General features: G+C 53.8%; 50 protein-coding genes (1 of these 50 running past the window's edge). 24 read left to right on the plus strand and 26 right to left on the minus strand.

The window, feature by feature from the left end; translation table 11 throughout:
* Positions 1-185 precede the first annotated feature (185 nt).
* Positions 186-2,348, minus strand: coding sequence for a ferric-rhodotorulic acid/ferric-coprogen receptor FhuE (gene fhuE, locus WH298_RS19845; RefSeq protein ID WP_180823751.1), 2,163 nt, complete (start codon positions 2,346-2,348; stop codon positions 186-188).
* A 462-nt stretch (positions 2,349-2,810) separates the two neighbouring features.
* Here fhuE and WH298_RS19850 point away from each other — a divergent pair, with 462 nt between their 5' ends.
* From WH298_RS19850 to WH298_RS19870, 5 genes are all read left to right on the plus strand, one after another.
* Positions 2,811-3,899 carry a YncE family protein gene (locus WH298_RS19850; protein ID WP_007890156.1) on the plus strand — a complete coding sequence of 363 codons (1,089 nt, stop codon included), beginning with the start codon at positions 2,811-2,813 and terminating at the stop codon, positions 3,897-3,899.
* Between the two features lie 114 nt (positions 3,900-4,013).
* Positions 4,014-4,907, plus strand: a complete 894-nt coding sequence (locus WH298_RS19855) for a dihydrodipicolinate synthase family protein (protein WP_180823752.1) — start codon at positions 4,014-4,016, stop codon at positions 4,905-4,907.
* A gap of 121 nt (positions 4,908-5,028) precedes the next feature.
* A complete protein-coding gene (locus WH298_RS19860; RefSeq protein ID WP_007890154.1) occupies positions 5,029-5,244 on the plus strand; it encodes a YdgH/BhsA/McbA-like domain containing protein in 216 nt (71 codons plus the stop codon).
* A 196-nt stretch (positions 5,245-5,440) separates the two neighbouring features.
* Positions 5,441-5,656, plus strand: coding sequence for a YdgH/BhsA/McbA-like domain containing protein (locus tag WH298_RS19865; protein WP_180823753.1), 216 nt, complete (start codon positions 5,441-5,443; stop codon positions 5,654-5,656).
* Between the two features lie 142 nt (positions 5,657-5,798).
* Complete coding sequence (locus WH298_RS19870; RefSeq protein ID WP_180823754.1) at positions 5,799-6,110, plus strand: cupin domain-containing protein; 312 nt, start codon at positions 5,799-5,801, stop codon at positions 6,108-6,110.
* Here the strand turns inward: WH298_RS19870 and WH298_RS19875 are convergent.
* A complete protein-coding gene (locus WH298_RS19875) occupies positions 6,107-6,856 on the minus strand; it encodes an IclR family transcriptional regulator (RefSeq protein WP_007890151.1) in 750 nt (249 codons plus the stop codon). The two genes, WH298_RS19870 and WH298_RS19875, sit on opposite strands and share 4 nt — an antisense overlap.
* A gap of 137 nt (positions 6,857-6,993) precedes the next feature.
* Between WH298_RS19875 and WH298_RS19880 the strand changes: the two genes are divergently transcribed.
* Positions 6,994-8,127 (plus strand): MFS transporter, encoded by a 1,134-nt coding sequence (locus WH298_RS19880; RefSeq protein WP_180823755.1) that lies wholly within the window; start codon positions 6,994-6,996, stop codon positions 8,125-8,127.
* A gap of 199 nt (positions 8,128-8,326) precedes the next feature.
* Here the strand turns inward: WH298_RS19880 and betA (WH298_RS19885) are convergent, their stop codons facing one another.
* The 3 genes from betA (WH298_RS19885) to betI (WH298_RS19895) are packed head-to-tail and all read right to left on the minus strand — an operon-like array spanning position 8,327 to position 12,120.
* A complete protein-coding gene (gene betA / locus WH298_RS19885) occupies positions 8,327-10,006 on the minus strand; it encodes a choline dehydrogenase (RefSeq protein ID WP_180823756.1) in 1,680 nt (559 codons plus the stop codon).
* 15 nt (positions 10,007-10,021) lie between these two features.
* Complete coding sequence (betB, locus tag WH298_RS19890) at positions 10,022-11,494, minus strand: betaine-aldehyde dehydrogenase (RefSeq protein WP_180823757.1); 1,473 nt, start codon at positions 11,492-11,494, stop codon at positions 10,022-10,024.
* A 32-nt stretch (positions 11,495-11,526) separates the two neighbouring features.
* Complete coding sequence (gene betI / locus WH298_RS19895) at positions 11,527-12,120, minus strand: transcriptional regulator BetI (RefSeq protein ID WP_180823758.1); 594 nt, start codon at positions 12,118-12,120, stop codon at positions 11,527-11,529.
* Positions 12,121-12,276: 156 nt separating this feature from the next.
* Between betI (WH298_RS19895) and WH298_RS19900 the strand changes: the two genes are divergently transcribed.
* Positions 12,277-13,851: a BCCT family transporter gene (locus WH298_RS19900; RefSeq protein WP_007890146.1), complete on the plus strand. Its 1,575-nt coding sequence runs from the start codon at positions 12,277-12,279 to the stop codon at positions 13,849-13,851.
* A gap of 34 nt (positions 13,852-13,885) precedes the next feature.
* On the opposite strand, the gene WH298_RS19905 is transcribed toward WH298_RS19900, so the two are convergent.
* Together WH298_RS19905 and WH298_RS19910 are read right to left on the minus strand one after the other, a co-directional pair.
* Positions 13,886-14,578, minus strand: a complete 693-nt coding sequence (locus tag WH298_RS19905; RefSeq protein ID WP_180823759.1) for an N-acetylmannosamine-6-phosphate 2-epimerase — start codon at positions 14,576-14,578, stop codon at positions 13,886-13,888.
* A complete protein-coding gene (locus WH298_RS19910; protein ID WP_180823760.1) occupies positions 14,575-16,134 on the minus strand; it encodes a maltose/glucose-specific PTS transporter subunit IIC in 1,560 nt (519 codons plus the stop codon). Before WH298_RS19910 ends, WH298_RS19905 begins: the two co-directional genes overlap by 4 nt.
* Positions 16,135-16,288: 154 nt before the next feature.
* Here WH298_RS19910 and WH298_RS19915 point away from each other — a divergent pair, with 154 nt between their 5' ends.
* Positions 16,289-17,116, plus strand: a complete 828-nt coding sequence (locus WH298_RS19915) for a MurR/RpiR family transcriptional regulator (RefSeq protein WP_007890143.1) — start codon at positions 16,289-16,291, stop codon at positions 17,114-17,116.
* A 76-nt stretch (positions 17,117-17,192) separates the two neighbouring features.
* On the opposite strand, the gene WH298_RS19920 is transcribed toward WH298_RS19915, so the two are convergent.
* The 3 genes from WH298_RS19920 to WH298_RS19930 form a co-directional block, all read right to left on the minus strand.
* Positions 17,193-19,130: a MacB family efflux pump subunit gene (locus WH298_RS19920; protein ID WP_007890142.1), complete on the minus strand. Its 1,938-nt coding sequence runs from the start codon at positions 19,128-19,130 to the stop codon at positions 17,193-17,195.
* Entirely contained in the window at positions 19,127-20,302 is a 1,176-nt protein-coding gene (locus WH298_RS19925; RefSeq protein WP_007890141.1) for an efflux RND transporter periplasmic adaptor subunit, read from the minus strand. Before WH298_RS19925 ends, WH298_RS19920 begins: the two co-directional genes overlap by 4 nt.
* Before the next feature lie 290 nt (positions 20,303-20,592).
* Positions 20,593-22,299, minus strand: a complete 1,707-nt coding sequence (locus WH298_RS19930) for an ABC-F family ATP-binding cassette domain-containing protein (RefSeq protein WP_180823761.1) — start codon at positions 22,297-22,299, stop codon at positions 20,593-20,595.
* Positions 22,300-22,747: 448 nt separating this feature from the next.
* Here WH298_RS19930 and WH298_RS19935 point away from each other — a divergent pair, with 448 nt between their 5' ends.
* The 3 genes from WH298_RS19935 (at position 22,748) to WH298_RS19945 (ending at position 26,587) form a co-directional block, all read left to right on the plus strand.
* Positions 22,748-23,506 (plus strand): MurR/RpiR family transcriptional regulator, encoded by a 759-nt coding sequence (locus WH298_RS19935; protein ID WP_180823762.1) that lies wholly within the window; start codon positions 22,748-22,750, stop codon positions 23,504-23,506.
* Positions 23,507-23,622: 116 nt separating this feature from the next.
* Positions 23,623-25,083, plus strand: a complete 1,461-nt coding sequence (locus WH298_RS19940; RefSeq protein WP_180823763.1) for a PTS transporter subunit EIIC — start codon at positions 23,623-23,625, stop codon at positions 25,081-25,083.
* Positions 25,084-25,150: 67 nt separating this feature from the next.
* Entirely contained in the window at positions 25,151-26,587 is a 1,437-nt protein-coding gene (locus WH298_RS19945) for a 6-phospho-beta-glucosidase (RefSeq protein WP_180823764.1), read from the plus strand.
* Positions 26,588-26,718: 131 nt separating this feature from the next.
* Here the strand turns inward: WH298_RS19945 and WH298_RS19950 are convergent, their stop codons facing one another.
* Positions 26,719-27,405 (minus strand): RipA family octameric membrane protein, encoded by a 687-nt coding sequence (locus WH298_RS19950; protein WP_180824280.1) that lies wholly within the window; start codon positions 27,403-27,405, stop codon positions 26,719-26,721.
* 178 nt (positions 27,406-27,583) lie between these two features.
* Here WH298_RS19950 and WH298_RS19955 point away from each other — a divergent pair, with 178 nt between their 5' ends.
* Positions 27,584-27,937 (plus strand): DUF1428 domain-containing protein, encoded by a 354-nt coding sequence (locus tag WH298_RS19955; protein WP_007890135.1) that lies wholly within the window; start codon positions 27,584-27,586, stop codon positions 27,935-27,937.
* Positions 27,938-27,976: 39 nt separating this feature from the next.
* On the opposite strand, the gene WH298_RS19960 is transcribed toward WH298_RS19955, so the two are convergent.
* Positions 27,977-28,366 (minus strand): VOC family protein, encoded by a 390-nt coding sequence (locus WH298_RS19960; RefSeq protein WP_180823765.1) that lies wholly within the window; start codon positions 28,364-28,366, stop codon positions 27,977-27,979.
* 182 nt (positions 28,367-28,548) lie between these two features.
* Between WH298_RS19960 and WH298_RS19965 the strand changes: the two genes are divergently transcribed.
* Both WH298_RS19965 and WH298_RS19970 read left to right on the plus strand, forming a co-directional pair.
* A complete protein-coding gene (locus WH298_RS19965; RefSeq protein WP_180823766.1) occupies positions 28,549-29,412 on the plus strand; it encodes a substrate-binding domain-containing protein in 864 nt (287 codons plus the stop codon).
* 18 nt (positions 29,413-29,430) lie between these two features.
* Positions 29,431-29,781: a DUF3147 family protein gene (locus WH298_RS19970; protein WP_180823767.1), complete on the plus strand. Its 351-nt coding sequence runs from the start codon at positions 29,431-29,433 to the stop codon at positions 29,779-29,781.
* 43 nt (positions 29,782-29,824) lie between these two features.
* Here the strand turns inward: WH298_RS19970 and WH298_RS19975 are convergent, their stop codons facing one another.
* The 3 genes from WH298_RS19975 to ycgZ form a co-directional block, all read right to left on the minus strand.
* On the minus strand, positions 29,825-30,361 hold the full coding sequence (locus WH298_RS19975; protein ID WP_180823768.1) for a cysteine hydrolase family protein: 537 nt from the start codon (positions 30,359-30,361) through the stop codon (positions 29,825-29,827).
* A gap of 288 nt (positions 30,362-30,649) precedes the next feature.
* A complete protein-coding gene (locus WH298_RS19980) occupies positions 30,650-30,940 on the minus strand; it encodes a hypothetical protein (protein ID WP_180823769.1) in 291 nt (96 codons plus the stop codon).
* Between the two features lie 118 nt (positions 30,941-31,058).
* The gene (gene ycgZ / locus WH298_RS19985) at positions 31,059-31,310 is read right to left on the minus strand and encodes a regulatory protein YcgZ (protein WP_180823770.1); all 252 of its coding nucleotides are present in this window, start codon (positions 31,308-31,310) and stop codon (positions 31,059-31,061) included.
* Positions 31,311-31,968: 658 nt separating this feature from the next.
* Here ycgZ and WH298_RS19990 point away from each other — a divergent pair.
* Positions 31,969-32,907 carry an omptin family outer membrane protease gene (locus WH298_RS19990; protein ID WP_180823771.1) on the plus strand — a complete coding sequence of 313 codons (939 nt, stop codon included), beginning with the start codon at positions 31,969-31,971 and terminating at the stop codon, positions 32,905-32,907.
* Positions 32,908-33,001: 94 nt separating this feature from the next.
* Here WH298_RS19990 and WH298_RS19995 read toward each other — a convergent pair whose 3' ends face one another.
* Positions 33,002-33,844, minus strand: coding sequence for an oxidoreductase (locus WH298_RS19995; RefSeq protein ID WP_180823772.1), 843 nt, complete (start codon positions 33,842-33,844; stop codon positions 33,002-33,004).
* A gap of 106 nt (positions 33,845-33,950) precedes the next feature.
* Between WH298_RS19995 and WH298_RS20000 the strand changes: the two genes are divergently transcribed.
* Together WH298_RS20000 and WH298_RS20005 are read left to right on the plus strand one after the other, a co-directional pair.
* Positions 33,951-34,892 carry an AraC family transcriptional regulator gene (locus WH298_RS20000; protein WP_180823773.1) on the plus strand — a complete coding sequence of 314 codons (942 nt, stop codon included), beginning with the start codon at positions 33,951-33,953 and terminating at the stop codon, positions 34,890-34,892.
* A gap of 54 nt (positions 34,893-34,946) precedes the next feature.
* Positions 34,947-36,149 carry an FAD-dependent oxidoreductase gene (locus WH298_RS20005; protein ID WP_180823774.1) on the plus strand — a complete coding sequence of 401 codons (1,203 nt, stop codon included), beginning with the start codon at positions 34,947-34,949 and terminating at the stop codon, positions 36,147-36,149.
* Positions 36,150-36,306: 157 nt separating this feature from the next.
* On the opposite strand, the gene yddG is transcribed toward WH298_RS20005, so the two are convergent.
* The gene (yddG, locus tag WH298_RS20010) at positions 36,307-37,194 is read right to left on the minus strand and encodes an aromatic amino acid DMT transporter YddG (protein WP_180823775.1); all 888 of its coding nucleotides are present in this window, start codon (positions 37,192-37,194) and stop codon (positions 36,307-36,309) included.
* A gap of 117 nt (positions 37,195-37,311) precedes the next feature.
* A complete protein-coding gene (locus WH298_RS20015; protein WP_180823776.1) occupies positions 37,312-38,163 on the minus strand; it encodes a Vmh family MBL fold metallo-hydrolase in 852 nt (283 codons plus the stop codon).
* Positions 38,164-38,285: 122 nt separating this feature from the next.
* Between WH298_RS20015 and WH298_RS20020 the strand changes: the two genes are divergently transcribed.
* A complete protein-coding gene (locus WH298_RS20020) occupies positions 38,286-39,164 on the plus strand; it encodes a LysR family transcriptional regulator (RefSeq protein ID WP_180823777.1) in 879 nt (292 codons plus the stop codon).
* A gap of 120 nt (positions 39,165-39,284) precedes the next feature.
* On the opposite strand, the gene WH298_RS20025 is transcribed toward WH298_RS20020, so the two are convergent.
* Positions 39,285-40,055, minus strand: coding sequence for an AraC family transcriptional regulator (locus tag WH298_RS20025; RefSeq protein WP_180823778.1), 771 nt, complete (start codon positions 40,053-40,055; stop codon positions 39,285-39,287).
* A gap of 117 nt (positions 40,056-40,172) precedes the next feature.
* Here WH298_RS20025 and WH298_RS20030 point away from each other — a divergent pair, with 117 nt between their 5' ends.
* Positions 40,173-40,961, plus strand: coding sequence for a sulfite exporter TauE/SafE family protein (locus tag WH298_RS20030; protein ID WP_180823779.1), 789 nt, complete (start codon positions 40,173-40,175; stop codon positions 40,959-40,961).
* Here WH298_RS20030 and WH298_RS20035 read toward each other — a convergent pair.
* A complete protein-coding gene (locus WH298_RS20035; RefSeq protein WP_255438367.1) occupies positions 40,958-41,092 on the minus strand; it encodes a hypothetical protein in 135 nt (44 codons plus the stop codon). The genes WH298_RS20030 and WH298_RS20035 overlap by 4 nt on opposite strands.
* Positions 41,093-41,390: 298 nt before the next feature.
* Between WH298_RS20035 and WH298_RS20040 the strand changes: the two genes are divergently transcribed.
* The 3 genes from WH298_RS20040 to biuH are packed head-to-tail and all read left to right on the plus strand — an operon-like array spanning position 41,391 to position 44,842.
* The gene (locus WH298_RS20040) at positions 41,391-42,839 is read left to right on the plus strand and encodes an amidase (RefSeq protein WP_180823780.1); all 1,449 of its coding nucleotides are present in this window, start codon (positions 41,391-41,393) and stop codon (positions 42,837-42,839) included.
* Positions 42,832-44,142, plus strand: coding sequence for a purine-cytosine permease family protein (locus WH298_RS20045; RefSeq protein WP_049851666.1), 1,311 nt, complete (start codon positions 42,832-42,834; stop codon positions 44,140-44,142). Before WH298_RS20040 ends, WH298_RS20045 begins: the two co-directional genes overlap by 8 nt.
* Positions 44,135-44,842, plus strand: coding sequence for a biuret amidohydrolase (gene biuH, locus WH298_RS20050; protein WP_180823781.1), 708 nt, complete (start codon positions 44,135-44,137; stop codon positions 44,840-44,842). Before WH298_RS20045 ends, biuH begins: the two co-directional genes overlap by 8 nt.
* Here the strand turns inward: biuH and WH298_RS20055 are convergent.
* The 5 genes from WH298_RS20055 to betI (WH298_RS20075) form a co-directional block, all read right to left on the minus strand.
* Positions 44,839-45,741: an alpha/beta hydrolase gene (locus WH298_RS20055; RefSeq protein ID WP_180823782.1), complete on the minus strand. Its 903-nt coding sequence runs from the start codon at positions 45,739-45,741 to the stop codon at positions 44,839-44,841. The two genes, biuH and WH298_RS20055, sit on opposite strands and share 4 nt — an antisense overlap.
* A gap of 253 nt (positions 45,742-45,994) precedes the next feature.
* Positions 45,995-50,002, minus strand: a complete 4,008-nt coding sequence (locus WH298_RS20060) for a DEAD/DEAH box helicase (RefSeq protein WP_180823783.1) — start codon at positions 50,000-50,002, stop codon at positions 45,995-45,997.
* A 151-nt stretch (positions 50,003-50,153) separates the two neighbouring features.
* On the minus strand, positions 50,154-51,833 hold the full coding sequence (gene betA, locus WH298_RS20065) for a choline dehydrogenase (protein ID WP_049851663.1): 1,680 nt from the start codon (positions 51,831-51,833) through the stop codon (positions 50,154-50,156).
* Positions 51,834-51,862: 29 nt separating this feature from the next.
* Positions 51,863-53,335: a betaine-aldehyde dehydrogenase gene (gene betB, locus WH298_RS20070; RefSeq protein ID WP_180823784.1), complete on the minus strand. Its 1,473-nt coding sequence runs from the start codon at positions 53,333-53,335 to the stop codon at positions 51,863-51,865.
* Positions 53,336-53,348: 13 nt separating this feature from the next.
* Positions 53,349-53,942 carry a transcriptional regulator BetI gene (betI, locus tag WH298_RS20075; RefSeq protein WP_007890113.1) on the minus strand — a complete coding sequence of 198 codons (594 nt, stop codon included), beginning with the start codon at positions 53,940-53,942 and terminating at the stop codon, positions 53,349-53,351.
* A 256-nt stretch (positions 53,943-54,198) separates the two neighbouring features.
* Between betI (WH298_RS20075) and WH298_RS20080 the strand changes: the two genes are divergently transcribed.
* Together WH298_RS20080 and uvsE are read left to right on the plus strand one after the other, a co-directional pair.
* Positions 54,199-56,229 (plus strand): choline transporter, encoded by a 2,031-nt coding sequence (locus tag WH298_RS20080; protein WP_007890112.1) that lies wholly within the window; start codon positions 54,199-54,201, stop codon positions 56,227-56,229.
* Positions 56,230-56,346: 117 nt separating this feature from the next.
* On the plus strand, positions 56,347-57,321 hold the full coding sequence (gene uvsE / locus WH298_RS20085) for a UV DNA damage repair endonuclease UvsE (RefSeq protein WP_180823785.1): 975 nt from the start codon (positions 56,347-56,349) through the stop codon (positions 57,319-57,321).
* Here uvsE and yfiB read toward each other — a convergent pair.
* Positions 57,308-57,671 carry the 3' portion of an outer membrane lipoprotein YfiB gene (gene yfiB, locus WH298_RS20090; protein WP_049851659.1) on the minus strand. The gene runs 110 nt beyond the window's last position, so only the last 364 of its 474 coding nucleotides appear in the window; its start codon lies beyond the right edge, outside the window — the gene reads right to left on this strand; it ends in the stop codon at positions 57,308-57,310. The genes uvsE and yfiB overlap by 14 nt on opposite strands.

The raw sequence follows: 57,671 nt of genomic DNA on the forward strand, positions 1-57,671 counted from the left end.
CCGGCGGCGATTCGCTCCTGCTCAGCGCCGCCTCTCGCCGCATCCCTGCGGCTCGCCCTGGAATCCCTCACTCGCTCAGCGGGCTGGGATGTCGCCTCAACACCCGCGCTGCAGCAGCAATGCCTATTCCTGAATCATCATCGCTGTAACGCCTGTAGGGTTGCCATTCATGGCGACCTGGATGATCAGAACTGATACGAAACGCTGACTGAGTAGCTGCGCGGCGCGCCATAAACGTAGCTGTTCATGTAGCTGTAATATTCGCGGTCAAACAGGTTATCCACGTTTGCCTGGACCGCCACCTGTTTAGTGACCTGATAACGCGCAAACAGTGATGCCAGTGGAATACTGCCTTGATAAACGCGTACGGTATCGCCGCTGGCATTGGTGGTATCTTCAAACACGCGATTCTGCCAGTTCAGGCCGCCGCCGACCGTGAGATCCGGCAACATCGGCAGTTGATAACGGGTAAACAGTTTGAACGAAGTTTGCGGCTGATAACTGTTGAAACGGCCATCTTTATCACGCGCCACGTAGCGAGTCGCACCAAAAGTGAGCTGCAGATTATCCGTTAGCGCACCGTTTAGCTCAAACTCCGCACCTTTACTCACCGCACCTTTCGCCGGTGCATAAGCCTGTTCGTTGCCGCTCAGGTAGACGCCATTAATCGCCTCACCGACGTTATCCTGTTCGATACGGAATATCGCCATCGTTGCCGTTAAACGACCATCATACCAGGCGGATTTCAGGCCGGTTTCATAGCTTTTACCGGTGACCGGCGACAGATATTTGCCGCTGGTATCGCGATAAGTTTGTGGCAGGAAGACCGAGGTATAGCTGCCGTACGCTGACCAGGTGTCGTTGATGTCATACACTAACCCGGCGTATGGCGTGGTGTTGTTTTTGGTCATGTTGCCGCTGCTGCCGTTGGTGCTCCACTGCGTATAGCGCGCGCCAATAATCAGCGACAGCGGATCGGCCAGCGAGAAACGCGCGGCGGTGTAGGCCGATTTCTGGCGGATAGTATCGTCCGCATTCTGGTACCAACCTTGCCACTGTGGCTCGGCGATATTGCCGTTCCAGCTGTTATTGAAAATGCCCATATCGCCTGTGGCGATGTCATAGTTTTCCAGATCGGTAACGCCATCCTGGCTGTAGGTCGCGTTATGCTGGCGACTGTAGCTGACGCCCGCCATCAACTGATGCTGACGACCAAGCAGTTCAAACGGGCCGCTGGCGTAACCGTCGAAGGAGTCCATCTGACGTTTGCCGCGATCCATGCTGCCGTAACCGGTGGTGCCTGCACCGCTATCCTGATCGGCACTGCCCATCACATACAGCAACTTATCGTTGAAGGTGTTTTCCGCGTGCGTGCCATTGACGTGAATGTTCCAACCGTTATCAAAGTTATGATCGATGTCGGCGAACACTTTGCGTGAATTGGTGTTGTAGCGCGCCCAGTTTGCCGCGGAGTTGAGGCTACGATCGTAATGCGTGGTGGCGTTGTTGCTATAGAACATCGGCAAGCCGCCCCACGTAGGATTGCCGGTGTTGGCATCTTCGTAGTCATAGCCCAGCGACAGCGTGGTGTGCTCGGTGATGTCGGCATCTAGCACGCCGTAAAGGAATTTTTTGGTTTTATGGTAGCGGTCAAGCCAGCTGTCTTCATCGCTATAACCGGTTACTACGCGCCCGCGTAAGCTACCATCCTGATTCAGCGGTGCCGAGAGATCGGCAACGTAACGCTGTTTATTCCAGCTGCCATAGCTGGCGCTTACGCTGCCGGTAAAGGTTTTGCTGTCGGCGTGTTTGCGTACCATGTTGATCGAGGCTGACGGGCTTCCCGCGCCGCTCATCAAACCGGTGGCGCCGCGCACGATCTCAATCCGATCGTAAATCGCGGTATCAGACGCGGCATCACCGTAATTCCAGGTGTCATTGACCGAGGTTGGGATGCCGTCGAAAGAGAAGTTGCTGACTCTAAAGCCGCGTGAATAGTATTCCGAACGTTCGCTGTCGATCAGATTGGTGGAGATGCCGGTGGCATTGGTCAGCACATCGTTTACCGATTGCAGATTCTGATCCTGCATACGCTGCTGCGTTACCACGCTCAACGATTGCGGAACATCACGCGGAGTCAGCAGCATCTTGGTGCCGGCTCGCGTGGTTTTCACTGCGTAATCCTGTTTTTCATTGTTATCACCCTCGCCAGCGGCGGAGGCATCGACCACTAAATCTTGCTGATTCTCGCTGTTGCTGGCTGCGGCCTGCGCCAATGCTGGATTAAGCAGGGCATGAATCGCCATAGCCAGCATGGAGACGGTGAAGGTTTTCCTGATGCCTGACATAAAAATTCCTGTAGATAACGCAAGTTATATGAAGCTGATTCGCTTCAGTTTTTTATGGTGTGCGTCCTTACGCATCAGCCTAAGAGGGCAGAAGGAAGGTCGCGTAAGATGCCACTACGCATTTAATGAGAAGGCCAATGATAATCATTTGCTTTAAAGAATCTCGGAAGGTTTCATTTGTAATTGTAATAATATGTAAACATGACTTATATCAATGAGATAAGCGCAGATATAACCCGTTAATAACTCACGTTTTCATTATTTTTCTGGCAAATACAGAAAGTTTTAGCGCAAAAATTGGTTGAGAAAGGGCGTTAGCCTGCGCAAGAAATAACGCCGGACGGCTAAAAGCGTCGAGAAAGTTGCTAAGTTCATGCTAATGCGTATGATTCTCATTCTTCTTGTATTCTTCCGTGCGCGTAGACGCGCAACGGAGCCGTTCATCCATTGATGGAGTTGAGCATGAAATCGTTATTTAGCCCGCGCAAAGCCGCCGTTGCCGCTGCAATCGTCGCCGCATGCAGCCTGACCGCATGCCAGGCCCCTGCTAAAAAAGCTGAAGCGCCAGCCGCCACCGCTAAGCCGGTTGATACTGCGCTGACCCAACGCACTTTAGGCGATGGCCTGTATGAAATGGCGTACTCGCCAGCTGCGAAAGCGTTATACGTTGCCAGCGCGCAGAGCTTTAAAGACGTCAACGGTGGCGTGATTTATCGTCTCGACCCCACTTCATTAGAGACGAAGGGCGTAACGCATACCGATCTGAAAAACTTCGGCACCGCGATTGATGAGCAAGGTAGCGTGTTCTACACCACCAACTCACTGGACGGCGCGATCTCAAAAGTGGATGCGAATAGCGGCAAAGTGCTCGAACGTTTAGTCTTCCCGGGCAAGAAAGATAAAGAAGGGTATCCGGCAGGCGCACGTGAAGTGCTGTGGCATGGCAATGAGCTGTACGTTGGTCGCGTGGCCGATCCGGGTTATATCTCGGTAGTTGACGTGAAAACCTTCAAGCTGAAGGCCACCATCCAGAATGCGGGCAAATGGGTAACCGGCATCATCTATTCACCGCTGACTGAGCGCATTTACGCCACTAACGGCGCGGGCGAGATTCTGGTGATCAATCCACGTAGCCACAAGATTGAGAAGCGCTGGACTGCAGGCGACGGCAAAGAGTACCTGTTCCTGAATATGGCGGAAGATCCTGCAACCGGTCGTCTGTTTGTCACCGACGATTCCAAAGGCAAAGCTACGCTGGTGTTTGATGAGCGCACCGGCAAAGTGATTAAACGTATTGAAGGTGATGCGCTGGGTATCAAGTTCAACGCCAAGCGTAATGAGATCTACATCAGCCAGCGCGAATCGAAAAAAGTGCTGCAGCTGGATGCGACAACTTACGCAGTGAAAAACAGCTGGTCGTTTGATAACAATCCAAACAGCCTGCTGATTGGCCCAGATAACAATACGTTGTATGTCACGTTGAAAGCGGAGTTCAACAAAGACTCCTCAACCAAAGGCCAGGATCAGATTGCACGTATCGCCCTGAAATAAGATTTTAGTTTCAGCGTAAAATCATGCCCTCGGAAGAGGGCATTTTTGTTTCTGCTGGCTTATAACCTTGCTGGATATGATTCCTCTCATTTTTATCTCTATAAGGCGCTGGCTATGTTTACAGGACTGAGTGCGTTTCCACTAACTCCGCTGAATGCTTCAGGTATTGACGAAAAAGCGTTTCTCAACATCCTCAAACGCTTAACTGATGCGAAAGTGGATTCGCTCGGCGTGCTGGGTTCAACCGGCAGTTATGCCTATTTCACGCGTGAACAGCGCAAGCGTATTGCGACGCTGGCGGTGCAGCATGCGGATAATATTCCGGTGATGGTGAGCATTGGCGCGATGAGCACAGATGAAGTGTTGCGACTGGCAGATGATGCGCAGCAGGCCGGTGCCAGCGCGTTATTATTACCGGCGCTTTCTTACCAGAAACTCAGTGATGAAGAGGTGTTTGGGCTTTATCAGGATGTCACGCGACAGGTTTCGCTGCCGATCTGCATTTACGACAATCCTGGTACCACCCACGTTGTGTTTTCCGATGCGCTGCATGCGCGAATCGCTACGCTGCCCAATATCGCCTCAATCAAAATTCCAGGCGTACCGGCAGATATTGCCGCCGCCACGCAACGTGTAAAGTCACTGCGCGCTCAATTACCCGCCAGCGTCACGATTGGCGTCAGCGGCGATGCGTTTGCGGGGCCCGGCCTGATCGCCGGTTGCGACCTGTGGTATTCGGTATGTGGTGGACTGTTCCCGCGTACCGCCAAAGCATTGGCTGATGCTGCGATGAATGAAGATTTCGCGGCCGTTGCTGCCCAGGCACAGCGTCTGGATCCGCTTTGGGCGCTATTTACCCAACACGGCGGCAGTTTGCGCGTCATCGCCGCGGCAGCGGGCATCCTGGGATTAACTGAGATGAATTGTTTACCGCGACCGTTGCGCTCGCTGGCGGCGGCGGATGTGGCAGAGATACAAAAAGTGATCGCCAAGCTGGATTTGGCATAGTTATAGTTAGCTGATTAACTGTGATCGCACTAATAGTTAATCTGATAATAGTTTCAGTGGTTATTATTGATTCCATCGAAGGCGCACAGCCTTAACATCAGACAACCAAAGGAATATGACCATGAAAACGATTAAAACACTGACTATCGCTGCTGCCGCTGCTCTTTCACTGATGTCTGCTGCTAGCTTCGCACAAACTGTTTCAGCCACTTCACTTACTCTTGATGGTGCTGAAGCTAAAATTGCTGCGCAGGCTAAACAGAATGGCGAGCAGTACAAAATTTTGGAAGCCAGCAACGGTAATGTTGTGCATATGACTGCTGAACTTTACAAATAACGGATGGTTGCATACGGATATGCCAGAACAGGTCGCCTACGGGCGGCCTTTTTTGTATATGAAACCCATCTAAGCGTATAGTTACGTAAGTTATCGTGATCGCACTAATGGTTAATATTGAAACGATAACTAGAGTTATTATTGTTTCCATCGAAGGCACACAGCCTTCTTATTTAAACCACTAAGGATTATGACCATGAAAACCATCAAAACACTGTCTATCGCCGCTGTTGCTGCTTTTTCAATGATGTCTGCTGCCAGCTTTGCACAGAGCGTATCCGTTGAGTCTTCTACCCTTGACGGTGCTGAAGCCAAAATTGCTGCTCAGGCACAAGAGCAGGGCGCTCAGTACAAAATTACTGAAGCGAACACCAACAACCGCGTTCACATGACTGCAGAGCTGTACAAATAAGTTAGCTACACAAGCAGTTGTGTTAAGGCCGCCTACGGGCGGCTTTGCTGTTTCTGAATGTCCGTAAATGGTCTGCGTGTGTCCCGCGACAGCTCAATACTGTGTGTATCATCAACGCAGCACTTACTTAATCGGACATCGCATGAAAACCATCATCACTAAAAACTTCACCCCGTCCAAAGCCTGGCAAGCCTTAGACATCGCTAACTTCGCCGGCACCAGCGTGCGCTTACACTGGACGAATCAACCCTACAAATGGCATATCAATGATGGCGAAGAGGTCTTCGCGGTGCTGGATGGCGCGGTGGAAATGCATTACCGCGAAAGCGGTGACGTGAAGAAAGTGCTGCTCAATACGGGCGACATCTTTTACGCCAGCATCGGTACTGAGCATGTGGCACATCCGCAGGGAGAAGCACGCGTTCTGGTGATTGAAAAAGAAGATTCGATCTAACGCGCCAGCAGCGCCTCAATTTCCGCTTTTGCTTGTAGCAGTGCAGCCAGTAAATGCGCAAACTGCTCATCAAAACGTAATGCCGGTGCGGCAATGGCTAAGGCATAGCGCTCGCCGACGCCGGTTTGCAGCGCCACGCTGATGCCGCACACTCCGCGTGCATGTTCTTCGCGATCAACCGCATAACCCTGCTGGCGAATAATCGCTATCTCTTTAAGCAGCAGCTTACGATCCTGCATCGTCTTCCCGGTTCGAACCTCCTGCAACTGTGGCAGCAGCGCCTGCAGCGTATCTTCTGCTTGCTCCGCCAGTAATGCTTTGCCATGCGCCGCGCAGTGCGAAGGAAATGCGGTGCTGACCGGCGACGCCACGCGCAACTCCTGATCCGAAACCACCTGACTCACCAGCACGGTATGCGTGCCGCGCCAGACGCAGAGGTCAACCGTTTCGCGCGTGCGGCGTCCCAGCGTCGCCATCGCTGGCTGCGACAGCGTAATAATATCGGTATGTGCTGAGGCGGCAAGACGCGCCAGTGCCGGGCCGAGTTTGATGCCGTCGCTATCCTGCAATAAAAGCTGCTGCGCGATCAATGAAGACACCAGCCGATGCACCGTAGTGCGCGGCAGGTCGGTGATCTTCGCTAACGCGGCGATCGATAATCCCGCCGGACGATCTTCCAGCGCCCGCAGAATGGTTGCAGCGCGCGCAATAACTTGTGATCCATTACTCTCTGTTTCCACACTCATTTTTTATCATTCCGCGCGATTTTAGCTGGCATCACTATAGCATGTTGCGGTGCGGTGATTGACAGCGCTAGCAATTCCTCCAACACTGGTGTCCATTATTTGGTTTTATGTCCATTATTCGGGCACCAGGAGAGTGTGTGTCATCCATTAAACGAACCGGCGCCTTTTCGCTGCTGGCGGTCAGCTGCCTGACGATTATGGTGGGATGTGTCATCGTGCCCGGCCTTAGCGAAATCGCCGCACAGCTTGGCGTTAGTAATATGGCCAACTGGCTGGTCACACTCCCTTCACTCGGCGTGGTGCTGGCGGGGCCGCTCGCGGGCCGCGCCATCGATCGCTGGGGCGCTTATACGCTTTTGCTGATCGGATTGCTCTGTTATGGCTTGCTCGGTGTCGCCGGCGCGTGGTTACCAGGCGCCGGGCTGCAAATTATCGACCGTTTACTGCTGGGAGGCGCCACGGCGGTCGTGATGGCGGCGGGCACCAGCCTGATTGCCAGTTTCTACGCGGGAGAGACTCGCTTAGCGATGATGGCGCGGCAGGGCATGGCCATAGAGTTGGGCGGCGTACTGTTTCTTTTTCTGGGCGGCATTCTGGCTTCCATTAGCTGGCGCTGGCCCTATTTTCTCTATCTTTTTGCCTGGCTGATGTTGCTAATGGTGGTGATCACCGTGCCGCGTCCGCCGCAGCCGCCAGCTTCTCTGGAGATTAATCATTCAGCGCAGAACAGCGATCGCCAACTGCGCCCGGTGTTGCTGGCCGCGCTCTGTTCGATGATGTGCTTTTTTACCGCCGTCATTATGCTGCCGCAGCGCTTTGCCATGATGGGGATTGATGCCGCGCAAATTGGTTATTTTCTCTCGTTTGTTTCGTTGGTGGCGGTGCTGGCGGCCGCGATCATGCCGGATGTCGCGCAGCGATTCGGCAGTTATACGACGTTAGTGATGGCATTTGTCTGTTATCTGCTGGCGCATCTGGAGTTTGCCGCGGCTCCTAACATGGTGCTGTTTATTCCGGGCGGTATATTGCTGGGGATAGGGTTCGGCTTGTCGATTCCGCTGGTTAATCATATGACGGTGAACATCAGCCAGCCACACGCAAGGGGGCGCCAGCTGGCACGTTTATCGATGGCAATCTTCTCTGGTCAGTTTCTCGCGGCATTCATGGCCTGGCTGCCCGGTGGCTTCGCCAGCGCTTTTGTGGCGGCGGCGCTGCTCGCGGCAATCAACGTTTTTGCCATGGGCAAAGTTGGTCGGACATCCTCCCTCTGATTAATGAATCGTGCGAAAAATGACCGCATGCGTGCATCGAGCGCTGTATGCAGTGATGCGAGTTTTATCCACAGGATAACGTCGACTCTACGCACGGGGATTGTGGATAACCTTGAGTGGTTGGTTTTTTTACGTGTAAGGCGGACCAATCCGCAAAAAAAAGGGTTCATATTCAATGAACCCTTTCAGCTTGATTTGATTACTGCGGCTGGCGGCGCACCGGCGCGCCATTGGCAACGTAGTAAGGCACTGTTACGCGCGGTAAAGCAGGACGACCACGAATCATATCGGCAATTTTCTCGGCGATCATTATGGTCGGCGCGTTTAAGTTACCGGTGGTGATTTGCGGCATGATCGAGGCATCCACCACGCGCAGAGCTTCAACGCCATGCACTTTACCGTCATTACCCACCACGGCCATGTCGTGATAGCCCATGGCATTCGAGCACGACGGGTGATAAGCGGTTTCTGCATGTTCGCGCACGAATTTATCCAGCTCTTCATCACTTTGTACCGCCAAACCCGGCGATATCTCGCGGCCACGGAACGGATCCAGGGCACGCTGAGCGATAATTTCACGGGTAAGACGAATCGCTGCGCGGAATTCACGCCAATCCTGATCGTCCGACATGTAGTTGAACAAGATGCTCGGATGCGCGTTAGGATCTTTCGACGTGACGTGAACGCGTCCACGGCTGGGCGATCGCATTGAACCGACGTGCGCCTGGAAGCTGTGCGTTTTAATCGGGTTCGAGCCGTTGTAATTAATCGCTACCGGTAGGAAGTGATATTGAATATTCGGCCACTCGAACTCTTCGTCAGAACGAATAAATCCACCCGCTTCAAACTGATTGCTGGCACCGATACCGCTGCCATTAAATAGCCATTCGGCACCAATCGCAGGTTGATTGTGCAGTTTAAGCGCAGGCGCCAGTGAAACCGGCTGCTTACACTCATATTGCAGATACATTTCCAGGTGATCCTGCAGGTTAGCGCCAACGCCCGGCAGGTGGTGAACCAACGGAATATCCAGACTTTTCAATAAGTCCGCCGGACCTACGCCCGAACGCTGCAACACCTGAGGTGAGGCGATCGCTCCCGCGCACAGCAGCACTTCACGACGCGCACGCGCCTCATGCGGCACCTCTTTTTGCAGCCATTTGACGCCGCAGGCGCGCTTGTTATCAAACACAATGCGGTCGGTCAGCGCGTGCACTTCTATCGTCAGGTTGGGACGTGAACGGGCCTGATCGAGATAGCCGCGTGCAGTACTGGCGCGACGACCTTTCGGCGTCACCGTTCTGTCCATCGGACCGAACCCTTCCTGCTGATAACCGTTCAGATCATCGGTACGCGGATAGCCCGCCTGCACGCCGGCTTCCACCATCGCGTGGAACAGCACGTTATTGTCGGATTTAGGGGTGGTTACGCTGACAGGGCCACAATCGCCATGATAATCATTGCCACCGATATCGCGGCGCTCTGCGGCTTTGAAGTAGGGCAGGCAGTCGAGATAGCTCCAGTTTTCCAGACCCGGTTGCTTCGCCCAGTTATCGTAATCCATTGCATTGCCACGGATGTAGCACATGCCGTTGATCAGCGACGAACCGCCGAGTCCTTTGCCGCGTCCGCACTCCATGCGACGATTATTCATATGCGGTTCAGGATCGGTCTGATACGCCCAGTTATAGCGGCGTCCCTGCAAAGGGAAGGCGAGGGCCGCAGGCATTTGCGTGCGGAAATCCTGACGGTAATCCGGGCCACCGGCCTCTAATAACAGCACGCTGACGTTCGCGTCCTCGGTCAGGCGCGTGGCCAGTACGTTGCCGGCTGAACCGGCACCAATAATAATGTAGTCATACTCCCTGGTGATGCTCATCATGCGTTCCTTCGATTAAAACACGGAGCTGAACGGGTTCAGTTCAACCTGGATAGATTTGATACGGGTGTAATGGGCAAGGGTTGAAATACCGTTTTCGCGGCCAACACCGGATTGCTTATAACCGCCAACCGGCATTTGCGCAGGTGATTCGCCCCAGCTATTGATCCAGCAGATGCCCGCTTCAAGGCGGTGGATCACGCGGTGTGCGGTGGCCAGATCTCGGGTTACCACACCCGCCGCCAGGCCAAAGTGCGTATCATTCGCGCGGCGAATCACTTCCTCTTGGTCGTCATAGGTCAGGATGCTCATCACCGGGCCAAAGATCTCCTCTTTGACGATGGTGTGATGGTCTTCGCAATCGGTGAAAATGGTCGGCTGTACCCATGCACCTTGCGCGTAGGCGCCCTGCGTTTCGCGCGCACCGCCAATCAGGACGTTAGCGCCTTCCTGCTTACCGAGTTCGATGTAGCGCAGGACATTTTCCATATGCGCGAAGCTCACCAGCGGACCAAAATTGGTGTCGGCATCCATTGGCTGACCGAGACGGATACGTTGAGCGCGCACCAGCAGCGCTTGTTCCAGCGCCGTTTTTTGCGAACGATGCACGAAGACGCGTGTACCGTTGGTGCACACCTGGCCGGAGCTGTAGAAGTTCGCCATCATGGCGATATCTGCGGCTTGCTCAATATCGGCATCCGGTAAAATCAGCAGCGGGGATTTGCCGCCCAGCTCCATGGTTACGTCTTTTAGTGTTGATCCTGCCGCACTCGCCATCACTTTTTTGCCGGTTTCGATGCCGCCCGTGAACGAGATTTTCGCAATGCGCGGATGTTCGGTCAGCCATTGGCCCACTTCACGTCCGGCGCCCTGTACCACGTTAAATACGCCGTCTGGCAGGCCGGCTTCGGTGTAGATTTGGGCCAGTTTCAACACGCTGAGCGGCGTGACTTCGCTTGGCTTGAAGATCATTGCGTTGCCGGCAGCCAGCGCCGGTGCAGATTTCCACAGCGCGATTTGAATCGGATAGTTCCACGCGCCGATACCCGCCGTGACGCCCAGCGGCTCACGACGTGTATAGAAGAAGCTGGTGTCGCGCAGTGGATACTGTTCACCCTCGATGATGGTCGCCAGTCCGGCGTAATACTCCAGCACATCGGCGCCGGTGACGATATCCACAGCGGAGGTTTCAGAGTAGGGTTTGCCGGTATCGAGGGTTTCCAGCTCCGCCAGTTCGTCATTGCGTTCACGCAGGATAGCAACGGCTCGCAGCAGAATGCGCGAGCGCTCGGTGGCGGTCATTGCCGCCCAGATACGCTGGCCGCGCTCAGCACTGGCTACCGCACGTTCGACGTCGGCTTGCGTGGCACGTTGTACCTGTGCCAGCACCTCGCCGTTGGCGGGGTTGATGGTTTCAAACGTCTCTTTGCCACTGGCATCGGTCAACTGACCATCAATGTAGAGTTGTTGTAGGGGATACTTTGCCATTCTTGTCTGTTCCTTAGCTTTTGGCTCTTTTGTTACGCAACTGGCAGCATTGCCAGTTTTTCCTCGACATAGTCGCGGGCGATCGAACATGCCTGCTCTACATCAAAATCCTTTCCGGTCAGACTGCCGCGCAGCCACAGGCCATCAATCAACGCCGCCAGTCCACGTGCCGATTTGCGCGCCAGCTCTGGCGACATCACCTGGCGAAACTGCCAGCAAATATTCGAGTAAAGACGCCGATCGTTAAGGCGTTGCAGGCGGCGCAGTTCGCTGTTGTGCATACTCGCGGCCCAAAAGTCGAGCCAGGCGCGCATTGAATTGGCGCTGGTTTGGCTGGGATGGAAGTTGGCATCGATGATGGCAAAAAGCTGCGCGCGAACATCTTGCCTCGGGGCGTTGACCCGGCATTCCGCAATGCCATCGCGCAGATCGCGCAGGATCTTGCGCATGGTGGCGTTTAACAATCCCTCTTTGTCACCGAAGTAATGACTGACGATACCGGTAGACATGCCGGCCTCCCTGGCCACCTGCGACAGGGTGATTCCCGCCAGCCCTATGTCGCCGATGGTTTCAAATGCGGCGTTAATCAGCTGCTCTTTGCGTTTTTCGGGAATTTCTTTGCGCACCGTCAAGACTCCGCTTGTTTTTATTGGAATGTTTATTGATTGATTGAACGTTCAATCAATGTACTTTATGCTGCATAAATGTCAAATAAATGTGGTCGAATGTTAACTATATGTTGCCATCCGGAACCGCTGTTTACCTGTACCAGGAAGAGAACCATGACAGTGAAGAGTCATAGCCCCATCAAAGTAGAAGAAGAACCGATCCGCGTTAACTTCGCGGTGTTTCTGAGTTCAGCCAGCGTGATTCTGGTGCTGGCCTTTATGATCGTGCTGTATCCCTCGGCGAGTCAGAAATGGCTAAACCACGCCCAACTCTGGGTGGCGGATATGTTTGGCTGGTATTACATGCTGCTGATGGTGGTGTGTATGGTGTTTGTTTTCTGGCTGGCGTTATCCCGCTTTGGTCAACTCAAACTCGGCCATGACGATGAAAAACCGCAGTTTGGCTATGCCTCGTGGGTCGCCATGCTGTTCTCGGCGGGCATTGGTATCGCGCTGGTCTATTACGGTGCTTATGAACCGCTCGACCATTTCCTGCAACCGCCGGAAGGTCAGGGTGGAACGGTTGAAGCGGCGCGTCAGGCGATGGCGATTACCTTCTTACATTGGGGCCTGCATGGCTGGGCGCTATACGCCTTAATCGCCACGGCGCTGGCGTGGTTTGCCTATCGCCGCGATCTGCCGCTCGCCTTGCGTTCCGCGCTCTATCCGCTGTTTGGTAAGCGGATTCATGGCTGGATTGGGCATTTGGTTGATAGCTTTGGCATCCTGGTGACGGTGATCTCGATGGTGACCAACCTCGGCATCGGCGCGCTGCTGGTGAACTCCGGCCTCAACTATCTCTTCCACATTCCGCAAAACACTAACGTGTTGATGATATTAATCGTGCTGATGATGGTCGTGGCGACGCTGGCGGCAGTAACCGGAGTAGAGAAAGGGATTGCGATGTTATCCAACATCAACGTCGGTTTTCTTTGCCTGCTGTTGCTGTTTGTGTTCGTTGCCGGACCGACGATGACGTTGGTCAACGGCATGATGCAAAACGTCGGCGATTATCTGACCTCGATTGTCGGCAAGAGCTTCAATCTCTACCTGTATGGTAAAGCTCGCCAATGGCAGGGCGCCTGGACGCTGTTCTACTGGGCGTGGTGGGTTGCCTGGGCGCCCTTTGTTGGTCTGTTCATCGCGCGTATTTCCAAAGGCCGTACGATTCGTGAATTGATCTTCGGTGTGCTATTGATTCCGCTCGGCTTTACTCTCGCATGGCTGTCGCTGTTTGGTAATACCGCGATCAGTCTGGTGCTGGAGGGCGGTCATGCCATTCTTGGTCAGGTGGCGCTGAGCGATCCGCCGATGGCCGTGTTCAAACTGTTTGAGTATCTGCCGTTTACCCAGTTGGTCGCCGGATTCACCATCCTCATCAGCTTCGTGCTGTTCCTGACGCCAGTGGATTCCGGCACGCTGATGATTGCCAATCTATCAAGCAAAGGCGGCGGCGTGAGCGACGATGCACCGGCGTGGCTGCGTATCTTCTGGGCATGCGTCACCACGTTGGTGTGTGCCGGTTTACTGTATGCGGGCAGCTTCAGTGCGATGCAAACCGCGGTAGTGCTGTGTGGATTGCCGTTCTCACTTGTTATCGTGCTGTATATGGCAAGTCTGTATAAAGATCTGCATCAGATGGCACCGTCTGAAGTTGCCGCCGTGGTGAATGAGAAAACCACGCAGTAACCCGTTAAGGTGCCCAGTGATGGGCACCTTATGGTTATTTACTGATGGCATTCACAAAGCGGCGGGTAATCTGCTGTGGGCGGGTAATCGCGCCGCCCACCACCACCGCGTGCGCGCCCAACGCCAGGCAATGCGCCGCCATTTCTGGTGATTCAACATTCCCCTCGGCAATCACCGGCACGGTTACCGCTGCCAGTACCTCGCGCAGGAATCGACAATCATCAGCCGCCAAATAGCAGCCTTGGGTTTCCCTGGTGTAACCGTGCAGCGTAGTGCCGACACAATCAAAGCCTAACTGCGAGGCCTGGCGCGCTTCATCCACGGTGGCAATGTCGGCCATCAACAGTAACTGCGGATAGCGCTGACGAATCGCCGTCACCAATTCTGGCAGCTGCAACTCGCCGGGACGTGCATGCAGCGTGGCATCCAGCGCCACCATCGCTGGATTGGCCGCCATCAACTCATCCACTTCGCGTAAGGTGGCGGTGATGTAGACATCGCTGCCGGGATAATCGCGTTTGATGATGGCGATAATCGGCAGATCCACGGTTTGCATAATCTGCTGCACGTCGATCAGGCTGTTGGCGCGAATCGCTGCTGCGCCACCTTCCATCGCGGCTAATGCCATGCGCGACATAATAAAGGGGCTGTGTAGCGGCTCATCTTCCAGAGCCTGACACGAGACCACCAGTTTTCCTTTAATCTGTGCCAGCATCGGTGCTTTCATAGCGCAAGTAACTCCTCTACTTCATTTTTGATAATGGTGACGTGCGGGCCGTAAATGACCTGTACGCCTTTGCCACGTTGGATCACGGCGCGTGCGCCAGTGGCTTTCAATCCGACTTCATCCAGTTTGCTGCTATCAATGAGCGTGATACGCAAGCGCGTGGCGCAGCAATCCAGTTCGCTAATGTTCTCTTTGCCACCCAGTGCAGCGATCACCTGTTGCGGACGCTCGCCGGCCACCATCGGCGCGCTTTCAAGCTGCGCATCTTCACGGCCCGGCGTTTTGAAATTGAAGCGGGTAATCAGCAGGCGGAAGGTGAAGTAATAGAGCAGGAACCACGGCACGCCGACCAGCGGGACGTACCACCAATGGGTTTTGGCTTCGCCCTGCAACACGCCGAACAGGATGAAATCGATCAATCCGCCGGAGAAAGTCTGGCCAATGGTGATGTGCAGGATGTGGGCGATCATAAATGCCAGGCCATCGAACAGCGCGTGAATGACATACAGCACCGGCGCGACAAACAGGAATGAGAACTCGATCGGTTCAGTGATGCCGGTGAGGAAGGAGGTCAGCGCCGCAGAGAGTAACAAGCCGGCGACGCGTTGGCGGTTTTCCGGTTTGGCGGTGTGATACATCGCCAGACACGCGCCAATCAGGCCAAACATCATGGTGATAAAGCGCCCCGACATAAAGCGCGACGTGCCAACGTAAAACTGCTGGGTAGCGGGGTCGGCCAGCTGGGCAAAGAAGATGCGCTGCGTGCCTTCCACCAACTGCCCATTGATCACTTCGCTGCCACCGAGCGCGGTGGTCCAGAACGGCAGATAAAAGATGTGATGCAGGCCGAACGGGCCGAGCATGCGCAGCACGAAGCCGTAGATAAAGGTGCCAAAATAGCCGGTGGCATCAACTAAGCCGCCAAGGCCAAAAATCAATTTCTGGAAATGCGGCCAGACGATGGTCATCGCCGCACCCACCAGAATAGCGACGAACGAGCTGATAATCGGCACGAAGCGCGAACCGCCAAAGAAGCCGAGGAACTGCGGCAGGGCAATCTTGTTGTAGCGGTTATGCAGCATGGCGGTCACCAGCCCGATAACCACGCCGCCAAACACGCCGGTCTCCAGCGTCTGAATGCCGAGCGCCATTCCTTGTCCCACCGCGCTGAGATTGTCCTGCGCCAGCACGCCGGTCAGCGTCAGCAGCGCATTGATGGTGGCATTCATCACCAGATAGGCCAGCAGAGAGGCAAGTCCCGCGGTGCCTTTGTCACTTTTCGCCAGCCCAACTGCGACGCCTACCGCAAACAGCACCGCCAGGTTGGCGAACACCACGGAACCGGCACTCGCCATGATGGTGAAAACGCCTTGTAACCAGGCGACATCGAGAAAAGGGTAAGCCTTAACGGTATTAGGATTGGAAAGGGCACCGCCAATGCCCAGCAGCAAACCGGCGGCGGGTAAGACGGCAATAGGCAACATAAACGACTTGCCAAAGCGTTGGGCTTTTTCAAACCAACCGCCTGAAGAGGTAGCGCTGAACAGTGATGACATAAATTTTTATCCCTGAAGTGTGTTTGTGGTAAAAATTATTACCACAATCTAATTCATCGGTTGGAAATTTCCATCATTATTGTGATAGCTTTCACTTATGCCCTAATCTGCTGCACACTGTGCCGCATAAATGACGTGTAGAAGGAAGGTCGCCATGACGGACAATGAAAACATCTTGCTGCACCTGCGCCAGGCGTTGCCGGGCTATAGCCCAACGCTGCAAAAGTTGGGCGATTTTATTCTCACCGATGCGCAAAAAGTGTTGTATCTCACCATTACCGAGCTGGCGCGCGAAACGGAAACCAGTGAAGCCAGCGTGACGCGTTTGTGCCGTCATCTGGGCTGCAAAGGCTATACCGAATTCAAAATGGCGCTGGCGCTGGATGTGCAGCACAATCAGCCAGCAGCGATGGCCAGCGGTGACAGCATCGATATGCTGGTTGAGGAGACGGTGCAGGCGCTGCGTGATACCGGAAAATTCATCAACCGCGAGGTGCTGCAGCACGCGGTGGAGGCGCTGCATCAGGCCAAAACCATCCAGATTTATGGCGTGGCGGCCAGCGCGATTACCGGTGAATATCTGCATTATCGTCTTTTGCGCCTGGGAAAATCGGCGCAATTATTTGGTGACATGCACCGCGCGGCGATGAATGCTTCGACGCTACAAGAGGGCGATTTAGTCATCGCTATCTCGGCATCTGGCTCGACGAAGGATGTGATGCACGTGGTGAAAGTGGCGAAAAAGCAGCATGCGCGCGTGCTGATGCTGAGCAATACGCTGCGCAGTCCGATGGGCAATTTAGCCGATATGTTGCTGGTGGCGGCGCGTCCGGAAGGACCGTTCAACGCGGGCGCGTTGAGCGGCAAAGTGGGCGCGATGATGCTGGTAGAAGTGTTGATAAATGAATTAATGACGCACGATGCGCGTTACCTGGCGGCCAGCCAGCAAACGGCCAGCGCAACCTTGCCGATGCTGATCTGAGTTATATGCTTGACGGTCGCCATGAATGGCGACCCTACGAACTTGTAGGGTGCGCATTTATGCGCACCGTTCAAAATCACTCGCTCGCTAACGCCGCGACCGGATCCATCCGCGCGGCTTTGCGGGCGGGCAGATAGCCAAAAATCATGCCGATGATAGTGGAACAGGCAAACGCTGCACCCGCCGATTGCCACGAGAATATCGCGGTGATCATGCCACCTGCCAGCAAGCTGATGATAGGGCCAATCACCAACGCCAGCGCCACGCCGAGCGATCCGCCGACTAAACACACCAACACCGCTTCAATCATAAACTGCTGCATGATATCGCCGCGTCGCGCGCCCACCGCCATGCGCACGCCGATTTCATGGGTACGCTCCGTTACCGACACCAGCATAATATTCATTACGCCAATGCTGCCGATCATCAACGCAATCGAGGCCACCAGCAGAATTAACAAGGTGAGCGTTGCCGCCGCATCCTCGATGGCCTTGCGATATTTGTCGCGGTTGAACATCAGGAAATCTTTGGTGCCGTGACGTGCCGTCAGCAGTTGCGTCAGCGATTCGACAGCCGGGCCGCTCACCACATCCTCTTTTAACTTAATGCTGATGCTGGTGAGCGCGGTTTGTCCGCTGATGCGATACATCACGGTGCTCCATGGCAGCCATACGCTAAGGCGATTAGGCGACATGCCATCATTATTATCCGCCACGCCAATCACGCGTACCGGCACCGACCCCAGCACGATCATCTTGCCAACCGGACTTTCAGCCTGTTCGCCAAACAGCTTATTGCGCGTGTTGGTATCAATGATGATCTCCTGGCGCGCATGCCGTTCGTCGCTGAAGTTGCTGCCTTCCAGCAGCTTAATGCCCTGAATCTGGAAGTAGTCTTTGCCGACGCCGTACACCGAGGTTTTCGACGAGTTGGAGAGATAGCGAATCGGCTGACTGGCGATCATCTCCGGGCTAACCGCGGCGACAAACTGCTGACGCGCGATCACTTCCGCATCCGCCATCACCAGCGTTAGCACCGGATGCGCCTCATCCTCAACGAAATCACCGCCGGCATACACCGACACCACGTTGGTACCGAGCCCGGAAATGCTCTCGAGGGTTTTTTGCCGCGCGCCCTGGCCGAGCGCCACCACCGTCACCACCGCCGCAATGCCAAAAATAATGCCGGTCATGGTTAATGCGGTACGCAGCCGATGGGCGTTCATGGCATTCAGCGCCATGCGCAACGATTCGCGTAAGCGGTCAATCAATCCGCGCAGTTTGCTGTGACTTTTGCGGGCAGCAGGGACGTAACGCGCGCGCGCGGCATCCTGTTTGCGGCCGCTATCGGCAAAAATCTCGCCATCCTGAATCTCGATAATACGATCGGCGTGCTGCGCCACTTTCATGTCGTGCGTCACGATGATCACCGTATGACCTTCGCGATTGAGATCGTGCAGGATGCGCAGCACTTCCTCGCCAGAGTGTGAATCCAGCGCGCCGGTGGGTTCATCGGCGAGGATAATTTCGGCACCGTTAATCAGCGCACGCGCAATACTCACGCGCTGCTGCTGGCCGCCGGAGAGTTCGCCCGGCTTGTGGTGTTCGCGGCCCTGTAAGCCTAAACGTGCCAGCAGATCTGCCGCACGCTGCTGGCGCGCCTTGCCCTGAAGATTGGCGTAGATAGCCGGGATTTCAACATTACTCAACGCGCTGAGGTCCGGCATTAAGTGATAGCGCTGAAAGATAAAGCCAATATGCTCACGACGCACTTTCGCCAGCGCATCCGGCGACAAGCTGGCGGTATTCTGCCCGCCGATCAAATAGTCGCCGCTGTCCGGCGCATCCAGGCAGCCGAGGATATTCAGCAGCGTGGATTTTCCCGAACCGGACGGGCCGATGATCGCCACGAGCTCACCGCTGGCGATGCTCAGGTTGATGTCTTTCAGCACATGCAGGGATTGCGAACCGTTAACATAGCTGCGCTGGATGTTTTTCAGTTCGATAATATTCACATTAGCACCTTGTCAGCGCCTGCAGTCTGGGTGGCAAGGATCACTTTTTCCCCGGCTTTTAAGCCGCTCAACACCTGAATATCCACGCTGTCGGAAATGCCGGTGGTGATGGTGCGTTTCACCGGTTTGTTATCCTGGTCCGGGATTTCGACGTAGGTTTTGCCATCGGCATCTCTCTTCGTCGCCTGCACCGGCACCAACAAGGTGTTTTTCGCTGCATCACGCAGCAGGTTGACCTGCGCGGTCATGGAGATGCGCAGCGCATTGTCCGGGTTGGGCACATCAAGCAGGGCGTTGTAATAGACTGCGGCGTTGGTGCTGCTGCTCGGCGTGCTTTCGCTATTGCCCATCAGCGCATCATCTTTCATCACCGATTCGGGAGCCAGTTCGAGACTGCGCAGCGTGGCGTTATAGCGTTTGTCCGGATTCGAGAAGGTGGTGAACCACGCCTTTTGTCCGGGCTGCACATTATTGATATCCGCCTCGGAGATTTGCACTTTGATGGTCATGGTGCCCAGCTGCGCCAGTTTGGCGATTGTTGGCGCGGTTTGTACCGCATTCACCGTCTGACCTTGCTTGGTGACAATAGCGACCACGGTGCCATCCATCGGCGCCATGATGCGCGTATAGCCGAGATCGAGCTGCTTCTTATCAACCTCAATTTGTGCCTGAATCACGCGCGCTTTCTGTGCCGTCAGCTCCGCCTGCGCAATGCTCCAGGCTTCCGCCGCTTGATCAAAATCCTGGCGAGATACCGCGTTGGTTTTAATCATCTGTTGCAGACGTTTGAATTGTGCGTCCTGCCGTAACAGCGTGGCTTCTCGCGTCGCTAAATCAGCTTGCGCCACGCTAAGTGCCGCCTGCGCATTGCGCAAATCGCTGCGCTGCGGCTGATCGTCTATCTCGGCGATCAGCTGGCCTTTAGTAACGTTATCGCCCGTCTTGATATAGAGCTTTTTTACCTGACCAGAAACCTGCGCGCCGACATTGACGCGCTCAACCGCGTCCATTTTGCCGGTTGCAGCAATGACGTTTTCGATATCGCCCTGGCGCACCACGGCGGTGACGACGGTATTCGGTTTATTGCGCGACCCAGAGAAATGCCAGATCAGTAGCAGGAGAATGACAGCAGCGAGTGCGGCTAAAAGCCACTTTTTAGAAATAGTCAGCATAAGCGTCCCTTTTATGAAGTGAGAATCATAATCACTTACGGCAATAATCAGGAGTAAATTTTCCGTTATTTTTCTGCGCCAGTCGGCAGTGAAGAAAAAAAGATCGTCGTTACCGAACAGAAACCACCGCTGAGTTGTTTACAGCTTATCTGAGCCACTTTTCACTCAGTACAACTCGGTGTTACATGCCATGCCGTGAGGAAAAATGATGAAGGCGATAATGAAGTTGCTCGACGCTTAACTGACGATCATTACGCCATCCATGGCGACCTGATTTATCGGTACATAACTTATAGGCCGAGCTGGGCTTTAAGCATCGCTATCTCCTCACGCCACTGCGCCTGTAACGCTGGCTTTTGATGCTTCGGTTTGCGCGTCAGATCCTCCTCCAGCTTGCTTTCGACCTCCAGCAGCGCCAGCAGCAGGGCATCCTCATCCGCTGCCTGTGATATTTCCCGTAAGTCAGCCTGAGAAGGCGCAAAGGTGATTTCCGCTTGCTCAGCCCGCAGGCGCGCGGTGACCGCCTCAAAATCATGCCACTCGCTGAGTTGCCGATCTTCAATCAACCAAAAGCGATTACAGCTGTTAGCGATTAACTGGCGATCGTGTGATACCAGCAAAACTGCGCCGTCGAACTGAGTTAGCGCTTCCGCCAGCTCCTCCTTGCCCACCATATCCAAATGGTTGGTGGGTTCATCCAGCAACAGTAACGAATAACGCGCAAGGGTTAATCCAACAAACAACAGGCGCGAACGCTCCCCGCCGCTCAGTGAACCAATTAGCTGTTGATGGCGTAGATAGGGGAATCCAGCCGCGATCAGCGCCATTTTGCGCTGTTCGTCGCTGAGCGGCGCGAAATGAGCCAGCGCGTCACTCAACGTATCCGCATCGCGCAGCTGATGTAGACCTTGGTCGTAGTAGCCAAGACGCGCACGCGGATGAAACAGCGCGCTGTCGGTTTGTTGATATTCCCGCCATAAGTGCCGCAGCAACGATGATTTGCCCGAACCGTTGCGTCCGACAATCGCCACGCGATCGCCACTTTTCACCTGCAGCAGCGGTAACGAAAACAGCGCAGGCGCACCTGCGGCAGGCCGGATCGTCATCTCAGGCAGCGCCAGCACACGATCGGCCTCCAGCGCTTCACCATGCAGCTGCAGCTGCCACAACGATCCTTCACTCAGCGTGGTTTGCGCCTCTTTCAACCAACTGGCGCGCTTCTCCATTTGCTGGGCTTTGCGTGACAAACCTTCGTTATCGTAAGTGCGTCCCCAAATCGCCAGACGTTTGGCGCTTTTCTCGACGCGATCGATCTCCTTCTGCTCAGCCTGAAAGCGTTGCGCGTCGGCTGCATCTTGTTCAAGTAACGCCTGACGTGCGGCCGTGCAGGGCAGACGGAAGTGTTGCAGTCCCTTATCACGCAGAATCCAGCTGCAGTTAGTAACGCGATCCAGCAAGGTGCTGTCATGCGAAACCAGCACAAAACTGCCGCTCCAACGGGTAAGAAAGTTTTCCAGCCATAGCAGTGTTGGCAGGTCAAGGTGGTTGCTGGGTTCATCCAGTAGCAGCAGATCCGGCTGGAGGACCAGCGCTCGCGCCAGCAGCAAACGCATATGCTGGCCGCCGCTCAGCGTGGCGACGGTTTGTAACTGTTGCTGCTCGCTAAAACCGAGGCTGCCGAGCAGCGCTTCGGCGCGCCAGCCATCGCTCTGTTCTGGCAAACGCGCCATTACGGCATCGAGCAGTGAAGCAGTATGCAGTTCAGCAGGCAGATGCTGCTCAATACGCGCCAGCAAACAGTGATGGGACTGGGTAATGCTGCCGTGGCTGGCTGCCAGTTCGCCGCTGAGGATTTTTAGCAAGGTGCTTTTGCCGGTGCCGTTATCACCCAGCAAACCGATGCGGTCGCCTTTTTTCAGGCTGAAATGGATATCGTGAAACAGGGCACCGAAGGCGTTATCGAAGCCGACAGCGTGGGCGGAAAGTAGAGTGCTCATGTGCTTACTCATAAGTTGCAGGCGCAAAAAAGCCTGACGTCATAGAAAAGCTGACGACAACCCAGAGAGTAAAGATATTCAGAAAACTTCGCTCAGGGCGGATTATCGCAGCACGAGTGCGGCAATGCCTGAGCGCGGCCAATTACTATAGAAGTGTGAGTAAATAAACAATTCACACGGCAGCATAGTAATCCTCCTTAGTTATCAGTAAGTGAAAAGATGGGCCGATGATAACGGGGCTGTAACCTGTTTTCCAGTGCCATAATTTCTTTGTGAGTCATTAAGCATGAGGGTTCTCGCGCCGTCCTTGCGCCAAAATGTGCTAACTATCACATTTAATGAAATTTCTTTTTGCTGAGCATGACGCTTTCAGCGTTAAAGGCGGTAGATATGTCACGCTTTGTGACATGATAGGCAACATAATTGTCGCATCAGGATATTTAAATAAATGTTCGACGCCAGAAAACTCTCTCAGCTAAACGCGCTTGAAAGTAGCGTGCACAACTATATTATCAAGAACATTAACGCGGTTATTTATATGACGATACGGGAGTTGGCAGATAATTCTGGTGTCTCTACCGCGACGGTTCTGCGATTCTGTAAAAAAATGGATTTCAAAGGTTACTCGGAACTTAAAGCGAGTATGGAGTTGCAGTTGCGCAAAAACAGCACCTTACTTATTCCTCATGGTGCTGAAGAAATAATGACGTTCTTTAAAAGCATTAGAAACGATGAGTTTGAAGAGCTGATTACCCATGCGGCAGGACACATTCGTGATGCCGAGCGGGTGTTCTTTGCCGGCGCAGGCAGCTCCGGGACGCTTGGCAGGTATGGTGCGCGTTTTTTCTCAAATATTGGCAAGTTCAGTAATCACATTGATGATCCCTATTATCCGGTGAGTACCGACATGGTACAGAGTTCAGTAGCCATCGTGCTCTCCGTTTCCGGAGAAACCCCTGAAATTTTGAAGCTTGCCCGACAGTTTGTTATTCATAATTGCAAAGTTATTGCTATTACCTGTAAGGCTGATTCAACCCTGGCGAAGCTGTCAGACTTTATTATTCCCTATCACGTGTCGCGCATTTTGGTTGACAATGAATACGATATTACGACGCAGGTTCCGGTTATTTTTATTCTTGAATCCATTGGTCGAAAATTAGTGGTAAATAATGTCAGTGAGCTGTCACGTGGTGTGACATTTTTGTAATTAAAGACCCGCAACAACATATTGTGACCAGGTGACATTGCCGAAGCGTTTTTCTAACATTGCCGGATTAGTTCGCTCCTGATGGGCAAATTTCCCTCTGGCAATGGAAAAATAACATGGCAATAAATTATGCAGATTCTGCGAAAGAGATCGTAAGACTGATTGGTGGCGATAATAATGTGATAAGTATCACGCACTGTGCCACGCGTCTGAGATTTGTGCTTAAAGATTATTCTCAGGTTGAAGTCGAATCACTGAAGCGGGTAAAAGGGGTGATTACCGCCATGCAGGCTAGCGGCCAGATGCAGGTGGTGATAGGTAATCACGTCGGTGATGCTTACCGCGAGGTTCAGAATTTACTCACCATTGATGAAAATGCTGCGATAGAGCCTCCCAACGTGGGCATTGTCAGCCGCATCATGGATATTATCTCCAGCATATTCGCGCCTTTTCTTTATCCGCTGGCCGCCTGTGGCGTGTTGCAGGGCATTATTTCACTTCTTACCGCCATTGACGTAATGGATCCAGCGGGTGGCACCTATCGCATCCTTAATTATGTTTCCTGGACCGGCTTTACCTTCCTTCCGGTAATGGTTGCTTTTACGGCGGCAAAAAAATTCAATGTAAATCCGTTCACGGCAGTGATTTCCGCCTGTGCGCTGGTGTCGCCGGATTACCTGAATATGTTGACGGCCAACAAAATCCTGACAGCTAACTCGGCCGATCCCACAGTGCAGGCGTTAATGAAGAGCGCGGTGGAAAATCCCGCCATCTCCAGGGTGCTGGTTGAGATTGCCGGCATTCCACTTGATGCCGCACCGCTGACCTTTATGGGGTTGCCGGTGCAGTATCTGAGTTATACCTCGTCCGTTATCCCGATCATTTTGATGGTCTGGGGCATGTCTTATGTTCAGCGTTTCTTTGAGCGCGTCCTTCCCCTGGTGATCAGAAACCTGTTCACGCCAATGTTCTGCATCGCCATCATGGTGCCGCTGACGCTGCTGGCATTTGGTCCCATCGGCAACATGATTGGTGGCGCTATCGGCGGGGTCTATAACACCCTTTATCACCTGAGCCCCGCTATTGCTGGATTTGTTGTGGGTGCCCTGTGGATGCCTTTGGTGACCTTAGGCGTGCACTGGGGGATCACGCCCGTTACCGTCGGGAACTACGCAACCTTGGGCTACGACACCTTTACTGGACTGCAAGCTTCCGCGGTATTTGGCATGGCGGGCGCGGTGCTGGGTGTCTACCTGAAGGCGAAGGATGCTGAGCTTAAGCGTATGGCGTTATCGGCGGGCGTGACCGCACTGTTCGGCATAACCGAACCCGCCATCTATGGTGTTGCACTGCGCCTTAAGCGGCCGATGATTTGTGGCTGCCTGGCCGGTGCTGCTGGCGGCGTCATTGCCGGAGCCTTCAACGCGGTGTCCTGGAGCTACTGTATTCCTGGCATTGCCGTTCTACCGGTGTTCTTCAAAGAAGGGCATATGACGCAGTTTCTCGGATTCCTGATATCGATAGTCGTGGCATTCATGCTGGGCATTCTGTTCACTTGGGTAGCAGGATTCAAATAACAAAGCGAAACAGACGTTCGCGCCATGCCTCAGCCAGGCACCATCTGAATTAATTGAGAGAGTGAATATGAATAACGCATTTCCGAACAATTTCATGTGGGGCGGCGCGGTTGCGGCTCATCAGGTTGAGGGCGCCTGGAATCAGGGGGGGAAAGGCCCGAGCATCGTCGATGTTCTAACCAGCGGGGCGCACGGCGTTGAGCGCATCATCACTGACGGTGTGCAGGAAGGCTACCGGTATGCGAATCACGAGGCAGTAGACTTTTACCATCACTATCGTGAAGACATCGCGTTGCTGGCCGAAATGGGCTTCCGCTGCTTTCGTACATCGATTGCCTGGTCGCGTATTTTCCCCCGCGGCGATGAATCAGAGCCGAACGAAGAGGGGCTGCGTTTTTACGACGCATTATTTGATGAACTATTGAAATATGGGATAGAGCCGGTCATTACGCTGTCCCATTTTGAAATGCCCAATTTGCTGGTAACCGAATATGGCGGCTGGAAAAATCGAAAGGTAGTAGACTTTTTTGTGCACTTCAGTGAGGTAGTGATTAAGCGCTTCCAGCACAAAGTAAAATACTGGATGACCTTCAACGAAATTAATAATCAGCGCAACTGGAAAACCCCGCTTTTCGGCTACTGCTGCTCTGGGGTTATTTTTACCCAGGAGCCAAATCCCGAAGAGTGCATGTATCAGGTTCTGCACCATCAATTTGTCGCCAGTGCGCAGGTGGTGAAGCTGGGTCACGACATGAATCCTGAACTGCAAATTGGCTGCATGATCGCGATGGTGCCGCTGTATCCATTCTCCTGTCATCCGGATGACGTCATGTATGCGCAGGAAGCCATGCGGGAACGCTTCCTGTTCAGTGATGTTCATATGCGCGGTCATTACCCGGCTTATATTCTTAACGAGTGGCAGCGTAAGGGATACCACATTGTCATGGAGCCCGGTGATGCGCAAATCCTGCGTGAGGGATGTGCCGATTATATCGGGCTGAGTTATTACATGAGTAATGCCGTTAGCAAAGAAAATGCCGGCAGCGGTACGGCACTGTCTGGATTTGAGGGCAGCGTGCCGAACCCGTATGTCAAAGCCTCGGACTGGGGTTGGCAGATCGATCCAGTCGGGCTGCGTTATGTTCTAAATATTCTCTACGAACGTTACGAAAAACCGCTGTTTATTGTGGAAAACGGATTTGGTGCAGTCGATCAGATAAATGAAAAGGGCGAGGTCAATGACGACTATCGCATTGACTATTTGCGTGCTCACATCGAGCAGATGAAGCGAGCCGTGACGGAAGACGGCGTTGATGTGATGGGATATACGCCCTGGGGATGTATTGACTGTGTCTCTTTCACTACCGGGCAATACAGCAAGCGCTATGGCTTCATTTACGTCAATAAAAATGATGATGGCAGCGGTGATTTTTCGCGTTTGAAAAAGAAAAGCTTTGACTGGTATCGTCGTGTCATTGCCAGCAATGGCAGTGAGCTCAGTTAAGGTATGACTACTGATATGACGTGATGCACGCATCGTAGCGGCGCTGTTTATTACGCGATAAAAAGCGCCGCTATAAACGTTGTTAACCGGTCTGCATTCGGCCTGTTATGCCTCGATTAGAAGCAGACGATTTAAGGCTTTTCTTTCTCATCTTCTGCCGGAATCAGCGGCTCATCAATCGCGATGGATGAATTCGATTTCAGCAGCTGAATATCCAGAATCACGTAAGTCATGGTGGTGATAAACAGTGAAATCACACTGCCAATCACGCCGCTGGTGGTAAAGGTGAAATAGTTGTACATCACCACCCAGGTCACGCAAATAAACAGTGCCAGCGCCACGTTAATCGCCGAGTGCGAATAGTTGGTGGTACGCGCACCCATCTCATTAATCTGCCGGCTGAGATTCACGCCGCTGTATTTCTCCAGCGTAAAAATACCTTGCTCCCAATTACGCAGCCGACGTGCACCGCTGCGGGTGAGAAATAGATAGAGCAACGATATAAACAAGCCGGAGAACGCGATCAGCACCGGCACCGCTTCCAGCGCGTAGGCAAGGCTTTTATGGCTGGAAACCTGCGGGGTAAGGTCCAGCGTTAATGAGGCGCCTAGTGCGGCATACAAAAAAACGAACAACAGCAGAAACAGCGCGTTGCGCTTCCAATCGAGGTCGGCTTCATGATTCTTTTGCTGACGTGCACTGTTGAGCGCCTGGTGTAACTGCGTTGCATGGGGTGATGCGGTGTCAATATTGTCAATCTCTTCACCCAGTAAGCGGTGAATAAACGGCTGATCGGCCGGTTCAAGGGTAATGCGCATAAATTTCTCGCTGACGTAACGATCAAAGGCGTCAGTGTAACGTAATTCGTCAGGCGCGCGCAGAATCTGCGAGTAAGTGCGCAATTTTGCATCTCAACATCGGCTGTTGTTGCACATCATTTATACAATTACTGTGCGGTTATTACTGACCGCGTAAATGACGACGGAGTAACAAGCTATGTCGTACGTTGATGGTTTTGTCGTAGCGGTGCCGGAAGCGAATAAGGAGGATTATCGCGCCATGGCGGCCAAAGCCGCGCCGCTGTTTAAGGAGTTCGGCGCCACACGTATCGTCGAGTGCTGGGCGGATGATGTGCCTGAAGGTACGCAGACCGATTTCTACCGTGCGGTGAAAGCTGAGGCGGGCGAAACGGTGGTGTTTAGCTGGATTGAGTATGCGTCGAAAGAGGTGCGCGACGCCGCCAACGCCAAAATGATGTCCGATCCGCGCATGAAAGCGCTGGGTGAAAATATGCCTTTCGATGGCAAACGCATGATTTATGGTGGTTTTGCGATATTGCTGGAGGAGTAGCTGTCAGGTGCGCATTGTTGCGCACCTGAATGTTACCGATCACGGCCATTGCTGACACTGGATCACCGTGCGATAGCCATCGTGATCCTGGAAAGTTTGGCCTTGCTGTTCCCAATAGGGATTAAAGGATGTAACGCGCGTAAAGCCGGCGGCGATCATGCTCTGGCAAATACGCTGCCATTCACTTTTTTCCGGCAGATAAAACACCAATAAATCCTCTTCTGAGGGGCGCGGCTCCACGGGATGTGCACTGCAGAGGGTAAATTCCAGATGCCACGGCACGCCCGGTTTTCCCAGCATTACGCCGCTAAACCCGGCGTGGTCTTCAAACGATCCTATCTCGGTCAAATCTAATCCGCGACAGTACATCTCCCGGCTTCGCGCCAGTTCGGTAACGGGTCTGGCAACGCGCATTATGGGTGCATTCATGTTTATCTCTCCATTTAACTGGGCGGTTCCTCTTTTTACTGTAGCGGCTGAACACGGGCGATGGCGCAATGCGTGCTCATCGCAGCGGTGATTGGCGATAGCAGATTATTCGGGTAACGTGGAATGCTTATCTACCTACCTACAAATAATCACCGCACGCAAAGTTGCAGGAGAGTCAGTCCATGTCCGTTAATTCCGATATCGTCGGCATTGTCAGCGATGAATTCATCAATCCAAATAGTGTAAAGCTGCTGAATGAGGTGACGCGTCAGCTTAATGAGCGTGGTTTTATCACTGTGCTACTGAATGTGACTTCACGCGAAAGCTATCAACAAACTTTGCGCAATCTGGCACCGCTTAACATTGGCGGGTTGGTATTTCTGACGTCACTGTTTGCCGATGAGCTCAGCGTAGCAGCGGATATTCTGCCGCAGGTGGCGACGGTGCACCTGTGCCACAGCGCCAGTAGCGATGCCAACGTGGTGATTGCCGATGGTTATGGTGCGGGCGCAGAGATGGGATTATTGCTGTTATCGCAAGGACATCAACGCTTTGGTTTTATGCATAGCCAGCAATATGCGACGCCAGCGCGCCAGATGCTGGGCTTTGCCGCCAGCCTGCAAGCCGAACAGAAGGCGTTGCAGGTTCAGCTCAGCGCCGGAAATAACGATCGCGAAATGGCCTATCAGGCGATGATGGCGTATTTGAAAAAAACGCGTGCTGCCGAGCGCATTAATGCGCTGTTCTGTGAAAGTGACGTGCTGGCGTTTGGCGCGTTACAAGCGGTGCGCGATTTCGCGCAGGGTGCACATGTCGCGGTGGTGGGGTTTGATGATGTCGATGAAGCGCGCGCCTCGACCTGGCATCTGACCAGCTGGGCGCAGCGCCGTGATCTGCTGGTGGCCGAAGCGCTCAATCGTCTGCTGGATAACCGAAGCGATGACAGCAATGCGTGGCAGCAAGGTGAATTGCAGGTGCGTCATTCGCATCATGGTAAACATGTGCCGGGAGAAATGTCGCAGTGCGGCTGCGCGATTCGTCATTAATGCAGCAAGGATAACGGGATGTTATGGCTTCTCGCCAAATACGCCATCACGGCGGGCATGGTGGTATTGATTTCTGAAGTGGCAAAACGTAGCGATCGGCTCGGCGGACTGATTGCCGCTCTGCCATTAGTCACGGTTCTGGTGCTGATATGGATGAAGCTGGAAGGGCAGAGTCAGGCCAAAATCGCCAGCCATGCGTGGTACACCTTCTGGTATGTGGTGCCGACATTGCCGATGTTTATCGCCTTCCCATTTCTGTATCAGCGCTGGGGATTTTGGCCCACGCTGGTGGCGAGTTGTCTGCTGACCATCCTGTTATTTGTTCTCTGGGCGACACTACTTAAACGCTTTGGCATTGAGCTCATGTAGTTATGGAACAAAAAAAGAGGGTGTTAGCCCTCTTTGTTAGCACTCAGAAAATATACTCTGCACTCTTAGCCAGCTTTACAAATGGCCCAGCCAGGGTTTGATTATGGTGCGCAACAATTTGCTCTGCACTCAGCAGGCCGCTATCGACAGAAGTATGCCCATCCTCAATCAGCACTACGCGAAACCCTAAATCTGATGCAGCGCGACAGGTGGTATCCACACAATATTCACTCTTCATCCCAACGATGGCCACTTCTTCAACGCCGGCGTATTTCATCGCTGTCAGCAGTTCAGTATCACGAAAACAGTTAGGGTATTTTTTCACAAATACCCGGTGGCGATCCGCCTTGTAGTGCAACTCAGGAATCAGCTGGGTTAACGGACTGCTCTCGGCGAAGGGCGAGCCTTCTGGGCCGGTGTGGCGAGCGAGAAAAATCGGCGCATCGGCGGTGTCGGCACGATCGATAAGTTGATTGATGTTGGCTAACACCGATGCTGCAGCAAACGGCGCTTGCGGGCCATGAAATAACCCTTGCTGCATATCAATAATCAACAGTGCTTTGGAATGGGGTTGCTGCATGATGCGTCTCCTTTCTGCATGCTATGAACGGAGACTATTCCCCGTTCTTCAACTGACGGGGCTGGGGAATCTGAAAGCTTATGTCTTCGCCACAGAAACACGCACGCCGCCGCCATAAGCGGTGGTGGTGGTGCTTGTTGTTGTTAATGCATTGAAATAAGACATAAAAGCTCACAAGAGAGAGTGCGAACTCTGAATCTAACAGAGTTAGGTGAGAAAACAAGACGGATTTTGACTGCGTATTGTAAGGACAGGATGACATTAGCAGGCCGTCATCCCGCCGATAAATTAATGCTTAGTGCCGTTACCCGAGCCATCGCGGTTGCGGAAAATGTGGGTGACGTTATCGGTATCTTTAAGCGCCACACCGCTCGCCTGTGGCACGTCGATATGGTGCATCACTTCCGTCATCGCGCGGCTGAGCGCGGCCTGGCGCGGCGGATCGCGTTCGAGTGACGCCATAATCCGCAGTTTATCAAGCAGGGCGCGGGTAGAAACTGGCCCGGATTTTTTCAGCAGCTGTAAAATTGCATCGCCCATGATGATGTCGGTGAGTCGTTCTTCATCACTTCTGTACATAGATACTCTCTGGTTATCGCGGCTGGCCTTTGGCAGATAACAAAGTGGATTCAGTCTAACGCGACAAGTCTAATGAGGCGGAAACCACTTGGTTAATTTCAGGTTGGCAGCGCCTGTTTTACGATTCACGTTCTACGGAAAACATCAGCCCAATTAATTGCTGATAGTGAATTTCTGCTTCCGTACCTCGCGCCTGCTCCATGCGGCAAAGCAATTTAGTACAGAGCGTTTTGCGGCTTAGCGTCCGTCCAGAACGCAGGATTTCAACCACAATCTGTCCTAAGATTTCCTGTTGCGAAGGCAATGAAGCTTCTTTGAAGTAGCGTGCAATAGCCTGTGACGCCGAAGAAGAGTTACGATCCTGACGCATGGTTCCATCCTTCAAGGTTAACGTGTGACCTTTGTGCCCAGTAAAGTTATACAAAATAAATTAATCTGTACAGGAATATGGAGAATCATTTTGGCGTGAATTTGGCCAAAAGTGCTAACTTATTGTTAACAATAGCTTATCCATTACTGGCTCCAAAGGCGCAAAGGCTCGCCAACGATGTGAAGGAATCCAGCTTTTAATGAGAGTATCGAGCAGATAAAATTGCACTTAAGGATCAGGTTGAAAATATTTCACGATGGTGGATTGAACTTATTTTTTTTGCGTGAAAATTATGCAATCTAAAATTAACTCAAATTTATGCGAGCAATAAGTCAATGTGGCATCCGGATTAAATTGAGTTAAGTTAATTAATTCGCTGTAAGAATAAATGAGCGTTGCTACTGATACGGCGGTGCGAGTTTATTTTCTCCGAAAGTTTGTGGAATCGGCCAATCTTGATCGCCTGACAGCCTGTTTAACGCCATGGCTGAAAGCGCAACCAGCCATTATCGACCGCCTTGCCAGATTCATTAATTAATTTTCGTAAACTCTTAGCGCTATTATTTTAGCGATAAATTTACACTTGCCTGACAATTTCCTGCGCTTTAGTCTGTGCCCGCAGTTTAGGGATTAATTTAATTTCAGCACGGGATAAATAATGAAAAAGAGTACTGTTGCGGTATTGATGATGGCCGCACTTTCAGGAACGGCATCTGCCGCTTCTGCAGATTTCGCACCAAACTTCTCCTCTGACAGCGTAAGTGTGGCAACATCAGTCGGGATGTTGGGTGGCAAATCGAAAGAGCTGGTTTATGACGCCAGTAACGGGCGTAAAATTAGCCAGCTTGACTGGAAAATTAAAAACGTCGCCATTCTTAAAGGCGATTTTTCATGGGATGCGTTCTCTTTCCTGACCCTGAACGCGCGTGGCTGGACGTCGCTGGCATCAGGTTCTGGCCACATGGATGATTACGATTGGCAGAACAGCAACCAGTCTAGCTGGACCGATCACTCTTCGCATCCAAACACCGATTTGAACCATGCCAACGAATATGATCTGAATGTTAAGGGTTGGTTCCTTCAGGATGATGCTTATAAAATTGGTGCGGTAGCCGGTTATCAAGAAACTCGCTTTAGCTGGACGGCGTATGGCGGTTCTTATGATTACGATAACGGCAATTTCGTGGGTAATTTCCCGAACGGCTCGCGCGGTATTGGTTATAGCCAGCGCTTCTCCATGCCTTATGTTGGTCTGGTTGGTCGCTACCGTATTAATGATTTCGAATTTAATGCGCTGTTTAAATTCAGTAATTGGGTACGCGCGCATGATAATGACGAACACTATATGCGTGATTTGACTTTCCGTGAGAAGACTTCGAATTCGCGTTATTACGGTGCCACGGTCGATGCGGGTTATTATGTGACCACTAATGCGAAAGTATTTGCCGAATTTAGCTACAGCAAATATGAAGAAGGCAAAGGCGGCACTCAGGTTATTGATACCACCAGCGGTCAATCAGCGTCATTTGGCGGCGATGCAGCCGGTATTTCTAACAAAAACTATACTGTGACGGTGGGTTTGCAATATCGCTTCTAATAATGAAGCCGTAAAGTCTAACTTGCTTAAATAGCGTCAGGCATAGCGAAGGATCATCCAGCATGGATAATCCACGCTATGCCTTATTTTTTAATTAGCCGTTATGACCATCGGTCGAGCGCGTTAGCGCTTCCCAGCGGTCAATCTCTTCGCTATACGCCTGCAGTTTCTGTCGTACCAAGCCCAATGCATCGCTGCCCAGCAACAGATGCGCAGGCGGATGATTGCTTTCGATCAGTTGCAGCAGGGCATTTGCCGCTTTAAGCGGATCGCCCAGTTGTTTACCGTTTTTTTCCTCGCGCGCCTGACGAATAGGATCAAACAGCGCATCATAGTCAGCGATGCTGCGCGCGCTGCGAACCATCGAACGCCCGGCCCAGTCGGTCCGAAACGATCCGGGTGCGACAGCGGTCACATGGATGTTAAAGGGCGCCAGCTCTTTGCTCAGGGTTTCCGAGATGCCTTCCAGCGCAAATTTGCTGCCGCAGTAGTAGCTAATGCCAAGCATGGTAATAAAACCGCCCATCGATGTGATGTTGATGATATGTCCCCGACGTCGCTCACGCATGAATGGCAACACCGCTTTGGTCATCGCCACCGCGCCAAACACGTTAACGTCAAACTGGCGACGCATCTCATCCAGTGAGGACTCTTCCATTACGCCTTCATGCCCATAACCGGCATTGTTTACCAGCACATCAATTGGGCCGAGATTGGCCTCAATATCGTTGATCACATTCGCAATCGCTGCGAAATGGGTGACGTCTAGTTGATAAGCGTAAGCATTTTTCGCATGCAGAGCAGTAAACTCCGCTTTGGCAGCCGCATTTCGCACCGTGCCAACCACCTGATAGCCACGGCTTAGCGCGACCTCGGCCAACGCGCGGCCAAATCCGCTGCTCACGCCGGTAATCAATAACGTTTTTAATCTAGACATTTGCCGAACTCCCCGAATAAGTGGAAGATGCATAATATTCTCGGGATGTTAGGTCGGTAAGGCCTTATCTGCTTTAATTGTTGCCTAATCTTATGAGTGAGCGGTTATGACGTTGAAGGCGAGTTTTCAGCAGCAGACGGTCGATCTGCTCAAAAGGTTAGCGCCGCATGAGGGATACAACCTCACCGCATTGCCCGATGTGCGCCTGCTGCGTTCCGACCGTCCGCTGGCGCGCACGCCGGTGCTGTACGATCCCGGCATCGTGATTGTCTGTCAGGGCACCAAGCGCGGTTTCTTTGGCGATCAGGTTTATCTGTATGATGAGCAACATTATCTGGCGGTTTCCGTGCCGGTGCCCTTTACCATGGAAACCGCCGCATCCGCAGAGCATCCGTTGCTGGCGCTCTACATGCATCTGGACTTCAACGTCGCGACTGAATTAATGCTGCAGCTGGAACAGCAGGATGTGGCGTTTGCGGCGCAAGCGGCGCAGAGCATGATGTCGAGTCCGATGGATGAGACGTTACGCGCCACCGTGCTGCGATTTCTCACCGCGTTAAACCATCCGTTAGATGCACACATGCTCGGTCCCTCGCTGGTACGTGAACTCTATTATCGCGTGTTAACCGGTCCTCAGGGCAGCGCGCTGCGATCGGCTCTGACGTTACAAGGGCAGTTTGGCAAAGTGGGCAGAGCGCTCAGCCATATTCATGCGCACTATGCTCAGCCATTGACGCTAGGCCAGCTCGCGGCAGTGGCCAGCATGAGCGTGCCAACCTTTCACACCCATTTCAAAAACATCACCCATCAACCGCCAATGCAGTATGTGAAATCGGTGCGTTTACATCAGGCGAGAATGTTGATGGTACGTCAGGAGATGACAGCCGCTGCGGCCTGCCACGCCGTAGGCTATGAGAGCGCTTCGCAATTTAATCGCGAATTCAAGCGGCTGTTTGGTTTGCCGCCAGCGGAAGAGATCAGACGTATGCAGCGTAATTTTGCCGTGCCACCCGCACATCAGGCTTCACCGTTTGTTTCATCACATTAAAATCAGCGTATGCTATAAATGATAACCATTATCATTTTTAAACTGAGGTAGACGATGCAGGCAGTACAAGGAGAGGAGTTGCAGGCGGATTGTTGTATCGTCGGCGGCGGTCCAGCCGGTTTAATGCTGGGCTATCTACTGGCGCGCGCTGGACTACGCGCGGTGGTCATTGAAAAGCATCCTGATTTTCTGCGCGATTTTCGCGGTGACACCATTCATCCCTCAACGCTGGAAATTATGCGACAGCTCGGCCTGCTGGATGCGTTGCTGGCGTTGCCGCATCAACGGGCGGAGAAGCTACAGGCAGAAGTCGCCGGTGAGGAGATCACCATGGCTGATTTTTCACGTTTACCGGTACAGTGCCGCTTTATCGCTTTTATGCCGCAGTGGGATTTCCTCAACTTCCTTGCCGCAAAGGCGGCACAGTTTCCGGGCTTTACGCTGCTGCAATCCACCGAATTTGACGACTTACTGTATGAAAATGGGGTGGTCTGCGGCGTGAAAACGTTACAGGGTAACGAAACAACGATCATCCGCACCGCGTTGGTGGTTGGTGCCGACGGACGTAATTCTCAGGTTAAAACCAAAGCCGGATTGACCGGTAAAAGCTTTGGATCGCCGCGTGATGTGCTGTGGTTTCGGCTGGAGAAACAGCCGGACGATCCGCAGTTGGGCATGGGCCATAAAGGGCCGAAGCAAAACTTCATCGTCATCGATCGCGGTGATTACTGGCAGTGCGGTTACACCATTCAGAAAAACCAATTCGATGAGCTTAAGCTGGCGGGCTTGGCTGCGTTGAAAAGCAGCATTGCGGAAGTTGCACCCTTTAGCGCAGAACGCATGGCGGAAGTGGATGCGTGGGAGAAGCTCAAGTTGTTGTCGATACGTATCGACCGCCTTGACCACTGGATGAAGCCTGGGGTGCTTTGCATCGGCGATGCGGCACACGCGATGTCACCGATTGGTGGCGTTGGCGTCAATCTGGCGATTCAGGATGCGGTCGCCGCTGCGAACATGCTGACGAGGCCGCTTCAGCAGGGCAAGGTCACACTGCGCGATCTGCAAAAAGTGCAGCAGCGCCGCCAGTTCCCGACGGTTGCCACGCAATTTCTGCAGATCAAGATGAGCAGCAACAAACGTAAGCGCAGTACGCCGAGTAAAGTTCCGCAGATTATCGGGCGCTTTCCGTTTTTGCGTCATCTGTTTGGCCGCTTAATTGGTCTGGGATTCCGTACTGAGAGACCCAAATATTTATAACGCGCAAAAAAAAGCCCGCAGAGCGGGCCAGGTAAACGTTACCAATCTGAACATTCTCGTAGCAACGCATTGCTGTGTGTTGCGTCGCTATAATAGCAACGGTAAGCAAGTTGTGCAGGAAATGATCAATGAGTTAATTTTGTTCTGTGGATAAGCATTATGCTTGCTGGCCACGCGTTGACCACCAGCAGATCAGCGATCCAAGGCTGACCATCGCGGTGCCTTGCCAGAAAGGGAGAGTCAGATGCGAGCGCAGGATAAAGGCCGCCAGCAGCGACGAGATTATCGGGATGAAGTAAGACGCCGCGGCTAAAATTGTCACGTTGCCATGCAGAATGCCAACATTCCACGCGGCGTAACCAAAGCCCATCGCCATGGCAGCCAGCGCTAAACTGATCCAAACCTCCGCGGACAAGATAAACGGCGGCTGTGGTGAAAGCAGGAATTTCACCCATAGCGTCAATGCGGTGAGAATAAAGAACAGAGTTATGCCATTACTGCCGTTAGCAATTTTCTTCGTTACCACGCAATACACCGCCCAGATGATTGCGCCGCTCAACGCCAGGCCGTAACTCAGCGGATTTTCCCGCACGTTGTTCGCTATCTCGCTCAATGAAAAAAACTGATCGCCGCCCAGCACCCGGCAAATCCCTGCTACGGCAAGTAATACGCCGGGAATAATGAGTGGGCTGGTTTTTTGTCGATTAACGATCACCGCCAACACGATGGTGATACTCGGCCACAGATAATTGACCATGCCAACTTCAATCGCCTGGCGGCCGCTATGGGTAAAGCCCAATGACAGCGACAAACACAGTTCGTAACAGACAAACAGCACGCTGCCGATGATCAGGTAGCTGCGCGGAAAAGTGCGCAGTTTAGGAAAGCCGACGCACAACAGCAGCAGAAATGCGCTGGCACTGTAGATAAGCGCAGCACCGCCAACCGGACCGAAGCCTTCGCTGACGTTTTTTATCAGTCCTACAATCGTGCTCCACAGCAGAATGGCCATCAAGCCAATCATTGTCGCTCTCTTTGGGGGCATGGCCCGTAACCTTAGTTTGTCAATTCGGGCCAAAATCCTATCAAATCAACGCTTCTTTGTATTGTTCTTGCAGCACCGGTATTTCCGCTGCGCAAGCTCAGGTGCCGGGAACAGTTACTACCACTTCATTTCGCCGGTGTTTACTTTGGCGCTCAAATCCAGCGAACTCTCCTCGGGCAGATTGGGGTAAGCGGCTTTCATAGTCTCAATTACGGCGGCAGAACTCTTGTGCGACTGCAGCGCTTTTTCAAAGTTTTGCAGGTAGTTAAGCGTAAAGCTAATCGCTGCATCGCCCGCTGGGCGCGTACCCAGATAATGACCCGGAATCACCACTTTTGGCTGCAGCTGCTGCATTTCTGTCAGTACGTTGCGCCATTGCTGACGAATGGCGGGCGTTTGCGTATCGGCGGTCCACACATGAATGCCGGAAGCCACGCCGGTGCCACCTACAATGGCTTTGTTGGCAGGAATCCATATGTAGGCGGCGTAATCATTGGCGTGACGCAGCTCCAGCGTTTCGCCGTCCAGCGTAAAGCGGGTCGCCTGCGTGACCTGCGGTACATACAGCTGCTGCGGCGCGCCATCCTTCATTTGCGGGCCCCAATAGGCCAGTTTTGCCGCTTTGGTGGCTGCGATATGCTTAACCACTTCTGGCGTTGCCACGATTTTCACGTCAGGGAAGGCCTTAACAATCGGCTCCAGCCCAAAGTAGAAATCAGGATCGCCAGAAGTGATGACGATTTGCGTCAACTTTTTGCCGCTCGCCTTGATCATCTGCACCAGCTTTTCGCCATCTTTAGTACTGAATTGTGCATCGATCAGCATAGCTTCATGCGGGCCGGAAACCAGCGTCGAGGAGACTGGGAAAATGCCGTTCTCCTGCGGGTTATAGACCTCCAACTGCAGTGGCGCAGCGAATGCTGGCAGGGCGGCGACGGCCAGTGCCAGCGACAGAATTTTTACTTTCATCGAATGTTCCTTTCTCCGGCGGTGCGCCGTGCTTGAGCGCTCTATTGTAGGGAAATTCGCGACTGGTAGAATTCCCGAAACTGGATATGATCAGTTTCGTAAAACGATCAGATGGAGTGGCGATGGACAGAGTAACGGCAGCAGCGGTATTTAACCGCATCTGTGAATTGGGCAGCTTAAGCGCCGCCGCGCGTGCGCTAGATATCTCCCGGCCGATGGTGAGTCGTTATCTGGATGAGATGGAAAAATGGGCCGGGGCACGCTTGCTGCACCGCTCATCGCGCAAATTGACCATCACGCCTGCCGGAGAAAAGATCCTCGCTAAATCGCGGGCGCTGACCAGATTGGCTGAAGAGATCGCCGATCAAGGTGCTGATGGCGAACCGCATGGCACGCTGCGCATCGCCTGTGCGCACTCGACCGCGACGCATATTCTGGGGCCGATGATTCCAGCATTCCTGGCGCGTTATCCCGCCGTGCGCATTGAGCTGGAAATCAATAACCAGCCGGTAAGTCTGATAGGCGAGCGCATTGATGTGGCTGTACGTATTACAGACGATCCTGAACCAGGGGCGATAGCGCGGCGTTTAGGCGAGTGTGTTTCTGTGGTGTGCGCGTCACCGGATTATCTGCAGACACACGGCACGCCGCAGACGCCGCAGGATTTGGCGCAGCATAACTGCCTGCACTACAGCCGCTTCGCCGGGCAGAGCTGGCAGTTTTACGATGCGCAGGGCGAGTTAGTTTCGGCGGCGGTGAGCGGCAATTTCAGCGCCGGCATTTCGTCAGTGCTGTGTGACGCGGCCATCGCCGGATGCGGTGTGGCGATGGTGCCGGAAATGGAAGCGCGTAACGCCATCGCCAGCGGACAGCTGCAAACCGTGCTACCTGACTATCAGGCCAAAACGCTGGCGATTTATGGCCTCTATATGTCGCGCGAACGGCAACCCGCTGCGCTGCGCGCCTTTTTAGCTGCGGTGCAGCAGCAGTTAATGACCTAAAACGTCGACAAGCTTGCAATAAACGTGGAAAGCGATGATTAACAGCAGGTTAGGGTGATTATTCCGGCTCGAAACTCGGGGTTTTCAGCCTGAAATCGCCAGAGAGTGGCGAAATTTCACTCAGCGGTTGTCAATGTAAAAGGACGGCACCTGCCCGGTAACCCGGCGGAACATGATGGAGAATGACGAACTGCTATCGTAACCCAGCGACAGCGCCACTTCGTTCACCGATTTCCCGGCGACCAGCATCGCTAACGCGGTCACAACGCAGGCGCGCTGCCGCCAGGCGGAGAAAGACAAGCCGGTTTGCTGCAGGAAATGGCGGCGGAAGGTGCTGGAACTCATATACAGCGCGCTTGCCCAGCGTTCGGCGGCATCATGAATGCTCGGAGCCTGAAGAAAAGCCTGACACTGCGCCAGCAGCGCGGGCTGTTGCGGCAGCGGAATATCGAACTCACGTGTCGGCATCGCGGCCAGCTCTAGCAGCAGTAATTTTATTAGCGATCGATCGCGATCGGATGCATATAACGGCGGTAAATCAACGGCTTCAATCAGCAGCTGGCGCAGTAGCGGTGAAACGCTAAGCACGCTGCAGCGATCGTTGGCGCGTAACGTTGCCGCGCACTGCGGTTCGATGTACAAACTGCGCGTCGAGACGCCAACGAACTTTACGCTGTGCGCGGTGTTCGGCGGGATCCACACTGCATGCTGCGGCGGAACTACCCATTCTCCCGCCTGAGTGGCAACGTGCATCAGCCCGGTTGCGCCATACAGTAATTGTGCACGGCGGTGGTGATGTTCTGGCAGCACAAAGCCCTGCGCATAGTCATTGCCAAGCGCCACCACATCACGCTCCAGTTGATCGAATGCATCTATGTGACCATTCCGCATGTTAGCTATCTGTCTCAGATTGACCGGTTTGCAAGGTTAATTGAGCGCTGCACAAATGGGAAGCGGGCAGGTGGCTGCGTAAGCTGCGTAACTTATTTGCTGATGCTGAGAACGGTAATGAATGAGCTATTAATTATTGTGCTGACGGGGTTTGCTACCGGCATTACCACGGTGCTGTTTGGTTTTGGTGGCGGCTTTGTCGTTGTGCCATTTGTCTACCAGCTGCTGGCGCAACAACCGCTGCTGGCGGCAGACGCGATGCACATCGCGGTGGCCACCTCGACCGCAGTGATGATCTTCAACGCCGGTTGGGCCAGCTACCACAACTGGCGCGGCGGCAAGTTGAATAAAGCCACCTTGCTCCCACTGCTGTGGTTCATCGCGCTGGGTGCGGTGATCGGATCGTCGCTGGCTGGCGAAATGGATGATAACTGGATACGCAGGTTGTTTATCATCTACATGCTGGTAACCATCGCCGATTGTCTGCTGCGCAAAGGGTTCTTCAGCCGGAGCACGCCGCGATCGCTCTCTCGTCTGACCGCCAGTGCTGGCGGCACGGCGATGGGTATCATCGCCGCGATGTTGGGCGTTGGCGGCAGCGTGATGACCGTACCGCTACTGCGCCGCCACGGCTACGCAATGCGCGATTGCGTCAGCGCGGCCAATCCGCTGTCACTGCCGGTGGCCATTTGTGGTGCTATCACTTACGCCATCAGCGGTTGGCAAAAGATAGCCGCTAGCGGCTATCTGGGATTTATCAGCCTGAAAATCCTGGTGCTGCTGGTGATAGCCGGCTTTAGCGGCATCATGTTTGCTCGCCGATGCATTCCGGCCGTTCCCGATGTGTGGCATGCCCGGGTGTACGTGGCGCTTTTATGCCTGGTGCTGTTCGCCATTGCGGTTTAAATGCGGGGCATAAAACCATGATTGGTCACCTGGCGACCAATCTGATCGGTCACTACACGGCTGGCGTAACTGGATAGCGCGGTAAAAGTAAGTAAGCCGGCGAGAATAAGTCGGCTGTAAGTGAGTTTCATAAATGCTCCTTGCTTCGATATGCAAGGGATTATATAGCGAGTGCGCGGTTTTTCTCATCAATGATGCAGGATTAATTTTTTATCGCAATTTTGACAAAGTCTGCACTTCAACATGGCGCAGCGTTGCGCCATTGTTGTGCTTTGCGCATCCCGGCCTGCATTGTAAAGAAACATAAGTATTCGATCTTGTATCCAAGAGCGTATCCCATCTGGCTTTGGCTCAAACGCGTCATTTTTTGGAAAGTATTGGCACGTAATCTGCAATATCCCCGTTAGTTGATAAATCGGGAGTATTCGCATGTTCGATGCACTGTTGGATGAAGATGCCACGACGCTGGCGGCGTTAATCCGTAGCGGGGAGGTGGCGGCGCAGGAGTTGACGCAGGCCGCGTTGGATCGCATGGCACTGCGCGAGCCGCAGATTCAGGCATTTTGCACCGCCACGCCGGAGCTGGCGCTGCAGCAGGCGGCGGCTATTGATGCCAAACGCACACGCGGCGAAACCCTGGGTGCATTGGCGGGGGTGCCGCTGGCGGTGAAAGATCTGATTTGCACCGCAGGGGTAAAAACCACGTCCGGATCGCATGCTTATGCCGAGTTCGTCCCGGAAGAAGATGACATTACCGTTGAGCGCCTGTTAGCTGCCGATGCCGTGCTGTTGGGCAAAACTACCGCGCCGGAGTTTGGCTATAGCGGCGTGGGACACAATCCGTTATTCCCTTCACCGCGCAACCCGTGGGATCTGAGCAAAACGCCGGGCGGTTCCAGCGCCGGTTCCGGTGCTGCCCTGGCGGCGCGCCTGTGTCCGATTGCGCTAGGCAGCGACGGCGGCGGTTCGGTGCGTATTCCTGCTGCCCACTGCGGCGTGTTTGGCTTGAAAGCATCGATGGGGCGCGTGCCGCTCTGGCCGGGCTGTCGTGACGAGCGCTATCCCGGCGTATCCAGCTGGGAATCCTTAGAGCACATCGGTCCGATGTCGCGCAGCGTGCGTGACAGCGCGCTGATGATGTCGGTGATGGCGGGGCCAGACATGCGCGATCGCCACTCGATTCCCTGCAGTGATGTGGATTGGCTGGCGTCTCTGGACAAGCCGCTCAATGGACTGCGCATCGCCTTTAGCGCTGACTTTGGCTATATCGCCGTGGATGCAGAAGTGCGTGACGTTGTCACCAGGGCGGCGCAACGCTTTGCGCAGGAGCTGGGTGCCGAGTTGGATGAAGTCGATCCCGGCATCGCCGATGAAGGTGCGACGTTCGCCGCGCTGGTGGCTTTTGAAAGCGATTTGACCGGCATGCGCAAGATGCACGCTGAACTTGGCTCGCGCATGTCGCCACACCTCAGCGCCATGCTGCAACGCGACTGGCGTGCCGAAAACTTTACTGATGCCAATACCATGCGCAAGAAGCTGTGCAATCAGATGTGGTGCTTTATGCAGCACTACGATCTGCTGCTGTCACCGACGCTGGCGGTACCGCCGTTCCCGCTCAATATGCAGGGGCCGGAGATTATTGATGGCCGCATGGTGCGCAGCGATCACTGGCTCTCCTTCTGTTTCCCGTTCAACTTTACCGGCCAACCGGCGGCGTCCGTGCCTGCGGGCTTCACCGCCAGCGGCCTGCCGATTGGCATGCAAATCGTGGGTCGTCATCTGGACGATGGCCTGGTGCTGGCGGCCAGTGCCGCATTCGAGCGCATTCAACCCTGGAATCACCTTCATCCTGTTTCAATCGGAGTTGCCCATGACTAACAAAAATTCACCTGCTCTGGAGCAGGAGTTCGAACACGAGCCGGTACCGCTCAGCCATCGCCACTCCACCGGCTCGGTATCTGCAGTGTGGTTCGGTTTTCCCATGATCCTCACCAACGCGCTGTTCGGCGGCATCATTACCTGGCATCTCGGTTTTTGGCCCGCGTTGATAGCGATTCTGCTGGGCAACCTGGTGCTGTTTGCCTATGTCGGCGCGCTGAGCTGGTTTGCTGGCAATACCGGCATGAACTTCGCGCTACAGGCGAAGCGTACCTTCGGCACTAAAGGTTACATCTTGGTCTCTGGCTTCCTGTCGACGGTGGTGATTGGCTGGTACGCCTTCCAGACCGGCTTGACGGGCACGGTGATCAATCAAACTTTTGGCTGGAATGCGCTGGCGGTGACGGCGTTCGCCATGGTGCTGTATACCGCGATTACGTTTCTCGGGGTGCGCGCGCTGTCGGTGCTCGGCCTTATCGCCGCGCCGCTGTTTGTGGTGCTGGGTTTAGTGGCTTTATGGCTGATTGGCCAGCATCATGATTTCAGCACCATTACGCAGTTTAAAGGGGGCAGCGGCGCGGTGGGCGTGATGAGCATGGGCACTGCGGTGACGATGGTGGTCGCCGGTTTCGCTGATTCGGGTACCATGACTGCTGACTTTACCCGCTGGTCAAAAGACGGCAAATCGGCAGTGATCGCGGCGTTTTCGGCTTTCCCGATGGCGAACGTCATCTCCTACCTGTTTGGCGTAGTGATTGTCGCGGTCGGCGCGGCAGTTGATCCGGCGAGCAACGGTGGCAACTTCCTGCCGATGTTAATGGGTCACGGCATGCTGCTCTCAGTCATCGCCTTCCTATTCGTATTCATCAACCTCGGTTCGGTATGCACGCACTGCCTGTATAACGGCGCGGTGGGCTTCAGCCATCTGTTCAGCAGCAAGATGCGTCTGTGGACGGTCATTCTTGGCGTCATCGGCGGGGCACTGGCGCTGGCTGGCGTATGGTCCTACTTCCTTGAATGGCTAAGTTTGCTTGGCATTGTGGTACCGCCGTTTGGCGCGGTGATGATCGTCGATTTGATCTTTATGGCCAAAATCAGCGAGCAGCGTAAGGCGCGCCGTCTGCGTGGTAGCGCCTTCGCCGGCTGGGCGATAGGAAGTTTGTGTGCGGTAATTGCGCACATTGCCTTCCCGCAGTTCGGTGAAGCGGTGATTGGTTTGGTCACTGCCGCGGCCAGTTACACGCTGATTGTCAAATTCAAACGTGAAAGCGTAGTGAAGGTGATGGAGGAAAAAAATGCCTGATTATGCGATTGATTCGACTCCTTACTTGTGGCCGTATGACGGTCGTTGCAGCCCGCAGGATACCGCGCTGGTGGTTATTGATATGCAAACCGACTTCTGCGGCAAGGGCGGTTATGTCGACAGCATGGGTTACGACATCGCGTTGACGCGCGCGCCAATCAAGCCGCTACAGCAGGTGCTGGCGAAGATGCGCGAGTTGGGATTTCCGATCATTCATACCCGCGAAGGGCATCGGCCAGATCTCAGCGATCTTCCGTCCAACAAGCGCTGGCGCTCGAAACGCATGCAGGCGGAAATTGGGGCGCCGGGTCCGTGCGGGCGCATTCTGGTACGCGGCGAACCTGGCTGGGAAATTATTCCGGAACTGGCGCCGCTACCGGGTGAAATCATCATTGATAAACCGGGGAAAGGCTCGTTTTACGCCACCGATCTGGAGCTCATCCTGCACAGTCGCGGTATTCGCAATCTGATCATCGGCGGTATCACCACCGATGTGTGCGTACATACCACGCTGCGCGAAGCCAACGATCGCGGTTTCGAGTGCCTGGTGTTGTCCGATTGCTGTGCCGCGACCGAATTAAAGCATCACGAAGCGGCACTCAGCATGATTCATATGCAGGGCGGGATTTTTGGCGCGGTTGCCAGTTCACAGACCTTGCTGGCCGGGTTAGCCAGCAAACAAGCGGCTGAGGTAAGTTAACGCCTCAAGCACTTTTCATAGTGCTCCGGCCACGCCACGGTGGGTGTGCCGGGCCTGCCCATACCAAAGCCATGTCCGCCACTGCTGTAGCGATGCATCTCAACCGGTACATGCTGCTGCTGACAGGCATCGGCCATGATCAGCGTGTTGTGGGGATCGGAGATCGGGTCATCCTCAGCCTGCACCAGAAAGAAGGGCGGAGATTGCGGATTCACGAACTCCTGCACTGACCAACGTGCATCTTCACTGGTGGGGGCTTTTTTGCCGACCAGAATCTTGTGGGTTGAAGTATGCGTATAGGGCGGCTCCAGCGTGATAATCGGATAGATGAGCGCTGCGCGATCGGCTGTAGCCGGTTGGTTATCCAACGCATCGGTTGCCCTATAAGAACGAAAATCCGCGCGGGTCACGGCCATGCCGAGCAGATGTCCCCCAGCCGAAAATCCCAGCACGCTGACATGCTTTTCACGCTGCCGCACCATGCGCAACGCACGCTGTGCATCCTGCAATGAAACTATCGCGCCATCTTTCCAGCCTTCATGCGGCAAGCGATAACTCAGCACATAGGCGGTGTAGCCGCGTGCCGTCAGCCAGGCGGCGGCGGGCCAGGCTTCTTTACCCATCTCAATACGCGTATAGCCGCCACCTGCGGCAACTAAGACCGCGCGACCATTGGGTTTAGCAGGGGTTAATAGCGTAAGCGTGGGCTGCACAATATTGCGTTGGGCGCCTTTGTCTGAGATCACCACATTGCCAGAAGGGCCGCCACCACCTGGCGGTAAATCGGACCACAGCGATAAAATTTTAGTGGTTACTTGCGTGGTAGCAGCAAACGTCATCCCGCTGCGCATGGCCAGCGCCGAAAGCGAAAGGCAGGATAAAAAATGGCGGCGATTCATGGTGGATCCTCATGAAATGGGAGGCCCATTGAAGCAGAAAAGCCAGCAGGTGGGCGCGGCTTTGTATTACTAAATGCGACGAGGCAAATTAACGATTGTAGTTACAACATACTTTAATGTGATTTTTTGATCCGGGCTTTAGCGACATTGCTGTGGTCTTTCAATCAGCGAAATTGACGTTGGATTCTGTTGCGGCCGCTCTATAAAGAATTAAATGGGCATATAAGGTGGTATATGCCCATGAGCATCTTATTTAATCTCCACGCAACACCGACAACAATGTCTCGGTATTCATTTTCCCCACGCTATCACTGCCTTCCAGTAAGTCGGCTGCCAGCTGACGTTTACGGTTATGCAGGCCAACAATCTGTTCCTCAATCGTGCCTTCCATTACCAGCCGATAGACAGTCACAGGTCGATCCTGACCGATACGATGGGCGCGATCGCTGGCCTGATCTTCTACCGCAGGATTCCACCACGGATCGAGATGAATAACGTAATCTGCCGCGGTTAAATTAAGTCCGGTACCACCGGCTTTCAAACTGATGAGGAACAGATCGCCCGTACCCGCCTGAAAATCATTTACACGCTTTTTCCGCTCAGCCGGAGGCGTTGAACCATCCAGATATTGATAAGCGATATTCTGTTCATCGAGTGCTGCGCGCAGCAGGGCAAGATGGTCAACAAACTGACTAAACACCAAAGCTTTGTGGTGGTTTTCGCGTAATTCATTAACGATTTCAAGGCAGGCTTTGAGCTTGCTACTCTCCAGCGAAACGTCGTGCAGAACCAGTGAAGGGTTGCAGCAGAATCTACGCAGGCGCGTGATCTCCGCCAGCACCTGAATGGTACTGAGTTCTTTGCTCTCTTGCAGGTTCTCGATGGCCTGCTGGCGCAGCGCCTCGTACCAATGTTTTTCACTCTCGCTCAGGGGAATTTGATGAAGAACATCTGTGCGCGGCGGAAGCTCGTCAAGCACCTGAGCTTTGGTTCTGCGCAGGACAAACGGCTTGATCAGTTGCTTCAACGTCGAAGCGGCGAGCTTGCTGCCATGCTCGATCGGCACTGTGAATTTTTGGCTAAAGGATTTTTGATCGCCCAGCAAACGCGGATTAATGAAACGGAACAAACTCCACAGCTCACCAAGATGGTTTTCAATCGGCGTGCCGCTGAGCGCTAAGCGAAAATCGGCCTTCAATGCCATCACTGCTTTTGCGCGTTGGGTCTGCGCATTTTTGATCGCCTGAGCTTCGTCCAATACCACGCTGTGCCATTGCGTAGCGGCAAAGCGTTCAGCTTCCTGCAGCAGCATGCCGTAACTGACAACCACGACATCAAATTCGCCGATATCAGAGATATCACGGCGATAGCGAAAATCGCGCATCTGCAACGTTGGCGCAAATTTAGCGCTTTCGCTCAGCCAGTTGTAGGTCACGGATGTGGGGGCGATAACCAGTTGTGGGCCATGCGGAGCACGTTCCAGCAGCAGCGCTAACGTCTGCAAGGTTTTCCCCAGTCCCATATCATCCGCCAGGCAGGCGCCCACACCCCAATGCGCCAGACGTGAAAGCCAATAGAATCCTTCCAGCTGATAATCGCGTAATTCGGCTTTGAGCGTGCTCGGTAGGCCAGGCAGATGTTCCTCTCTGGCCTTCAATTCATGCAACTGCTGCTGCCAATCGCTATCGCCACGCAAATCGCCGACTTCTTCAGCGAGCGTTTTGATAAACGGCAGGGTTAATGTATTAACCGTCAGCGCTTTATTGTCTTTTACCGCCATCAGCATTAACTGTTGCAAACGTTGGCGCAGCTGATGATCCAGTGCCAGCCACTCTTGATCGCCAAGGCGAATAAAGCGTCCCTCGCTCTCCTCAACCAGTTTCAACAGTTCACGCAGTTTTAGCACTTTACCGTCATCCAGCTTCAACTCGCCGGATAATGCGAACCATTCTCCCTGCCGCTTCACGTTAAGCGTTAACGCACGCATATCACGGCGGCCGGTAAAGCGCATCCGCTCACCTTCGGGCCAGACACATTCGAGTAAGTTGCTATCGACACTTCGCAATTGGCTCAGCATTTCCAGTGCATCCTGCGTCTGGTTAAATTGCCATTCCTGATTGTCCTGCTCCGTTTCCGTCAATAGGGGGCAGGCTTGCAAAATTTGCTGCATGCTGGCCTCTTCGCGTATCAAATCGCGTCGGGTCTGCACCGCTTGCTTGTCTTGCTTACCATGCACAATCTCATTGCCACGACCTACCGGCAGCCAGCTGCCGTTGACGAGAGGGCGAACCAGCAGTTGCAAGCGTAAACCTTCGCCCAGCGGCAATAGCTGCGCATAAATTTTTTCATCTGCCTCGACGTGTGGAATGTGGGCAGTGAACTCAGGCAGATCGGCCTGAATAGGCAGCAGTGGCGCAACGGCGGTAATCGAACGCAAAACTTTGTCGCGCGCGGTTGCGGGAATTCGCAGTTCTTCGCCGAGTACCGCGGCAATTTTTCTGTGTGCTTCGTTCACCACATAGGCGACTAATCGGGTCGGCGTTTCATTAACGATCACGACCTGATCGCGGCTGTCGAAAGTCGGGTTGAGCTTAAGGCAAAGTTGGCCGTGCTTTTCGCTGATCGAGAGCTGGATTTGTCCTGACTCAACATCAATGCGGACATCCGGCGCATCTTGCCAGAAAACAGCGGGATGTCCGGCCAGCAGCGGCAGCGCTTTGTTGGCGTCAACTTCATATCTATCCGAACCGTAATAGTTGTAGTGCGAAGTGATATGTTTGGCGACCTGGCGATCCTGCGCCACCAGCCACGGCAGCTTATCGGATTCGTGGCGCAGGCGTTTTAACGCGATGGAGCGTCCCTTGCTCCAGCCTTGCTGATTCCGTTTCTGTTCCACGGGAATCATCTCAATCCCATAGCCGTTATGCGACAAGAGCCAGGCGAGGCGTGACGTGCTTTCGCTACTCTTTGGCGACAGTTGCGCCAGTGCTTCCAGCGCGTATTCCCATGTCTCTTTGCGCTGCCAAAGTTGGCTAATCGCCTGACGCTGGCGGGGTTTTTCAGGCGCAGGTTCAGCGAACTGATGCTGTAAAAGGGTACGCATTTCGAATGCGGGAAGCGTATAACCCCGTTCTTCCAGTTGTTTCGCAAATTCCAGCAGGCGCGAACGCTGTTGCTCGGGATGCTGCATATCGCCAAGCCAGTACAGAATCAGGGCCTGAAACATGCCGGCTAAGCCGATGAGCGGCTTATCGATGTACTCAAAACTGCGCTGTTTAGGCGTGATACCAAATCGCTTAGTGATTAATCCTTCAAATAACCACCAGGCAATATTGTCATTTTTGCTCTGTTCTGTGAGTTCAAGTAATTCGGCCGGCTGTTGCGGTTCAGTACGGGAAAACAGGGTGATGGCAGCTAATATCGCCAATTCCGGCGGCAGCTGCAGTTTGCGTTTGCCGGTAAGCTTCCGCAGCTGTTTTACCAGTAGCTGCCAGGCTTGCATCGCTGACTGAGGTTCTCCCTGATACAAAGCCAACCAGCACTGAGCTGCATAAGATAATTCGGTTTTCAGGAAGTCACGATCGTCGCGCCACAGTGCCTCAAGCGCTAAGGCGTCGATCAACATCCCAGGAACGTTTGGTAACGCTGCGGCGAAGTTGCGTGTGAACTGCCAGAGTTGCGGGCTGACCTTGAATTGCTCGCTGGCATCACTGAGCGCGATGGAAAGCAGCAGGATTTGCACATCGTGATGCAGCAGGGAAAAAGCCTCTCTTCCCGCCTCATCCGCAATCAGTTTAATGGCAGGGTGATCGTCCAGTTGGAAATTTCCGTAATAGCGCCAACGGATAGTCTGCTCGGTGAGCTGATCCATCATTCCCGCCAGTGCAGACATCCACATAAGTGTCTTATGAATATCGACGACTTTGGTGCGATAGGTACTGCAATGATCAAGAACGGCGTGTAAGACTTCGGGATGGCGTAACAGCTGCAAAACAACCTTATTTTCGTGGTTTTTTGTGAGTTGCCAGCGTTGTTCCACCAGGGCAATCCAACCCGCTTGTTGAAACTCCTCCAGTAAGGCATCTAACTCGGGATGGTTGATACGACAGGGTTTGCTGTCAAAAGCGTTTAACGCCGCCATGATCGCCGTTTTCGATAAGGGCGCCATCACCGCCAGCAGATTAAGCAGCATGCTCTGATGAAAAGAAAAAGAGGCGAACGTATCGGCTAAATCATGATGAGCGCTATTCACTGAAGTCATATCACTTTCCGTCAATCACTGTGCAAAGTTACTTTTGCAGACATGGTAACGGCTAAGACATAGCATAGCCAGACGGCGTAATAACTGATTGATTTTGGTAGGTATGAAGAGAAGAGCAGGGTAACAGAGCGTTACCCTGCGAACGGCGTGGTTATCCGCGCATAGGTTCAGCGCGCACCGGTTTATCGCCGGCGACAAAGTAATCCGCTTCGCTGCGCGGCAGCGGTTGGCGACCACGAATGTTATCCGCGATTTTTTCACCAATCATGATGGTGGTTGCGTTGAGATTGCCGGTAATGATCAACGGCATAATCGAGGCATCCACCACGCGCAGGGCTTCCAGTCCGTGCACGCGACCTTCACCATCTACCACTGCCATTTCGTCGGTACCCATTTTACAGGTGCCGCACGGGTGATAAGCGGTCTCGCCGTGGTTGCGCACAAATTCATCCAACTGCTCATCGGTCTGGCAATCCAGGCCTGGGCTGATCTCTTTGCCACGATACTTATCCAGCGCCGGCTGATTAATGATTTGGCGCGTGATACGAATCGCATCGCGGAACTCATGCCAATCCTGCTCGTGCGACATGTAGTTGAACAGAATCGCCGGATCGCGACGTGGGTCGCGTGATTTCAGGCGCACATGGCCGCGGCTTGGTGAGCGCATTGAGCCAACGTGGCATTGGAAACCGTGTGCTTCTACAGCATTCGAGCCGTTGTAGTTAATCGCGACTGGCAGGAAGTGATACTGAATATTCGGCCAGCTGAACTCTTCGCGGCTGCGGATAAAGCCGCCGCCTTCGAAGTGGTTGCTGGCGCCGACGCCGGTGCCGTTAAACAGCCACTCGGCACCGATTTTCGGCTGGTTCCACCATTTGAGTGCCGGATAGAGCGAAACCGGCTCTTTGCACTCATATTGCAGGTACATTTCGAGGTGATCCTGCAAGTTTTCGCCCACGCCCGGTAAATCGTGCACCAGCGGGATATCGAACTGCTTCATTAACTCAGCCGAACCGACACCGGAACGCTGCAGAATCTGTGGCGATGCAATCGCACCCGCGCACAGCAGCACTTCACGACGCGCCTGCACTTTATGTGAGGTATTGCTGGAACCCAGCAGATACTGCACGCCAATCGCACGTTTACCGTCAAACAGAATGCGGTCTGTGGTGGCATGGGTGATGATTTTCAGGTTCGGACGCGTTTTCGCGGTATCGAGGTAACCGCGCGCGGTGCTGGAACGGCGACCTTTCGGCGTCACAAAGCGGTCCATTGGACCAAAACCTTCCTGTTGATAGCCATTAAGATCGTCCGTGCGCGGATAACCGGCCTGAACGCCCGCTTCAATCATCGCAGCAAACAGCGGATTGTTGCCGGGTTTGCAGGTAGTGATGCTTACCGGGCCTTCGCCGCCATGATAATCGTTGGCACCGATATCGCGCGTTTCAGATTTGCGATAGTAGGGCAGGCAGTTGAGATAGCTCCAGCTCTCGAGGCCAGGTTCTTTCGCCCAGTTATCCAAATCCATCGCGTTACCGCGGATGTAGCACATGCCGTTGATAAGCGATGAGCCGCCCAAACCTTTGCCGCGTCCGCACTCCATGCGGCGGTTGTTCATATACGGCTCAGGTTCCGTTTCGTATGCCCAGTTATAGCGTTTGCCCTGTAATGGGAAAGCCAGCGCCGCAGGCATTTGCGTGCGGAAATCGAAGCGGTAATCTGGGCCGCCCGCTTCTAAAAGCAGCACATTGACGCTGCTATCTTCGGTCAGTCTTGTCGCCAAAACGTTCCCTGCGGATCCGGCTCCGATAATGATGTAATCAAATTCCATTAGTCGTTCCTCAGGTTAAAAAGCCAAAATTAAAATACGGATTGAAAACGGGTCATTTCGAGCTGCACTGATTTCACCTGGGTGTAATTTTGCAGCGTCATCAGGCCATTTTCGCGGCCAACGCCAGAGTGCTTATAGCCTCCGACTGGCATCTCAGCGGCCGATTCACCCCAGGTATTGATCCAGCAGATACCGGCTTCAATCTGGTGAATCACGCGGTGCGCGCGGTTAAGATCCTGCGTCACGACACCAGCAGCCAGGCCGAATTCAGTGGCGTTCGCGCGGCGAACCACCTCTTCTTCGCTTTCGTAGCTCAGAATTGACATCACCGGCCCGAAGATCTCTTCACGCACGATGGTCATCTCATCGCGGCAGTCGGTGAACACGGTCGGTTCGACCCACGCACCCTTGTCGAATGCTGCGCCGCTCAGGCGTTTACCGCCGCACAGCAGACGCGCACCTTCGCTGATACCCGATTCGATAAAGCGCATCACGTTGTCGCGATGCGCGAAACTCACCAGCGGACCGAAGTTGGTGTCAGGATGATTCAGGTCACCCGCTTTGATGCGCGCCACGCGCTCGGCGATTTTTGCTTCAAATGCCGACTGCAGTTTGGCTGGGATGAAGACGCGGGTACCGTTAGTGCATACCTGGCCGGAGCTGTAGAAGTTGGCCATCATGGCAATATCTGCGGCGAGGTCGAGATCGGCATCATCAAAGATGATCAGCGGTGATTTACCGCCCAGTTCCATGGTGACATCTTTCAGCGTTGAGCCCGCGGCATTCGCCATCACTTTCTTACCGCTGGCCACGCCACCGGTGAAGGAGACCTTATCGATGCCCGGATGGTCGGTCAGCAGCTGGCCGGTCACCGCGCCGCGGCCGTTCACCACGTTAAACACGCCGTTCGGCACGCCCGCTTCGGTATAGATTTCTGCCAGTTTCAGCGCGGTCAGCGGCGTAACTTCGCTTGGTTTGAAGATCATCGCGTTACCGGCAGCTAGCGCGGGTGCCGATTTCCACAAGGCGATCTGAATCGGGTAGTTCCACGCGCCGATACCGGCCACCACGCCCAGCGGCTCACGACGGGTATAGACGAAAGAGGTATCGCGCAGCGGGATTTGCTGGCCTTCCAGCGAAGGAATCAAGCCGGCGTAATACTCCAGCACATCGGCACCGGTGACGATATCGACATATTGGGTTTCGCTCAGCGGTTTACCGGTGTCGAGGGTTTCCAGCGCGGCCAGTTCATCATTGCGCTCACGCAGAATATCAACCGCACGACGCAGAATGCGTGAACGTTCCATTGCGGTCATCGCCGCCCAGATTTTCTGGCCTTTTTTCGCCGCGGCGACAGCGCGATCAACATCCGCGCGCTCGGCTTCGTGAACCTCGGCCAGCACTTCGCCGTTTGCCGGGTTGATGGTCTGGAATGTGTTGCCAGCTGCAGCCGGAACGCGTGCGCCATCGATATAAAGGTGTTGCTCGGTGAATCGGGACATGATTTCTCCTTCCTCAGTGATTCTGGTCAGCCAACTGCTGACGAATGAATTGGGTGGTAAGCCTTCTGGCGATGGCTAAATCGAACGGTTTGCCACTTAACGCGGCGCGCAGCCACAGGCCATCAATCAGCGAGGCGAGGCCATGTGCCGCCAGACGCGCCTGCTCACGGGGAATTGCGCGACGAAACTCGGCAGCCAGCGTGGAAAATAGTCGACGACTGCTGACACGTTCCAGGCGTCCGAGCTGTGGTTGATGCATGCTGCTGGCCCAAAAATCTAGCCAGGCTTTCATCGCGGCGCTGTGCACCTGCGAATCATCAAAGTTGCCTTCCACAATCGCCACCAGACGCGCTTCGGTGCTGGCATCGGCCAGCGGCTTCAACCTTGCCGCGACCGCATCGCGCAGCTGACGCGTTACGTCGCGCATCGTCGCTTCCAGCAGACCGTTCTTGTCTTTGAAGTAGTGGCTGATGATGCCCGTCGATACGCCAGCACGGCGCGCAATCTGCGCAATGGTGGCGTCGTTGATCCCGACTTCGTTAATGGTGCTCAGGGTCGCATCAATCAGTTGCCGACGACGAATCGGCTGCATTCCCACCTTTGGCATAAAACTCCAGCTCCACCGCAATGTAAGGACACTATTAAAACTTTTTTTGATTGCACGTTCAATATAAAAAAGAAATTTGTTAGGATGCTGTGCTTCGTTTGTTACAAAAACGGAGCGGTGAGTTGAAAGGAACTCAGCAGGTGTGCATTAACGCGCACCCTACGAAAACCGCACTTTCCCGCGTAAGATCGCCATCAATGGCGACTAAAACGGGCTTTATTGGCATGAATTACAGGAAATTAACCAGAGGTAATCGATGATTAATCCACCTGCCAGTGAAAAAGACAGAATCAATCCTGTGGTGTTCTTCACCTCCGCCGGACTGATTCTGACATTTTCACTTGTCACGATTTTTTACAGCGAATTAGCTGCCAGCTGGATCCAGACCACCGTGAATTGGGTCACCTCCACGTTTGGCTGGTACTACATGCTCGCTGCCACGGTATACATCGTGTTCGTGGTCTATATGGCGTGCTCACGCTATGGGGCGATCAAGCTCGGACCGGAGCAATCCAAACCTGAATTCAGCCTGCTGAGCTGGTCAGCAATGCTGTTTGCCGCCGGCATCGGTATTGACCTGATGTTCTTCTCGGTTGCCGAACCGGTAACGCAGTACATGCAGCCGCCGGAAGGGGCCGGGCAGACCATGGAAGCCGCGCGTCAGGCGATGGTGTGGACGCTGTTCCACTATGGCGTTACTGGCTGGTCGATGTATGCGTTGATGGGTATTGCGCTCGGCTACTTTAGCTATCGTTACAACCTGCCGCTCACCATCCGCTCGGCGCTCTACCCCATTTTCGGCAAACGCATTAATGGCCCGATTGGCCATACCGTGGATATCGCCGCGGTTATCGGTACCATTTTTGGTATCGCGACCACGTTAGGGATTGGTGTGGTGCAGCTGAACTACGGCCTCAACGTGCTGTTTGATATCCCCGAAGGATTCACTGCCCAGGCGGCATTGATTGTGCTGTCGGTGATTATCGCCACCATTTCAGTGACCTCCGGTGTCGATAAAGGCATTCGTATTCTGTCGGAACTCAACGTCGCACTGGCGCTGGGCTTGATCCTGTTCGTGCTGTTTATGGGCAAAACGGATTTCCTGCTCAACGCGCTGGTGCTGAACGTCGGCGACTACGTCAATCGCTTTATGGGCATGACGCTCAACACCTTTGCTTTTGATCAACCGAAAGAGTGGATGAACAGCTGGACTCTGTTCTTCTGGGCCTGGTGGGTGGCATGGTCACCGTTTGTCGGTCTGTTCCTCGCGCGTATTTCGCGCGGCCGTACCATTCGTGAGTTCGTATTGGGCACGCTGATTATTCCGTTCACCTTTACGCTGCTGTGGCTGTCGGTGTTTGGTAACGCGGCGCTGTATGAAATTATTCACGGCGATGCGGGCTTTGCGCAGGAAGTGATGGCGCATGCTGAGCGTGGTTTTTACAGCCTGCTGGCGCAGTATCCGGCGTTTAAACTCAGTGCTTCGGTTGCCACCATCACCGGTATGTTGTTCTACGTGACCTCGGCGGATTCGGGCTCGCTGGTGCTGGGTAACTTCACTTCGAAGCTGAAAGACATCAATAGCGATGCGCCAAACTGGCTGCGTATCTTCTGGTCGATAGCGATTGGTGTGCTGACCATGGGCATGCTGATGACCAACGGCATTTCTGCCTTGCAGAACGCCACGGTAATCATGGGCTTACCGTTCAGCTTCGTGATCTTCTTTGTGATGGCCGGCTTGTATAAATCGCTCAAGGTCGAAGATCATCGTCGCGCCAGCGCCAGCCGCGATACTGCGCCTTACATTCCGGCGAGTAACGATCGTCTGAGCTGGAAGAAGCGCCTGTCGCGCCTGATGAACTATCCGGGTACGCGCTATACGCAGAAAATGATGGAAGAGGTGCTGTTCCCGGCGATGCAGGATGTGGCGAAAGAGCTGGAACTGCGCGGCGGACGTGTTTCGCTGGAGCGCGTTGAACCCGATGAAGCGCAGCCGCTGGGCCACCTTGATCTGCGCGTGCTGCTGGGTGAAGAGCAGGACTTCGTCTATCAGATCTGGCCTCAGCAGTATTCGGTCCCGGGCTTTACCTACCGCGCTCGCAGCGGTAAATCGACCTACTACCGTCTCGAAACGTTCCTGCTGGAAGGCAGCCAGGGCAATGATTTGATGGATTACAACAAAGAGCAGGTGATCATCGATATTCTCGATCAGTACGAACGTCACCTGAACTTTATCCATCTGCATCGCGAAGCGCCGGGCAGCAGCATGACCTTCCCGGACGTGTAACCTGTGGTGGTCGCCATAAATGGTGACCTACGCTTTGCGCCAGGTGCAGCTGCATCCTGCACCTGGCACATTCCCCAATCACAGCTAAGCTTTCAAGCTGATTAAATGGGGGATAAAATGAAATTAGGCTTTGCTTGTAAGTATCTGGATCAACAGGCTAAACAGCCGTATCCCTTTAAAAGTACCACCCGCACGCGCTTTCTCAGTCTGGATGATGATGCACGCATCACGCTGCTGAACCTGCTGGCGCAAAACAATCTACAAAACCTCTACCTGACACTTGAGCAGCTGGCGAAAGAACCTGAGGCTCTCCGCATGATGCGTATTGGCAGCGATCTGTTGCCGCTCTATACCGTGCCTGAAGCAACCCAGCTATATGGCGAACTGTTAGCCGAACTCACGCCGTTATTGCGCCGCTGCGGTGATTTGGCGCGCAGTCATCATATCCGTCTCTCGTTTCATCCCGGCCAATATACGGTGCTAGCGTCCGATAATGAGGGCGTGGTTGATCGGGCAATAGAGGATGTGGAGTATCACGCCACTTGCGCGGTGTTAATGGGCTTTGGCCGGCAGTTCCAGGATTTCAAAATCAATATCCATATGAACGGTAAAAAGGGCATTGATGGATTTCGCGCGGCGTTTCTCCGCCTGAGTCCGGAAGCGCGCAATATGCTGACGGTGGAGAATGATGAAATATCATGCTCGCTGGATGATGTGTTACAGGCGCGCGATCTCTGCCCGGTGGTGCTGGATATTCACCATCATTGGGTGAAAGAGAACCACTATATTCAGGCGGATGATGAACGCATCGCACTGATCAACGAGTCATGGCGCGGTGTGCGACCGGTGCTGCATTATTCAATTGCTCAGGAAGGCATCATCCCCGATCACGGTTTTCCCGATCAGCAGGATTTAGCCATATCGAAGTCGAAACTTCGCGCCCACTCTGATTACTACTTTAATCAGACGTTAAATGATTGGGCGCTGTCGTTTAATGCGTTCGATATAATGTGCGAAGTAAAAATGAAAAATTTGGCGCGCGACCGTTTATATCACTCTGCGCTCGAGCGCCAATTGATTACGGCGCGGTAATCACAATCGCTACACGGCGGTTTTGGGCGCGGCCTTGCGCACTATTATTCGTGGTGACCGGCGCGCTCATGCCTAAGCCGCGCGTGACGATAGTGTCACGCGAAATCGATGCGCCTTGCGCCCACTGCGCCGCCACGGCGTTGGCTCTTTTTAGCGACAGCTGTTGGTTGTAATCCGCTTTACCGTAATTATCCGTGTGGCCATCAATGCGCACATGGGTAATGCCGGTTGTCGCCAGATTTTTTGCCATCGTCTGAATGGTATTTTTACTGGCGGGCGTCAGTTCCGATTCGTTGACGCCAAACAGTATTTTGTCCGATAAGCCCAATCCCCAGCCCTCGTTATTTTCA

It is taken from the genome of Pantoea nemavictus (assembly GCF_037479095.1).
In the GTDB taxonomy this organism is placed as follows: domain Bacteria; phylum Pseudomonadota; class Gammaproteobacteria; order Enterobacterales; family Enterobacteriaceae; genus Pantoea; species Pantoea nemavictus.

Coding starts and splice junctions, on each gene's coding strand:
- ycgZ (WP_180823770.1), bottom strand. CDS start 31,310: ATGCGTCAGGATCGTAACTCTTCTTCGGCGTCACAGGCTATTGCACGC.
- WH298_RS19870 (WP_180823754.1), top strand. CDS start 5,799: ATGAAAACCATCATCACTAAAAACTTCACCCCGTCCAAAGCCTGGCAA.
- WH298_RS19905 (WP_180823759.1), bottom strand. CDS start 14,578: ATGAAAGCACCGATGCTGGCACAGATTAAAGGAAAACTGGTGGTCTCG.
- WH298_RS20030 (WP_180823779.1), top strand. CDS start 40,173: ATGAATGAGCTATTAATTATTGTGCTGACGGGGTTTGCTACCGGCATT.
- WH298_RS19935 (WP_180823762.1), top strand. CDS start 22,748: ATGTTCGACGCCAGAAAACTCTCTCAGCTAAACGCGCTTGAAAGTAGC.
- betB (WP_180823757.1), bottom strand. CDS start 11,494: ATGGCAAAGTATCCCCTACAACAACTCTACATTGATGGTCAGTTGACC.
- WH298_RS20035 (WP_255438367.1), bottom strand. CDS start 41,092: ATGAAACTCACTTACAGCCGACTTATTCTCGCCGGCTTACTTACTTTT.
- WH298_RS19930 (WP_180823761.1), bottom strand. CDS start 22,299: ATGAGCACTCTACTTTCCGCCCACGCTGTCGGCTTCGATAACGCCTTC.
- WH298_RS20055 (WP_180823782.1), bottom strand. CDS start 45,741: ATGAATCGCCGCCATTTTTTATCCTGCCTTTCGCTTTCGGCGCTGGCC.
- WH298_RS19850 (WP_007890156.1), top strand. CDS start 2,811: ATGAAATCGTTATTTAGCCCGCGCAAAGCCGCCGTTGCCGCTGCAATC.
- WH298_RS20080 (WP_007890112.1), top strand. CDS start 54,199: ATGATTAATCCACCTGCCAGTGAAAAAGACAGAATCAATCCTGTGGTG.
- WH298_RS19875 (WP_007890151.1), bottom strand. CDS start 6,856: ATGAGTGTGGAAACAGAGAGTAATGGATCACAAGTTATTGCGCGCGCT.
- WH298_RS19965 (WP_180823766.1), top strand. CDS start 28,549: ATGTCCGTTAATTCCGATATCGTCGGCATTGTCAGCGATGAATTCATC.
- WH298_RS20000 (WP_180823773.1), top strand. CDS start 33,951: ATGACGTTGAAGGCGAGTTTTCAGCAGCAGACGGTCGATCTGCTCAAA.
- WH298_RS19900 (WP_007890146.1), top strand. CDS start 12,277: ATGACAGTGAAGAGTCATAGCCCCATCAAAGTAGAAGAAGAACCGATC.
- WH298_RS19925 (WP_007890141.1), bottom strand. CDS start 20,302: ATGCTGACTATTTCTAAAAAGTGGCTTTTAGCCGCACTCGCTGCTGTC.
- betA (WP_180823756.1), bottom strand. CDS start 10,006: ATGAGCATCACCAGGGAGTATGACTACATTATTATTGGTGCCGGTTCA.
- WH298_RS20020 (WP_180823777.1), top strand. CDS start 38,286: ATGGACAGAGTAACGGCAGCAGCGGTATTTAACCGCATCTGTGAATTG.
- WH298_RS19995 (WP_180823772.1), bottom strand. CDS start 33,844: ATGTCTAGATTAAAAACGTTATTGATTACCGGCGTGAGCAGCGGATTT.
- uvsE (WP_180823785.1), top strand. CDS start 56,347: ATGAAATTAGGCTTTGCTTGTAAGTATCTGGATCAACAGGCTAAACAG.
- yddG (WP_180823775.1), bottom strand. CDS start 37,194: ATGCCCCCAAAGAGAGCGACAATGATTGGCTTGATGGCCATTCTGCTG.
- WH298_RS19950 (WP_180824280.1), bottom strand. CDS start 27,405: ATGCGCATTACCCTTGAACCGGCCGATCAGCCGTTTATTCACCGCTTA.
- WH298_RS19960 (WP_180823765.1), bottom strand. CDS start 28,366: ATGAATGCACCCATAATGCGCGTTGCCAGACCCGTTACCGAACTGGCG.
- betB (WP_180823784.1), bottom strand. CDS start 53,335: ATGTCCCGATTCACCGAGCAACACCTTTATATCGATGGCGCACGCGTT.
- WH298_RS19865 (WP_180823753.1), top strand. CDS start 5,441: ATGAAAACCATCAAAACACTGTCTATCGCCGCTGTTGCTGCTTTTTCA.
- WH298_RS19975 (WP_180823768.1), bottom strand. CDS start 30,361: ATGCAGCAACCCCATTCCAAAGCACTGTTGATTATTGATATGCAGCAA.
- WH298_RS19990 (WP_180823771.1), top strand. CDS start 31,969: ATGAAAAAGAGTACTGTTGCGGTATTGATGATGGCCGCACTTTCAGGA.
- betA (WP_049851663.1), bottom strand. CDS start 51,833: ATGGAATTTGATTACATCATTATCGGAGCCGGATCCGCAGGGAACGTT.
- WH298_RS19940 (WP_180823763.1), top strand. CDS start 23,623: ATGGCAATAAATTATGCAGATTCTGCGAAAGAGATCGTAAGACTGATT.
- WH298_RS19970 (WP_180823767.1), top strand. CDS start 29,431: ATGTTATGGCTTCTCGCCAAATACGCCATCACGGCGGGCATGGTGGTA.
- WH298_RS20005 (WP_180823774.1), top strand. CDS start 34,947: ATGCAGGCAGTACAAGGAGAGGAGTTGCAGGCGGATTGTTGTATCGTC.
- WH298_RS20060 (WP_180823783.1), bottom strand. CDS start 50,002: ATGACTTCAGTGAATAGCGCTCATCATGATTTAGCCGATACGTTCGCC.
- WH298_RS19915 (WP_007890143.1), top strand. CDS start 16,289: ATGACGGACAATGAAAACATCTTGCTGCACCTGCGCCAGGCGTTGCCG.
- WH298_RS20015 (WP_180823776.1), bottom strand. CDS start 38,163: ATGAAAGTAAAAATTCTGTCGCTGGCACTGGCCGTCGCCGCCCTGCCA.
- WH298_RS19860 (WP_007890154.1), top strand. CDS start 5,029: ATGAAAACGATTAAAACACTGACTATCGCTGCTGCCGCTGCTCTTTCA.
- WH298_RS19955 (WP_007890135.1), top strand. CDS start 27,584: ATGTCGTACGTTGATGGTTTTGTCGTAGCGGTGCCGGAAGCGAATAAG.
- WH298_RS20025 (WP_180823778.1), bottom strand. CDS start 40,055: ATGCGGAATGGTCACATAGATGCATTCGATCAACTGGAGCGTGATGTG.
- fhuE (WP_180823751.1), bottom strand. CDS start 2,348: ATGTCAGGCATCAGGAAAACCTTCACCGTCTCCATGCTGGCTATGGCG.
- betI (WP_007890113.1), bottom strand. CDS start 53,942: ATGCCAAAGGTGGGAATGCAGCCGATTCGTCGTCGGCAACTGATTGAT.
- WH298_RS19855 (WP_180823752.1), top strand. CDS start 4,014: ATGTTTACAGGACTGAGTGCGTTTCCACTAACTCCGCTGAATGCTTCA.
- WH298_RS19980 (WP_180823769.1), bottom strand. CDS start 30,940: ATGTACAGAAGTGATGAAGAACGACTCACCGACATCATCATGGGCGAT.
- WH298_RS19910 (WP_180823760.1), bottom strand. CDS start 16,134: ATGTCATCACTGTTCAGCGCTACCTCTTCAGGCGGTTGGTTTGAAAAA.
- WH298_RS20045 (WP_049851666.1), top strand. CDS start 42,832: ATGACTAACAAAAATTCACCTGCTCTGGAGCAGGAGTTCGAACACGAG.
- biuH (WP_180823781.1), top strand. CDS start 44,135: ATGCCTGATTATGCGATTGATTCGACTCCTTACTTGTGGCCGTATGAC.
- WH298_RS19945 (WP_180823764.1), top strand. CDS start 25,151: ATGAATAACGCATTTCCGAACAATTTCATGTGGGGCGGCGCGGTTGCG.
- WH298_RS20040 (WP_180823780.1), top strand. CDS start 41,391: ATGTTCGATGCACTGTTGGATGAAGATGCCACGACGCTGGCGGCGTTA.